Origin of the sequence: Pleurocapsa sp. CCALA 161, assembly GCF_003003995.1 — a bacterium.
In the GTDB taxonomy this organism is placed as follows: domain Bacteria; phylum Cyanobacteriota; class Cyanobacteriia; order Cyanobacteriales; family Xenococcaceae; genus Waterburya.
This window is the reverse complement of sequence record NZ_PVWF01000035.1, coordinates 1-44,183: the sequence shown is the minus strand read 5'-3', so window position 1 is coordinate 44,183 and position 44,183 is coordinate 1. Positions and strand designations below refer to the sequence as shown.

The window sequence follows — 44,183 nt, the reverse complement described above, 5'->3', positions numbered from 1 at the left end:
AGCGTCAAAAGTCACGACTTAGTACCGAGGAGTTGGAAACCCCAACTTCAAGCGTTAGCTAAGTTGGGGTAGTTCATTTCTATGTCTTCTCTTGCTTTTGTCTGCCCAATTACCAGCAGAATTAAAGGATTTAGCTTTGAAGTTTTGTTGCCAGAAGAGATGCAAACAAAAGGAGTAGTTTTAGTTCATCATTTCAGAAGTATTGATTGGCAAGCCAAAGAAATTAAGTTCATTGAAGAAGCACCGCCTTTGGTAATCGAAGAAATTTGCGCCAAGTTAGAGCCTCTAATTTTATTTGATTAAAACATCTTTTAAAAGCTTATAGCGACTTCAAAGTTGAGATCTAAGATTTAGATCCTTGACAAGAGATATAATATTCTTAACAATTGTTGCCCAGTGTATTTCATGCCCGCAGAACTCCAGACTGAAATTGAACAGGCTGTATCCAGCCGTCGTAATTTTGCGATTATTTCCCACCCTGACGCGGGAAAGACAACCCTGACGGAAAAGCTCTTGCTTTACGGGGGCGCAATTCATGAAGCGGGCGCGGTTAAAGCCCGACGAGAACAGCGTAAAGTCACTTCTGACTGGATGGAAATGGAACAACAGCGGGGTATTTCCATTACCTCTACAGTGTTGCAGTTTATCTATAATCAGTTTCAGATAAATCTTTTAGATACTCCTGGACACCAAGATTTTAGTGAAGATACTTACCGAACTCTAGCTGCTGCGGACAATTCCGTGATGCTGATCGATGCTGCTAAAGGTTTAGAGCCACAAACTCGTAAGCTGTTTGAAGTTTGTCAGTTGCGATTGCTGCCTATTTTTACTTTTGTCAACAAGCTAGATCGTCCTGGTCGAGATGCTTTTGAGCTAATCGACGAAATCGAGCAGGAACTCGGTTTACAGACTTATGCTGTAAATTGGCCGATCGGTATGGGCGATCGCTTTAAGGGTGTGTTTGACCGTCGGGAAAGAAAGATTCACCTGTTTGAACGTCGTTCTCATGGTAGTAAGGTAGCCCAGGATACGATAATTGAATTAGGCGATCCCAGGATTGAGGAGTTACTCGAACAAGAGCTTTATTATCAGCTTAAAGAAGAATTAGAAATCCTCGATGAAATTGGCGTAGATTTTGATTTAGAACAGGTTCATGCAGGGAAAATGACGCCGATTTTCTTTGGTAGTGCCATGACTAACTTTGGCGTAGAGCTATTCCTTAAAGCCTTTTTAGAATATGCTCAACAGCCCGAATCCCACAACTCATCGATTGGCGTAATTGAGCCTACCTACGAAGAATTTACGGGGTTTGTCTTTAAGCTTCAGGCAAACATGGATCCCAAACATCGCGATCGCGTGGCGTTTGTGCGCGTCTGTACTGGTAAATTTGAAAAAGACATGACGGTACAGCACGCTCGTACAGGTAAAACAGTCCGTCTATCTCGTCCCCAAAAGTTGTTTGCTCAAGGTAGAGAATCTTTAGACGAGGCTTTTCCTGGAGATATTATTGGGTTAAATAATCCTGGGGTATTTGCGATCGGCGATACCATTTATAATGGTAAGAAGATTGAATACGAAGGTATACCCTGTTTTTCTCCCGAAATTTTTGCTTACTTGAAAAATCCTAATCCATCTAAATTTAAGCAGTTTCAAAAAGGCATTAAGGAATTGCGCGAAGAAGGTGCAGTGCAAGTAATGTATTCTACTGATGAATTCAAACGCGACCCCATTTTAGCTGCGGTGGGACAACTACAAATAGAAGTAGTTCAGTTTCGGATGCAGAATGAATATAACGTCGAAACTACTACTGAACCCTTACCCTATAGTGTAGCTCGCTGGGTATATGGTGGTTGGGATGCTTTAGCCAAAGCAGGTCGGATCTTTAATGCGATCGCTGTTAAGGATAACTGGGGTAGACCAGTGCTGCTATTTAAAAATGAGTGGAATTTGCGCCAAATTGAACAAGATTTACCTGAATTAGAGTTAAAGTCCATCGCTCCTGTAGGTGCAGGAATACAACCAGACTAATGATTACTGATTACTAATTACTGATTACTGATTATTTGCGAAGCGCGAAAAAGCGTTGGCGGGGTTCCCCCGCTTGAGCTTATTGAGCAAGAAGCTTATCCTTTAGGACTGATTACTGATTACTGATTAGGTGGGTATAAAGAATATTGAAAACACACAAGTATAATTTGTTCGTTTGCCCACCCTACTGTCTCATTGCTCATTGTGACGCGAGCTTGCGAGCTAATGGTAAACCACTTGTCTCGCATAGTTGGAGATACCGCTTCGCATATCCTTTAGGACTCATTGTTCATTGTTCATTGTTCATTGCTCATTGCTCATTGAACAAAGTTGACTGATTTGTTTCGCTTGCTTTAAGGTGTTAAAAGTTTTACAACAATCTTGAGCAACAGGTATTACTTAGTATGTTTGACTGTATTATTGTAGGTGCTGGCCCTGCTGGTAGTAGTGCTGCTTATCATTTGGCAAAGCAAGGTCACTCGGTTTTGGTATTAGAAAAAGCCAATTTTCCCCGTGAAAAATCTTGTGGTGGAGGCGTTTCTCCCGCGATCGCTCAATGGTTTGATTTTGACTTTTCGCCTGTAGTGGAAAATCATGTTTCCCAAGTTAAATACACTTTTAAAATGGGCGATCCTGCGGAAGTGGAGTTACAGGGAGTGACTCCAATGTGGATGGTGCAGCGGGGTCAATTTGATAACTTCTTGATGGAACAGGCAACAGGAAAAGGTGCGGAGTTTAAAAGCGATGTAGAAGTTACAGGGGTAAGCTTACAGGGTGAAACTTGGCAGGTAGAAACTACTAATGGAACATTTGCAGGCAAGTATTTAATTGCTGCCGATGGAGCTAATAGTAGCGTAGCCAAGCTTTTAGGCATGGATGTCACACCAACTGTAGCAGCAGCTAGTTTACAAATACCTGGAGATGTCAGCGATCGCCGTAAAATGACGGCATTTTTTGATTTTGGGTCGTTGAAAAATGGTTTTATGTGGTGTTTTCCCAAAGCGGACGGTTATTCTTTTAGTGCTGCTTATGTGCGGGATCCCAAAGGTAAGCCTGATGAATTAAAAAAACAGTTAACTAAATACGCAGAATTATTTAATCTAGATGCCAGTCAAGGAGAATACAAAGAGCATTCTTTGAATCTGTGGCACAAAGATCGCGCTTTACACAGCGATCGCGCTTTATTAGTCGGCGAAGCAGCAGGAATGGTCGATCCTCTAATTGGGGAAGGAATTCGTCCCGCGATGTTTACTGGAGTTCGCGCAGCAGATGCGATTATGGGTGCATTGCAAGGTGATGCTAATGCTTTATCAAGCTATACCGAGTCCATAAATCAAGAATGGGGGTCAAATTTGGCTAAAGCAGACTTCCTAGCTGGATTGTTCTTTAAAGCTCCCAAAATAGCCTACAAAATGGGAGTAAAACGTCCTGCTGCGGGTCAGTTGATGGGTAAAATCCTTTGTGGTGAACTGAGTTATTCACAAGTGGCGGAAAAAGCGACGCAGAAGTTGAAGTTTATCCCTGGTATTGGGTAATGAGCATTGGTGACAAGTTAAGAGACTACGCTGTTTGTCAAATGGTTATTAGCTCTAAGCTAATAGCTTTAAGCTTTAAGCTTTTAAACTATTTCTAAAGAACAAACTTAGAAACAAGGCGATCGCGCTTTAGGTTAAGTTTATCTCTATATTTAGTGCTAAATAATAGATTAAGACACTACATATAGCGCTTGACTTTTTGCTCTTTTGCTTAACTTGTTACCAATGGGTCTTGACAAATGCCTCTTTTGCTTAACTTGTCACCAATGGGTAATGAGTTAGGAGTTCGGAGTTTTTAATTGCCTTAGAGTCCCAGATACTCTTTGAGTGAATCACGCATAACATCGACGGGGACTGGTTGCTGAAGCCAGATTTGGAGAGCAGCTATTCCCTGTTGCACCAGCATTTCTAGTCCGTCGATCGCAATTGCGCCTTGAGCTTGAGCTAGTTGCAGAAACTGGGTTGGATTAGGAGTATAAATTAAATCATAGGCGATCGCATTTGGTTTAAGTTTCTGGATTAAAGATTCCTCGACAGGAGAAGTATCAACATGAGGTGACATACCTACAGGGGTTGTATTAACCAGCAAGTCAGCAGCAGGAATTAGGCTGCTTAAGTTATCCCAGTGATGGATTTTAAGTAGGGAAGTAATCTTGGTGGAGTGTGACCAACTCTGATAAAACCTTGCTAGTTTATTAGGATCACGTCCTACAATATGAATTTCTTGGCATCCTAAGTTGGTCAAACCAGCAATTACGGCTCTAGCTGCACCGCCGTTACCGAGAATTACGGGAGTTGTTTTACTCCAGTCACGAGACATGGCTTTTAAGGGTGCGACAAAACCTTCCGCATCGGTGTTTGTGCCTTTCCAGCCTGATGCAGTACGCCAGACTGTATTGACCGCGCCAATATTGTCTGCATCGTCAGAGATTTCTGTCAGCAACGGGATGATTGCTTGTTTGTGGGGAATGGTAATGCTAAATCCGACTAAATTGAAGGCGTTAAAACCTGCAAGTATTGTTGCTAAATCTCCTTGCTTGACGGGGAAAGGAACATAGATATAGTCTAGTCTTAAGCTAGCGATCGCTGCATTATGCATTATGGGAGACAGGGAATGTTCTACAGGATCGCCAATGATACCCAGTAGTTTAGTTTTGCCTGTAATTTGCTGCATGATGCTGACCTTTGATTTAATGGTAGAGAGCTTATATAGTCATTCCAATTAATTGACCTATGCTAACGGTGTGAGAACGGATAATCCTCGTAAGGGCGAACGGCGACGCGCCAGCTAATCCTTTATGGCGTTCGCCCCTACACGACCATATGTTTTTTATTTAGAATGACTATATCTATTAAACCTTAATTAAACAAATGCTTTTAACTCTAAACTCTTAAAGCCTACTGTTGCTTGTTTAATTCTTGATACATTTTATACATTTCAGGCAATCGTTTATACATGACAAATAGCTTGCGATAGAGCCGACTAGGAATATGGGGCATCCCTGAAACCATCTCTCCTGGTGCCACGTTGCCAGTAATTCCAGTTTGTCCTGTGGCAATGACGCGATCGCCTACTGTTACCTGGTTTGCCACCCCGACTTGTCCCCCTAGCATGACTCCGTTACCAATGATTGCTCCTCCCGCTAATCCTACTTGAGAAGCCATGGCACAATTCTGTCCGATTTGACAGCCATGACCAATTTGTACCAGATTATCAAGTTTCGTATTGCGTCCAATGCGAGTTTCTCCCACCGCAGGGCGATCTACTGCACTATTACAGCCAATTTCTACACCATCTTCTAATACGGTAGAGCCTGACTGTTCCATTTTGTACCAGCCTGTTGCAGTTGGCACAAAGCCAAAACCTTCTGAGCCGATCGCTGCACCGCTATGTATTACACAGTTAGCACCGATTTGAGTCCGTTCATGGATGGTACAGTTGGCATGAAGAATAGTGTCGTTACTAATAGTGACATCAGGATAAATTACGACATTAGGATGAATCGTCACGCGATCGCCAATGGTTACTCCTCTTTCAATCACTACATTTGCGCCGATATAAACATCTTTCCCGAGAATACTAGCTGCGTCTATTACTGCACTAGGATGAATACCTGGAGTTGGTTTAAAAGGCTGATAAAAAAGGGCGATCGCTTGAGCAAATAATAATCTGGGGTTGGCAGTGGCAATCCAGGCAATATTTCTCTCTAAAGCTTGGGTTTGTAAAGTCTCTTCTAAAGGCAGAATTAGAGCATTCGCTTGAGTTGTCGCCACCATAGCAGCAAACTTGCCCCCTTCTACATAGCTTAATGAGCTACTGTCTGCCCGATCAATTGCAGCTACCTTGGTTAATTCGGGGTTAAAATTCTGATGTTGAGCGAAACTGTTATGATTAGCTGCTATACCAAGTTTGGTAACAAGTTCTTGAAACTTCATGGCAGAGGATGATTAGATGAACAAAAGCAAGGATTATTCTAAGCCATATTTTTCCTATTTTTCTTGATTAATCTTATAGCCGATGGGATTTTATTCTAATTTCGTTATTCCCTACTGCATTGACTTGGCGATGTCTGGCTCTAATCTAGGGCAATATCGGCAGGAGTTATTAAAGGATGTGTCGGGGGAGATCCTAGAGATTGGTTTTGGTACTGGCTTGAATTTACCTCACTATCCCGAACAGGTAACTAAGATTACCACGGTAGAGCCTAATCTTGGTATGCAAAAACTTGCGCGATCGCGAATTAAACAGTCTCAGATTACGGTAGACTACAAGATCTTAAATGGTGAAGATTTGCCGATGAGAGATGCTACTTTTGATTCGGTTGTCTGTACTTGGACGTTGTGTAGTATTCCTTTAGTGGAACAGGCGATCGCTGAAGTAGTTCGGGTTTTAAAACCAGGAGGTAGATTCTTGTTTGTTGAGCATGGATTGAGCCAAGAGCCAAGGGTTCAAGTATGGCAAAATCGTTTGACTCCAATCCAAAAAGTTATTGCAGACGGCTGCCATCTCAATCGTAGAATTAAGGAGCTAGTTGAGCAACAGTTTCTTACTGTAACTATTAAACAGTTTTATGCGCCAAATTTACCCAAAGTAATTGGCTATATGTATCAAGGAGTAGCTGTAAAATAAATTATTATTCAAACCGTAATTTTTTTGAGTTTTGATCTAATCTCTTTTTGGAGATATTTTTTAGTTTTCTGCTTGAAAGTAATATTATTTATTATCTATGTTAAAACAAAATAAACTACCTACAGGGGTATTGCTACAAAATGCTGGACTAATTTCTACCCAACAGCTACAAGATGCCTTAGAACTTCAGGCACAATATACGGAAATGAAGTTGGGAGAAATTTTAGCTTTACAACAGGGACTCAAAGCTAAAACTATTGATTTTTTTGTAGATAAATGGCAAGAAATTATCGATCAGGGACAGATTTTTCCGTTGGGTTATTATCTACAGAAGGCGAATTTATTGAATCAACAGCAAATCAAGGTCATACTTCAGGAACAAAAAAATAATCACCAAAAGTTTGGCGTTATTGCCGTACAAAAAGGCTGGATTAAACAAGAGACAATTAATTTTTTTCTTGATAACTTGTCCTGTAAGCCACCTCAACCAATGTCATTAAATGCTTTGGAAAAATATAACCAAGCAAAGCTACATTTGGAAAAAAAGTATGCCGATTATTCTTTGATTTTGAGTCGTATTTTAGCTTGGACTGGTGGTATTCCCTATCTCACTAAAAGTATTGGACAAGTATTTGCCAAATCTGATTTTAATATTCCTGGAGGGCAAGAAATTAATACAGTAGATCGGTTTGTGAAGGTAACGCTGATCGGAAAATGGCAAACTAGCAAAGCGGCATCATCAATTAGGGCAATTAGCCATAGTTTACTTAATAATTTTCGCTGTGACTCTAAATTATTACTTAAAGAATATCAAGATATTTTAATTTCAGGCAACAAAAAATATCAAGGCAATAAGGAACAAAAAGAATTACTTTTGTTAGGTCTGATTGTTCAAGAAAATGATTGGCTCAAAGTTAGCAATATAATTTATCAACATATTTTTAATCAAGAATTTATTGCCAATGAATTAGAGAAAAAGTCTCTCAAAACTAGCAACACAATTGATATTAATAATTCTCACCCTGTCAAATCCGCTAGCTCAATTATTGAATATAATCCCCAAGTTTCGATTGAAGAAACAGTTCCCGCTTTTACTCAGACTGATGCCAAAGCCCAACCTAATTCTGTCCCTAAGCAGACTATAAGCACTACAGCATCATTAACTAGAATAAACTCCCTTGTACCTTTAGCTGCGATCGCTTTACTAATTCCTTTATTTTTAATTATCAATAACTATTTGGCATCTTCCAAAGCAGAAAAAATAGCTGCTAATTCTACTCGAAAAATCAATGAACTCCAACAGTTTTGTAATGGATTAAATGCAGACTCTCAGTCTTCGTTAAACTTAATAGCGAAGTTGGAAACAAATCAACAACAACTTCTCAGTGACTTCCCTGCTAGCTGCGACACAGCACTGAACCAACTAAGAGTAACAGTTGCACCACAGTTAGGTAAGGAAGATAAAATTTTAGAGGCTATTCGTCATCTCTGCAAAGTACCTGGTCATTCAGAAATGAATATTGATGCAGAAGTCTGGCTCAGGCGCTGGTATGAGTCTGCTAGCTGGGGTAAAGAAACTAAATTTTATCTTGAGGAAATTGAGAAACATCAGAATAGAAATTGTCCCGCTGCTCATTTCACAGAGCATAAAGAGTGAAGCACTTACCAGAATTTAATCAGGTGATAGCAGCAAGTTAATTCTCTCAGTAAATAATGTTAATTATTGCCATAACGACAGATACGGCTATCAATCAATTTTGGAGTTTAGTCTCTGGAGTTTTCTTATTAGATGCCGAAACTTTTAAATCGATTAATAATTTACCTCTAAGTTTAATTACCAGTATTGTAGTTGTCTTGTTAGCTGGTTTATCACAAACTTTTGGTCAAAGCGTGATGCTGTTTATCAATCGAGTGCGTCCTTGGCGATTTTTGCTCTCAGTGGCGATCGCTGCCGTCTTATTCGTGTTTAACTACAATTTTTGGGTTTTCAGTACCTGGCTAGTAGCAAAGTGGTTATTTGGCTTAAATTTTCCCCTGATCGCAGTTATCAAAACATTAGGCTTTAGCTATGCACCATTGTTACTCGGTTTTTTGATCGTAATTCCTTATTTTGGGATGCCCATTTTAATCGTACTGTCGATTTGGACTCTACTGGCGATCGCTACCGGCTTAAGCACAATTTCTAATTTAACTATTTGGCAAGCTTTTGAATGCTGTCTGGGGGGATGGTTGGCGCTGCAATTATCTCAGCGAGTCGTGGGAAAAGCGATCGCCCGCTTTACTAGCAGTATAGTTGACTGGGTAGCGGGAGTCGATTTAATTACCGAACCAGACTATCTCGAACAGATGCTTTATAGTGGTTTGCCGATCCCTCCTTTGACAACAGATATTCCCGACTTATTAGGAGATTCTCAGCAAAATACTCAATGAGTAAGTAACGTCAGTTATTAATTAGCAAAAATGTTAAAACGAATATTGTTCGTCTTACTAGCGTTAAGTGTAGTTACCTTCTTATCTCCAGCCAATGTTGGGTGGATACAGTGGTACGCTGTGGTCGAAAATCAATTATTCAATTTACTGATTGACAGTGGACGGATTATTGGAATTTCTCTAGTATTGGCGGGTTTACTAGCACCGTTTGAAGCGCTTGGCTGGTGGGCGGGATGGTATGGTGGCAAACAAGATCCCAGCACTTTATCTTTAAAACATACTCAAGCCAGTCTGGGTAAAGCAACTGCTGCACCTCATTACATAGTTTATCTAGATGGGATTGGTAAAAGTTCGTTTAAATATTCCTTTCGAGGCGCAAGGTTTTTACAAAGGTTAACAGAATCTCTGCCTAGCGATCGCATTTTGATTGATAACATCATTCCCTACTCTGTAATTAATCTGCCTTTAACCCTTAATCGACCTTTGGCCAAGTTTTGGCTTTGGATTGAACGTACGACTAATTTGGGATTCTTAGTCTTACTCCGCAATATGTTTCAGGTAGCTGTATCGGTTGATAGTCGTTATGGCCCTATCTACAATCGTGGTACGGCAGAAATAATTATTGACCGCCTATTGACCAAGGGGTATCAACCTGGCAGCGGTGCTTTAATCACTCTGATTGGTTATAGCGGTGGGGGACAAATATCTTTAGGGGCAGTGCCATATATCAAAAGAGTTTTGGCTGCACCAATTGAAGTAATTTCTTTAGCTGGAGTGATTAGTGGCAATAATGAGGTGGTTCAGGTAGAACATCTTTATCATTTGGTTGGCGAAAAAGATCGTGTCACTCGTTTTACTCCTTGTTTATTCCCTCGCCGATGGTCAATTATCACCTGGTCAAATTGGAATCTGGCTAAAAGTCGCGGTGAAATTAGCTTTATTTCCTTGGGCAAAGTAGGACATGACTCCAAAAATGGCCCTTTAGATGAAAATGCGCTCTTCCCTGATGGTAGCAACCATTTAGCCAGAACTATAGAAATCATTCTCCGCATTCTTACTCGCGTCGACGGTTACGAACCCTATCCTGCTGCTGTTGCCGATTACTCAGCAAAATCTGAACGAATAGTTAGTGACTATGAAAATTACGTTAAAGCTAAATTTAATCGACCAGACTTTTATCCGTTGGCACAAACATATTGCGATCACTATCTTCCTGTAGCCGAATGGATGGGACGTTTAATCTTGCCAGACGTTACCGAACGTTCTCAGGTGGGTGGGGTTTATTTTGAAGTGCATCATGCACCAGAATTAGACTTAATTGGTAAAAAAGTATACTTACGCTGGAGCGATCGCCCTGATATCCAGGCTTATGTCAATCAAGTCAAAATTAGGATTGATTTTTCTCAACAAGCTTATAAAAGTATTCACCAGGGAATAGTTTTGCCCACGCGCTTAAATCATTGGCGACAGGTACAGGCGCTGGAATCTTTGGCTGGTGCTAGACCAAATGATGATGTCATGGTTGCCTTGACTTCGGTAGAGGTAATTAGAGAACCCCAGATTATTTTATCGATCAGCCGTGAACCGATTTTAATTACAGGCAAGTATTACGCCTTAGTCAGCTTTAAGGAAGTATTTCCCACTGACTACGCCTTAGTGCGTCATTACAATCACCATTCTGGGCAATTTGATGGTCAAGAAGACATAGTTTATCTGCCTCAAGTAGTGCCAGATCGCAATGGAGTATTACCTGCTACTGCTAATAAAATTACTGAGTCTCCTTTAAATCAAACAGGCTGGTATATTTATGGTGCAAAAAATGAGCAGGGTATGTTTACAGTACAGGCGATCGCACCCCGTGCTTTATTCCAGCTACAGCCAGCTAAGGTTATTTCTGGGTTACAAAAAACTACCGATTATATTCACGACCAATATTGGCAGGGAGTAACCGAAAAAAAAGGTCAGATTGATTCGATTCTCTTGAACCCTGGTAACTTATCAGACACCGAATTAATTAACTCTTATCAAGAAGGCGATCGCCTGCTCGTTCTGCATACTTATGGCGGTATTGGTGGTAATAAACGAGAATTTGCGCCTTTAAACATCTTTTTCGGGCATTTCTCCTTTGGTTTAGCTAGAGTAGTCCGTGAACCCCTTACCCAAGAATTACGCTTCAAAATTGGCTATGGTCAGGTATATACCCAAAACACTACGGGGATTATTGCCGCGAGTTTAGACTGGACAAACTTTGTTGGCGATCGCCAATTTGGTTGGCTGGGGAGTCGCCCAATTACCGATATCATCGTCAAGCTGGATGTCTTTGAAGAATACAACTTTGATGGTTTGCGTCGCTTTCCCCTCAATGCTTTAGCCTATCAATTAGATCGCATGATGGCGCGTTATCGAACTGGAGACGGTACGGGGGCTACATTTGTCGGCCCTGCTAACTCCTGTGTCCAAGATTCCTGTCAGGCTCTTTATCAAGCGATTAATATGACTCTGACCGAAATTGAACAGAACCCTCAAATCAAAGCCTGGATTACCACTAACCCCCAGCATCCTCAAACTCAAAGACTACAACGCTTAGTAACTCTAAACAAAGCCATTGAAGACCAACTAATAACTTGGCAAACTCGGGCAGATTGGGTCGATCCTTATCAATCCCTAATTGGCACTCGCTTGGCTGATAGTCCTGTAACTACTGTAGTCAATGCTTTAACTAGCTGGCGATCGCTTTTACCTCGTTTAGCCAACGATAGCCTAGGGTCAATCTTCCTCAATCATGGTGCTAGTTTGTGGCTATTGCAAACCTATCAAGTAGGTGGGTGGGATAAAGATATAGAACCAATAGCACCAACAAAATTATGGATTTAAAGTCAGTATGCAGTTAAAGAAAAACGTATGCTACCGATTTCCGTAAAAGGCAGTCAGGTATATATAAATCGCCACTACGAAAAAGTAGCTTTAACTAATTAACCCTGGTTGTTGAATATTAATTGCTGGTTCATTTAGCTCAAACTCTTATTGCTTAAATATGCTGTTAAGCGCATAATATGATTATGAGTTGGACTGTTGTATTTCATAAAGAATTCGAGTCTGAATTCGATAATCTACTAGAAGACGTACAAAATAAACTATTAAGTCATGCAGGATTATTAGAAGAATTTGGTGTAACCCTAGCCAGACCATACGTTGATACACTTAACGGCTCTAAGCACAGAAATATGAAAGAACTTCGATTCAATGCTGGTGATGGTGTGTGGCGAGTAGCATTTGCTTTCGATCCAAAACGACAAGCTATTCTACTGGTAGCTGGAGATAAATCAGGAGTTAGTCAAAAACGCTTTTACAATCAACTTATTAAATTGGCTGATCGAAGATTTGATAATTACTTAGCAAACATTGAGAAATAGAATTTATCAACATGAATACTACCCTGCGAGACAAAATAAAATCATTACCGACAAACCGTCAAGAAAAAATTGCTTATCTTACCAAAGAACTGGTCGAGGAAGAAATGACATTGCGTGATTTGAGAAAGCGTAGAAATTTAACTCAAGCAGAAATAGCACCATTACTAGGTATTAAACAAGAAAATGTTTCTCGATTGGAAAGACGCAATAATATACATCTATCAACCTTAAAAGACTATATCCACGCAGTCGGGGGGAAACTTCACCTGATTGTAGAATTTCCCGATCAAGAGCCTATAAGGTTACTGGACTGTGAAGACGAATGTGAATCGCCTTCAGGTACTTCGTCAAATTCTTAGGCAAGTTATTTAAATTGCTAGTTCAAGAAATGCAAGTAACAGGTGGAGCGATCGCCGATAATCAACACGAGCTATTAATATAGGGTGATAAGTATGACCGCTTCTTATACTGGAGGATGCCAATGTGGGCAAATTCGATATGAGATCCAAGCTGAACCATTGACGCTGTATGCTTGTCATTGCCAAGAATGTCAAAAGCAATCTGGGAGTGCATTTGGGATGTCTATGCCCGTTCCCCGCGATGCAGTTGTTATTCTGCGAGGAAAACCGAAACAATGGAAGCGAGTCTCTGACAGCGGACGTGAAGTGACTTGCTTATTTTGTGAGGAGTGTGGGTCGAGACTATTTCATAACCCTGCCCGAAATGCCCAAATTACCAACGTTAAACCTGGAACATTAGATGATACAAGTTGGCTTAAGCCCGCTGGCAACCTGTGGACTAAAAGTTCTCAAAAATGGGTCGTTCTGAGTGAGCAGATGTTAAACTACGAGGCGCAACCTAGCGACTTTGCCGAACTGTTTGAGCGATTTCAGATTGAGTAGAAATGTATTAAAAGCAGTGGTTAAATAAAATAAAGGCTATCTGACATTGGCTAATCTTAAGTTAGCTTAAGGTTGTCATTAAGATGGTACTTTGAAATGAGAGTTTTGATTACAGGCTTTGAGCCAAATGATGATGACTTGAATGCATCAGAGTTAGTCGTAGTTTCGTTGCGCGATGATCCCACTCAAGAGCTTCGCCAGTACATTGATGACATTGACTTCAAGATCATTAATCATTAGTAGGCAAATATCGATAAGGTTATCTGTGGCGGGTGATGGGCAACGTTAACAAAATTGCTTATGAGAGCAAGAGTATTCCGCGCGATCGCCCTATGCGAACTGAGATCGCACCCTACTAACAATTAATTCATGAATTTTGATTTAATAGTTCGCTGACGGTAACAATACGATAGCCTCTTTGTCTCAGGTCTTCTAAGATAAATTTTAGAGCGATCGCCGTGTTCTTTGCCACCTTAAGCGAATTAGCATGAAAAACTAAAATTGCTCCAGGAAAGACCATTTGTTTGGTATACATCGCGGTTAACCAAGGATGATTAGTCAAATCAAACGTATCAAAGGGGATCATTGAAGCGAGAACTAATTTGAGATCGTAATTCTCCTCAGCAGTTAAGTTAGCGATCGCTAATTGTCTAGAAATTTTAGAAGCTCTTGCATGACTACCCTGTCAGTATCTTAGTCCAAGTTAAAACTTTAAGTGATCACTGTTGTGACTTACTCAATGGCAGGAAATAGCTTGGCTAAATCTTGCGGTTGATTAAAATATCTACCACTTTTAAGGGGACGATAGGTTTCATTAAAAAGAGCGATCGCTTAAGATTGGAAAATATTGGTGTTGCGTATGTTAAGTACGCGATCGATCATCAGGCTTACTATCGAGTCATGTCTAGTGATTATCCTCGAAACTCTAACCAATACCCTCAGCTAGCACAAGCATCAAATAATGCTTTTAATGTTTTACTGGATGTCATTAAAGCAGGACAAGCAGCAAAAGTATTTAATGCTCAACAATTGGCTCATGTATGTTGGTCACTAGTACATGGTGTAGCAATGTTAGCAATTGATAACCAGTTCATGAGCAACGATCGCACTTCGGTCGTGGAATTAGCTCAAATAGCTACTAAGACAGTATCGAAAGGGATAAGCGCATAAATAATGGATAGGGCGAGAAAGCGATCGCTGTTAATATGAAACACAAAAAAGAATGGCATCAGCTAATTTAGTTTGATGCCATTTAAAATTAATTAATTATTTCCTGATTAATTACTTAAATTACTTAAGGTGCTAAAGCATTACCTCTTAATAAACTTGCCAGAGTTTTCGCTGTTACTTTCATTTGAGTTAGAGGATTAGCAGGAACTACGGTTTTATAGAGATAGCTATCAAAAGTCATTTTCTGTACGTCGATATCGTCGCACATTTCTACAAAGGCTTCGCGGGTAGCATCACTACGGTAGAAAACCCGTTGCAGGATATCCAATACCAGATAAGTTGCACCGTATTCTTTGTTCCAAAGCTTCATGAAGTCTTTGAGGTCTTTCTCTGTGGGAATTCTTTGTCCATTTTGCGATCGCTCTACGATCATCTCCGCACACATCCGACCGGATTTGGCGGCAAAATAGATACCTTCTCCAGAAGATTTGGTAACAGTGCCTAAAGCATCGCCAACTAGGGCGACTCTGCCACGAATAGGACGAGGACGGGGATGTTCAGGAATGGGGTGTGCTTCAACTTTAATGATTTCACCACCTTCTAGTCTTTTAGCAGCACGTTTGCGGATACCAGCCTGTAGCTTTTTAATATCAGCTTGATTTACTTTCATGGTTCCCGTACCCACGGCTACATGGTCGAATTTAGGGAATACCCAAGCATAAAAATCGGTGGAAACATCGTTACCAACATACATTTCTGCTAAATCTTCGTAGTATGCCATCTTGTCTTCAGGCAAACGAATTCGCTCTTGAAAAGCGATCGCATAGTTGTAATCTCCAGCGTCAATCGCCTTGGCAATTCTGGAGTTAGCACCATCAGCACCAATGACTAGATCCACTTTAAGGGTTTTCATTTCTCCTTTGACAGCACCACCAGAATGGTCGGCATAGTGAAGAGTGTAAGGATCTTTGTCACTATCAGGAATATCTAACTGATAGACAGTACCGTTAATCAGATTGGCTCCCAATTCTGCTGCGCGATCGCGTAAAAAGCCATCTAAGACTTCACGGCGACACATGCCGATGTATTCCCCATCTTTAAGCGTTGAGCCGATATTGACTTCTCGATTGGATGGCGAAATCATTTTCATTTTTTTGACTTGCCGATCGATAATCTTTTGGGGCAAATCAAACTCATCCACCATACAAAGAGGAATGGCACCGCCACAAGGTTTGGCGTTGTCTAGCTTACGTTCAAATAAATAAGTCTCAATACCTGCTTTGGCTAAAACTTCTGCGGCTGATGACCCTGCTGGTCCTGAACCGACAACGGCTACCCTTAATCCCAAAGTTTTTCTCCTAAATATCTATAAATCAATCTTTTTTAAAGCTAAAAACAAAAGCAAATTGTGGTTTAAATTTCACTAATGGCTTTAGCAAATTTTGCGATCGCATACTGAATTTTTAGTAATGTTCGATCATCTCTAAAGTGGATACTATCACGATGCTTTAGCTTATTTTCTCGCGATCGCCTGATTCGACTAAAGTTGAAATACTGCTTAACAACTGAGGTAACAAAACTTTATTCATCACATTAGTTTTATAAGCCTATGAACAAGAAACCTAGAAATTATGATTGGGATGGTTTTACCATCAATCTTTATCTCGACGATGAACAAGACTTGATAGCATATCTAGTAGAACTTCCAAACGTATCCGCTCATGGAAATACAGCAGATGAATCACTGGAAGAGCTTTACCTAGCCTGGGAAATGGTCAAGGAGGACTACCAAGAAGACGGCGAAAAAATACCAATTGCAACATCTCGTAAAGATCACAGTGGCTGTTTTAACGTTTGTATTGATAAACGAGTTCACAGAGCTTTAGCTATTGAAGCTGCACAGGCTAGAATTTCCCTTAATGCTCTTGTAAGTACTAAATTAGCAAGAAAGTAATTCTATCCAGATGACTTATTTCTATGGCAACATTAAGATATATTTGCAAAATTTACTAGAGATGAAAACTCTTATAGAAATCGAAGAAGCGATCAAAGAATTATCAACAGTTGAAGCTCGCAAACTTGCAGGTTGGTTAAATGGATATCTTGATGATACTTGGGATCGACAAATTCAAACTGATTTAGCAACAGGAAAACTAGATAAGTTTATTGCTAAAGTTGAATCTGACATCCAAGCTGATCAGGTGAAAGATTTAGATGAAATCATTGACAACACCTGATTTTTGGAATTTATACGCCAAGCTTCCATTAAAAATCAGAAAACAAGCTCGTAAAACTTATCAACTTTGGCAAGAAAACCATTCCCATCCATCTTTACATTTTAAAAAAGTAGGAAAAAATCTTTGGTCTGCTCGTATTACTCAAAATTACCGTGCTTTGGCTCTTAAAAAAGGTGATGATTATTACTGGGTGTGGATTGGTACTCATGATGAATATGAACTGCTTTTGAGTTAAGTCAGCCTAATATTTGTATTTGTAGAATGAAAATATATCAGTTGAAACGAGATCAATATTTGGTTTTAAGCGATCATATTTTGGAGATAGCCCGATTAATGATCGGTTTGGTAGCGTTGGAGGCTCTGCGGAGAATTTGAGGAGAGGCAATGACAAATCTTCGTCATCCCAGTTTAAGAATAAGAGATATTAGAAAGATAATAAGCTACAAGCATTTTGAGTGGGAACAAAGACTTGAAGACAAAACGGAATGGGTTTTTGCATCATTAGAGAACGAAGTGTATAAAAAAAGCTTTTAGTATGGCTAGCAAGCAAAAATATCCCACCGTTGTGTGAATTATTGTTGATTGACCCAGGTTATTCTAAAATTCAAAAACTGAGATGGGAAGAGATTTTATCGAATCCAGAACGTTATTTTGGAAATAATGCTTTTCATCTCTACGACATTGACTTGAAATGGGTGCTAGAGTACTCAACAACTCAGGTTGTGCGGTTTGGCAGAATCCCTGATAAGGCAAATATTATGTAGCAAGGTCTTACTACTTAAAATTGCTGCTCAAATCTATGACAGTTGAACAACCCCGTTATCCCGAAGAATTCGCTTGGCGTGGTGATGAGATTGCAAGAGTGTCGCGATCAATATCGAAACAAGAGCCTTCAAGCTTCGAGTTTTGCCCCTTTATTCATCCATATTTTGAAAGAAATCAATGGTGTCTTTTAAAGCAATGATAAAAGCATCAATCTCTTCCCTCGTGTTATAGAAATATAGACTGGCCCTAGCGCTACCAGAAGCGTTTAAAATTCGGTGTAAAGGTTGAGTGCAATGATGCCCTGAACGAATGGCAATCCCTTCCTGATCTAAGAGAGTTGCTAGGTCACTAGCATGAATACCTGGGATATTAAAGGCTGCTAAGGCTGCTCGACCTTTCCCCTCTGGAGTCGGTTGTTTGCCGTAGATTCTTAAGTTAGAAATAGTGGCTAATTGCTTAAATAAGTAGGAGGTCAATTCTTCTTCGTAGGCGTGGATCTTGTCCATGCCGATACTATTAAGATAATCTACTGCTGCCCCTAAAGCGATCGCTTCACCGATAGCAGGAGTTCCCGCTTCAAACTTATGGGGTAAGTCACCATAGGTGGAATGGTCGAGAAATACCTCATCAATCATTTCCCCACCACCCATAAAGGGAGGCATGGCTAATAAAATCTCTTTTTTACCATAGAGGAAGCCAATTCCTGTCGTAGCACACATTTTATGTCCTGAAGCGACTAACCAGTCACAGTCCATTGCTTGAACATCAACGGGCAGATGAGGCACACTTTGACAGGCATCAATTAAGACTTTAGCGCCGTGTTTGTGAGCTTCTGCGGTAATTTCTGTTACAGGGTTAATTACCCCCAAGGTATTAGAAACATGAACGAGCGAGACAAGCTTAGTTTTGTCAGATAGCAGGGATTTATACTGGGCAAAATCAAACTCTTCAGTGGGAGTTAGTCCTACATACTTAATTACTGCCCCAGTCTTTTGAGCGATCAGCTGCCAAGGAACAATATTACTGTGATGTTCCATGACGGAAAGAATAATTTCATCGCCAGGTTCTAAATTAGCTAATCCCCAACTGTATGCCACTAGGTTAATTGCTTCGCTGGCATTGCGAGTATAGATAATTTCATCACGAGAAGCAGCGTTAATAAACTGAGCAACTTTATCTCTTGCCCCTTCATAAGCATCCGTTGCCCTACCGCTAAGGGTGTGCGCACCACGATGAACGTTGGCATTGTCTCTTCGGTAATAATGTTGCAAGGCATCTAGTACCGCCTGGGGTTTCTGGGAAGAGGCGGCACTATCAAAGTAGATTAAAGGTCTATCATTAACTTTTTGATGGAGAATAGGGAAGTCTTCTCTAACGCTGTCGCCTAAAGTCTTTTCTTGGGTAAAAGTCATGTTGATTGCTGGTTAATGCTTTATTTTCTGCTCGATAGTTTGGGTAATTCTATTTCTCAAGGATTCTAAGGGAAGGCGATCAATAATCTCCTTGGCAAAAGCATCGATCAATAGTTGGTTAGCGTCATCTTCACTCAAACCACGACTACGGAGATAAAATATTTCTTCGGCTTCTAACTGACTTACCGTTGCCCCATGAGCGCACTTAACATTATCGGCGGTAATCTGTAATTCTGGTTTAGTATCAACTCTAGCTTTAGGCGAGAGCATCAAATTGCGGTTTAGCTGGGTGGCATCCGTTAGCTGTGCTTCCTTGGGGACAAAGACTTTCCCGTTAAAAATGGTATGGGCGCGATCGCTTATAATACATTTATGCAGTTGATTGGTAGTGCCGTGAGGTTTAGATAGGGCAATAATACTATGAGTATCGGATATCTGTTCTCCTGTAGCCACTGTTAACCCATTAAGGTTAGTCTCGGTTTGTTCTCCCTGCTGCCACATTTCAGGATTGTGACGAAATAGTTTTGCCCCGAGATTTATCTCATTGATCGTGTAGTGACTATCGCGCTCTTGAGATACAGCAGTTTTGCCAATATGATAACTAAGATCTGATTCTTGCTGTAGGCGAGTATGATTTACTCTGGAGTTGCTTTGGACAAAGATTTCTGTTACTGCGTTGGTAAAGTATTCCCCTGTGCCAAAATATTCTTCAAGCACAGAAATACTAGACCCTATTTCTGCCACAATTAAGGTGCGAGGTTGGGCAAAGCTTGCCTCTGTTTCGCCATCAGCAATAAATATTAGATGAATGGGCGTTTCAACTACAACATTTTTATCTAGCCAAACTACTGCTACATCATCACCCCCTGCGGTATTTAACGCCGTAAAAGCATCCGCGCCTGGTTGCTTGGCGAAGTATTTAGCGGCATCGTAGTGATCTGGCAAGTTGTTTAAACTGCCGACATATATTCCTTGAGGTAATCCAGCCAGGTTAGATAATTCGTCGTTGTAAATTCCATTGATAAATACCAAACGGCTGTTTTCCGTTTCTGAAATGGGCGTTTCGCGAAACGCCCCTACAATATTGCGTGGGGTGACGAATTTACCTGCTGTCAAAGCCGATAAATCGATAAAACGCCAATCTTCATCTTTTTTTGTCGGCACTGATAAACGAGACAACCAGCTTTTAGACTGCTGGCGAAGATCTTTAAGCCATTGAGGTGCAGCTTGATTTACCTGACACTGCTGCAATAAACCAGTAAAGAAAATATCTTCTACTACAGTGTCTTTATCAATTTGCGAAATAGTAGAAAAAGGAATTTGTACCGCCATTAAATTCCGACCTCCACTGTAGATTTATCGTCGAGAAAATCGTAACCGCGAGACTCTAGTTCTAAAGCTAACTCTTTACCGCCACTCGTAATAATCTTGCCTTCTTGCATTACGTGGACAAAATCTGGCTCAATATAGTCTAGTAGACGTTGATAGTGAGTAATTACCAAAAGAGATTTTTCAGGAGTTCTCAGCTGATTTACGCCATCGGAAACAATTCTTAGGGCATCAATATCCAGACCTGAATCGATTTCATCGAGAATAGTTAAAGTAGGATCTAATAATGCCATCTGGAGAATTTCATTACGCTTCTTTTCTCCTCCAGAAAAACCCTCATTAAGACTGCGTTCTAAAAAGCTAGACTTCATTTTGACAACTTCTAACTTTTCTTCAATCAAGTCTTCAAAATCAAAGGTGTCAATTTCTTCTAATCCTTGATACTTACGTTTAGCGTTATATGCCACCCGCATAAAATCGAGATTACTCACCCCTGGAATTGCCAAAGGATATTGAAAGGCTAAAAATATGCCACTGTTAGCTCGTTCATTAGGTTCTAAATCAACGACATCCTTGCCCTGGTAAATAATTTCCCCACCAGTAACTTCATAGTCTGGATGTCCTGCAATGATTTTAGAGAGGGTGCTTTTTCCTGAACCGTTACGCCCCATAATTACATGGACTTCTCCAGCTTTAATCTCTAGGTTGACTCCTTTAAGAATTGGAGTCCCATCAATGTTGGCGGTTAAATTACGTACTGATAAAATCGTTTCACTCATTGTTTGCTAAATAAACAATTGATAACTGTAGGCTTTAATATTCTCAGACAGAAAATATATACTGTAGAGAACTATAAAATGGAAATTTAGGAGACAGATTAAAACAACAAAAATGTTGTTTAAGTATATTGTAGACTACATCGACCATCAAGCTACTGTCAAAATTGTGGCGAACTTGATTTTTTTGTCCGATCAGCGATCGCTTTAAATCTAGATCTACTTCTATATTTTTAAGATTTGGCTCTTGGCGAATAACCCATTAGGCTTCAAAGTTAAAGCCAGAATTACTATAACAAAGCCAATAATTTCGCGATAGCTGCCACCAAGATAGCCTGCTGCTAAAGATTCGACTATGCCATAAAGTATTCCCGCGATCGCAATTCCCCAGGGACTGTTTAGTCCACCAATAATGGCTGTAGCAAAAGCTTTTAATCCTAGTAGAGTAGCCATCCCTGCGGAAACGTTATAAATAGGTGCAATCAGAATTCCGGCAACTCCTGCTAAAACCGTAGAGAGAGCAAAAGCAAAGGCGATCGCTCCTTCAACATTGATCCCCATGATTTTAGCCGTGTCGGGGTTTTCGCTAGCAGCAATAAATGCCTTGCCCCAAAGGGTACGAGTAAAAGTTAAACGAAGAGTCAAGGCGATCGCGAGGCTGACAAAGGGAGTCAATAGTTCTAGAGGAAAAACGCCAAAACCCAAAATATTAATTGGTGTCTGGACTAAAGCAGAAGGATAAGCCCGTACTTCTTTACCAAAGGTGAGCATAACTAAATTTTCGACAATAATCCCCAGGGCGATCGTAGTCAGCAACCAAGAGTTTGAACCATCAACGGCAAATGGACGCACGGCTATTCTTTCGACGATTAGCCCAAAGACAGCGCATATTATTAAAGACAAGGGAATGGCAATGACAATATGCCAGCCCAGGGTAATATTAAACAAGTAGCAAATAACTGCCCCCAACATTACAGAAGCACCCTGAGAAAAATTCATGGTGTTGGAAATAGAATAGGTAATTTGAAAACCTAAGGCGATTAAGCTGTACACACTGCCGATGGCGATTCCTGAAATAATAAATTGCTGGAGCATTATTTATACGTCCGATGTGAATTAGTTTTAGTTCAAATTAGCTAGTTTTCACCAAAGCTTTAAACTTTAAGTCTTGTCAAATCAAGAGAAAAAAGATCTTCAAATTGTTTTTAGGCTGTACTCGAAGTAACAATGAAAAAATTATTGACGTACACCTGGCTCTGGTTAGGATTAATCATCTTAGTATTACTGGCTATATGCTTAACTCAGAATACTTACTATTTACATGTACTAGGAACGATCGCCGTAACTGTTTTAGTCGGTGTTGGTTTGAATATCCTGACTGGATTGTCGGGACAAGTTTCTATTGGTCATGCTGGTTTTTTTGCTATTGGTGCTTATAGCAGTTCTTTATTGATGACCAAACTGCACTGGAATTTTTGGTTGGCTACGATTCTTGCTGTCATTATATCTGCGGTCACAGGTTTAATTTTGGCTGCTCCTGCTTTGCGGGTCACAGGTCCCTATTTGGCTATGATAACGGTAGCTTTTGGCATTATTATTGAGCGAATCTTAGTTGAATGGGTAGACTTAACGGGAGGTTTTGGCGGAATTTTTAATATTCCTCAGCCTACACTGTTCAATTTACCACCAGCTAGACAAAATGTAGTTTTGCTAGCCTGGATCGCAGCTATCTTAGCTTTAATATTTTTTGCTGCAATCAAAAATCATGATTGGGGTAGGGCGTGGCAAGCGGTACGGGATGATGAAATTGCTGCCACTGCGATTGGTTTAAATGCACTAAAAATACGCTTAATGGCTTTTGCTGTTTCCGCTGCTTTTACAGGTTTGGGAGGAGTATTTTTTGCTTCAATTGTGGGATTTATCAGCCCTGGTAGTTTTACTTTTCATCGCTCCATCCTGTTTCTTTTAGTCGCTATTTTAGGCGGTTTAGGTACGGTAGCTGGATCGCTAGTGGGAGCGATCGCCTTGGTGATTTTACCTGAATTACTGGGTAATTTTGCCGACTATCAACTATTAGTTTTTGGTATTTTACTGTTACTTACTCTATGGTTGACACCAGAAGGAATAGTCAGCTTTTTCGTTAAACGTTGGAGTCACTCTAATGTGGTTTATCCTCCAGCAATGTCCCTGGATTATGTGCCAGCCTTAGTAGTCAAAAATCAAAATAATCTGCCTCTTAAAGTGGCACAAATGACCATTAGTTTTGGCGGTGTCCAAGCTGTCGATCATGTCGATTTTGTGGCTCAATCGGGAACTATCACCTCGATTATTGGCCCTAATGGTGCTGGGAAAACTACCTTACTCAATCTTTTGGTCGGTTTCTATCGTGCCGAATCTGGTGGCGTTTGTTTAGGCAACCTCGACTTAACTGGTAAACATACCTTAGAAATTGCTCATGCTGGCTTGAGTCGTACCTTTCAAACTACTCGCCTGTTTAATTCGCTTTCGGTATTAGATAATTTAAAAGTTGCCTATAGAGGCGATCGCTTAGGCAATATTTTCACCGCTTTACTTGCTAGGGAGAAAAAAAAATCTCTAGAAGCCAAATTGATTGAACTGCTGGCTTTTGTGGGCTATCAAGATGATATTCATGCCGGTGCTGATAGTTTATCTTTTGGCGATCGCCGTTTAATCGAAATTGCTCGTGCTTTAGCCACAAGTCCCCAGGTAATACTCTTGGATGAGCCAGCAGCAGGATTAGGACAGCAGCAGAGAGCTTCCCTAGCAAAGCTGTTACGTTGTTTGGCAAATTCTGGAATTAAAGTAATAGTCATCGAACATGACATCAATTTGGTCATGGAAATTAGCGATCGCATTGTCGTTCTCGATCGCGGTCGAATAATCTGTAATGACACTCCTGTTAAAGTCAGAAACAATCCACGGGTTTTAGAAGCTTATTTAGGAGTTGCCAATAATCATGTCAGTTCGACCTTAAGCAACTCGACAACCCCAATCCTCGCAATCGATCGCCTCACCGTAGGATATGGAAAACTTCAGGTTTTACAAGCAGTATCTTTAGAAGTTCGTCAGGGAGAATTAGTTGCCGTCGTCGGTGCTAATGGCGCAGGAAAAACCACCTTGCTCAAAAGTATTGCTCAATTATTAACTCCGCGATCGGGACGGGTATTGTTTCGTGGCGAGAATTTGACTAAGCTATTCCCGCAACACCTGGCTAAAAAAGGCGTAGTCTTGATTCCTGAAGGCAGACAAGTATTTACCCAACTATCCGTGATGGATAACTTGCGCTTAGGCGCATTTCAGCGACAAGATGCTGCCGTCGTCACAGATATAGAGCAAATGCTGGATCGTTTTCCAGCTTTAAAACCCCTGCGTAATCAACAGGCTGGGTTGCTTTCGGGAGGAGAACAGCAAATGCTCGCGATCGCCCGTGGATTGATGGCTAAACCACAAGTTTTGCTACTAGACGAGCCTTCCCTGGGATTAGCACCACAGCTAGTTGTATCTCTTTATGCAACTCTAGCATCATTGTGTGAAGAAGGAATTTCGATCCTGTTGGTCGATCAAATGGCTCAATTAGCCTTTACCGTTGCTCATCGTCTCTACATCCTAGAAACAGGAAAAATCATCAAAACAGGGACACCTGGCGAGTTGAGGCAAGATTCAGCAATGATCGATGCTTATCTAGGAAATTTACCTTAGACCTGTCTTGAAAATAGACAATTAAGCAAAGTTCAAAAACTCAGTTCATGGGAGTCAGTTCAAGTTGATAACCCAATTGACGAGCTTGAGAATTCGGTCAAAATATGTTTTTACTGTCGACCAATGTAGAAAATCATTAAGCTCCCTTTTGATCAACAGGGTATCAGGGCGAAAATTCTTACAGGATTTAGGATTAGATCCAATCTTCATCATCATTAACTCGATCCAAATTGGGTGCATCTAAACTTTCAACAACGGAAGACTGGAGTGGAATAGGTTGAACTGCTTCTTGTTCTTGATTGAGTTCATCCTCATCTTCATCCTCGTCTTCAAATTCTTCTTCAAACTCAGGAGATGGCGATCGCCAATCATCTTTGACAGTTTGGGAAGTAGTTGCGGGTAAAATTTCTGCTGGTTTAATACCATCTATCTCAACTACTACTAGATCATCAATATAGGCTAGAAAAATATTGCCCTGGACATCACAAACTGTTGCCGAACATGAGACTTCTGACTTTTCCTGATTAAACAACTCAGTAATAAAGCGAGATGGATTAGCTGTCTTTGCCTCACCATTGATACCTAGCAAAATATATTTGTTACCTGTGCGACGATGCTTAACAATTGTGGTCATTGTTTTTTGACATTGGAGATTTAATCTATTCTAAAAGATAAGTTGCAAAACCCAGGTTAACCAAGTTTTGTTCTGCCTGTTTAGCTTTAGCCAAATTATTAAATGCTCCTACCTGTAGCCACGACTCTCCTTGCAAGATAGTTTCAAAGGCTTCGGGGTAGAGCGATCGCACTTCATCTGCTTCTCCATCATCCAAAACTTCTACCAATACTTTATATTTAACTGGAGCAGAAGAACCAAATGTGCTAGATGAACTACTAACGGTTGGGGGATAGGGTATCGGTATAACGTCAGAAGTCTCGCTAGAACCAGAGGGGGAACTGAAAACTAATTCTTTATCACCTGTACTGCTGGCTAGTACAGGGGGAGGCGCAGGCAAATTAGCTGGTGTTGGCTCTATTTCATTGGGGTTTACAGGGGGTAGAGTAGGTTGAGCTAGATCGTGGCGAGGAGGTAAAGGTGGTAGAGGGGGTAAATCCTTTAAAGCACTATTTTTACTAGCAACAAACGTTCCTCGTTCAAAACTGATATCACCTTGGGTATCGCCCTGAACTTCTGTTCCGACTGCCACAATTTCATTGCTAGTGGCATTTTGAATATCTAGCTTGTGATTACTGCGAAAGATATTCTGGCCAGGTTCGTTATCGGTGCCGAGATCGACGTGAGATTGAGCGATCGCCGTTAAGCCTGCTTCGCTAGAATTGATCACTTCATTATGGCGCAAAGTTGCTTGGGAAGTGCCTTCCAAGATAATACCGATGCGATTGCCATCAAAGATATTGTCAGTAATCTTAGCAGTAGCATGTTGCACCAAACTGATGCCAAATCCTGTCTGTTCAAAGGTGTTTTTAATTACTTGAGGTTGCGAAGTGCCGTAAATTAATAGACCGTTGCCTAAATTGTTGTAAAAATAATTATTTTCGATTAACGGAGAACTTTTACCATTAACCGAAACTCCTGTATTCCCGTTACGGGTCAAGGTATTGTTGACTATACGGGGACTAGCAGATTCAACCCAGATACCGTGTCCTCTAGAGTGGTTGTTGGTGACGGTGATACCAATGATACTACCTGCATCTTTGAGAGCGGCGATCGCTATGTTTTGTCCCGCACCTGTAGGACTAATGAAGTAACCATCTCCTTGAATAATTGTTTTATAGCCTTGATTTTGGGGATTTCCTTGGATAATAATCTGTTTATCAAGGATTAAAGGGAACTTTTCTCCTGTTTTTTCGCTATAAGTTCCATTGGCTAACTGAATTGTACTACCAGCAGGAGCTATTTTTAGGGCTTGAGTAATAGTTTGTAGAGGAGATGATTTTTTACCTAGGCGATCGTCATCACCGTCTTGAGGATCGACATAGATAATCTTGTTATTTTTATTTAAAGAAGGATGAGCAATTTCCTGTGCCATAGTGGGGCTAGTTTGCAGCACCATCTTACAGGGCAAAGCAATAATCGATACCATCAGGAACAAATGAGTCAACTGGTTTAATCGCGATAACTGGCATAAACTAAAGCTCAGTTTTGGGTTGGTGTGACAATCGCTACTTTCCATAATTTCGCTTACGAGGTTAAATGGGATTGCTAAATAAAAATTTAAGAACAGTATCGATCAAAACTTTGAGTTCTAGAACTGAAAAGTTAATCCTAATTTACGGTGGATAATATCTAGGTTTAGATAAATATAAATAACGTATAATTGCGTAAGTTTTGATCGATTGTATTTAATTAAAATTAATAGTGCCAGCGTGAAATTATTCGTTTACCATACTCCTGAGAGAACTCCGACAGATAGACTACCTGATTGCGCGGTAGTTATTGACGTTTTAAGAGCAACCACCACCATTGCTACAGCTCTTGATGCTGGCGCTGAAGCTGTCCAAACATTTAGTAACATAGAAGAATTGATGCGTCAATCCGAATCTTGGTCAACGGATAAACGTCTGAGGGCAGGAGAAAGAGGTGGTATGACGGTAAAAGGCTTTGAATTAGGGAATTCTCCCTTAGCCTGTAAACCATCAGTGGTTAAAAGTAAACGATTATTTTTGACTACCACTAATGGAACTCGCGCTCTTGAGCGAGTCGAACATTCGCCCCAAGTAATTACCGCAGCACAGATCAATCGCCGTTCGGCAGTTAATTATTTATTAGAAACTCAACCAGAAACCGTGTGGATTGTTGGTTCAGGTTGGGAGGGAGACTATTCTGTAGAAGATACGGCTTGTGCAGGAGCGATCGCCCAGTCGATTTTACAGCAAAGTGATGCGTCTTTAATTGACCTGTTTGGGAATGATGAAGTAATTGGCGCGATCGCTCTCTATGAACAGTGGAAAGACAATCTTTTAAATGTTTTTCGTCAGTGTAGTCATGGACAGCGACTCTTAAAACTTAATGGGGATGAAGATCTTTTCTATTGTTCTCAAACGGATATTGTGGATGTTTTACCGATTCAGAAGCAGCCTGGAGTTTTAGTTAAGTATTAGGTTTGTGATCTTGGTTACTAGTTTGCTTTTAAGCTGGTTTACTAAACACTAAGAAATGCTGTTCTGGTAAAAACTCTCTAGTCTCCTGCCATTCTAATCCTACTACCTGAAGCTCTTTCTTGACCTGTTTTTGAGTCATCTTATGGAGAGGCTTGATCATAATCATTGGGTTTTCCTGACGATATTCCAACAAAACTACTCTGCCTCCTGGCTTGAGCGCTTGAACTATCCCCTCCATCATTTCTCTAGGATAGGCAAATTCGTGATAGGCATCTACCATTAAGGCTAAATCAATACTTGCTAAAGACAAGTTGGGGCTATTTTCCTGACCTAAAACCGTCTCGACGTTAGTAATCTGCTTATCTTCCTTAAGCAAGTTAACTGCATCCAACATTTCTGGCTGAATATCTACCGCATACACCTTGCCTTGTGGTACTTGCTGTGCAATACGAAAGCTAAAATAACCCGATCCTGCTCCAATATCAGCCACCACATCATCGGGTTTGAGGTTTAAATTCTCTACTGTTAAATCAGGTTTTTCTTCCTTTACTCTACTTTCTCTCTCCAGCCACATCATTGCCTGATGTCCCATTACCTGGGCGATTTCTCGACGCATATAATATTTGCCGATGCCGTCAGGATGATGAAGCTTTTTTTCACGGTAATAGGATGGATAACTATCTTGAGCCTGGGCAATAGGAGTATAGGTAAAGTTGATTAAAACAAAAGCGATCGCAACTATGCTTAAAGTTAACCGAATAATTTTCATATTTAATTAAAACTAATTCTTAGAGCTGAGGGTTTTTAGAACAAGATTGCTTATGATTAAGTAATAGTCATAAAACTTTAATAATATACATGATTGCTAACCCCTATGAATTCAAAGGCATCAAAAAACTAATTCAAGATAAACTTCTCTTTGGTAATGAGCCAAGTGCAGAATTGTTAGGTATTTTGACCGTTTATTTCGTTCAGGGAATACTGGGATTAGCGCGGTTAGCGGTTAGCTTTTTTTTGAAAGATGATTTAGGGCTAAGTCCAGCTGAAGTAGCTGCTCTTACAGGCATTACCGCCCTTCCTTGGATCATCAAACCGCTATTTGGCTTTATCTCGGACGGTTTGCCCATTTTTGGCTATCGTCGCCGACCATATTTAATCTTATCAGGATTACTCGGCTCTGCATCTTGGCTCGCTTTAGCAACCCTGGTTAATGATGCTTTTACTGCAACTCTGGTAATTCTTTGCACCTCTCTTGCTGTAGCAATTAGCGATGTGATTGTCGATTCTCTAATTGTTGAACGAGCTAGGGAAGAATCTTTGTCCCAGTCTGGCTCATTGCAATCTTTATCTTGGGGTGCCTCAGCATTAGGCGGACTATTAACAGCTTATTTTAGCGGATTGCTCCTACAACACCTCAGCAGCAATCAGGTTTTTGAAATTACCGCATTTTTCCCCCTGATTGTTTCGGCAGTAGCTTGGTTAATTACAGAAGAAAAAATTAATCGAGACGATCCTGAAACCAAAACCCAGATATCTCCTGTAAAAGGTCAAATTCAGCAACTATGGACAGCAATTAAACAGAAACAAGTCTGGCTGCCGATCGCTTTTTTGTTTGTTTGGCAGGCGACTCCCACCGCTGATTCAGCCTTCTTTTTCTTTAGTACCAACGAGTTGGGATTTGAACCTGAATTTCTGGGGAGAGTACGTCTAGTCACTAGCTTTGCTTCCTTAGTGGGAATCTTCTTATTTCAGCGCTATCTCAAAACTGTACCGTTTCGCAAGATTCTCGGCTGGAGTACTGTAATTGCTGCACTTTTAGGGATGACAACTTTACTGCTAGTTACCCACACTAATCGCGCTTTAGGAATTGACGATCGCTGGTTTAGTCTGGGAGATAGTCTAGTCTTAACTGTGGTGGGGCAGATTACCTGGATGCCCGTATTGGTATTATCTGCTCGCCTCTGTCCCAAAGGAGTTGAAGCCACCCTATTTGCTTTATTGATGTCGATTTGGAATTTATCTGGGCTACTGTCTCACGAATTAGGAGCATTACTTACTTCTTGGTTAGGAGTCACAGAAAGCAATTTTGACAAGCTGTGGCTGTTGGTGATCATCACTAATCTTTCCACCTTGCTTCCGCTTCCTTTCTTAGGCTGGCTACCTTCAGGAGATCCCCAAGTAGAACAATCTAGCAATGATTTTGCTCCAGGAGAAGCACCCATCCATAATTCAGGTGGCTTAATCGAGTCGGCAATTACTCCTGGTTTAGTGCCAGAATTTGCGCTCAATCATCCTGCTAGTAAGATTCAAGATGAGCATTCATCATAATCGTTATATTGGAGATGATACTGAATTCAATTATATCTAGGATATAATTGATTTTTTATAATTGAGAGTAACCTATGAACAAGATACTTACTGCTCTTGGCTGTTCGGGATCTGTTGCTATATCTTTATTAGCAGCCAATTCCGTTGGTGCTACAGAATATATTTTTACTGCTCCAGAAATGGATAATGAAGTAGCAGAAATTCCTGCCAGCAAAACCGATTATCCTTTTGCAGACTGTAGTTGTGACGGATATGATGCAGACACCGCAGCTAAAATAGATCGCGAAGGAGACAAGGCGATTCAACTTTATGGCTGTGACTGTGCTGGCTGTCGTAACTTAGTACGCAATCTTAATTCCAATCAACCCAAATCATAATGGGGAATATTGAAAATTTTCTGAGTTGGGCAATCGCCCAACTTGGCCAACTCAAGGGCACTCAGTGAATCAACAGCCTACCATCTCAAACATCAAAATTGCTGGAGATTAGACTTTTCCACATAACTCGTTAAAGAAAGCGTCTAATCAAAACTTTTTTGTGGCTGCCACTCGGCGATATCACAACCTCTGTCGATCTGATGTCACCCCTAAGTCTTAATCCAAACTTTATAAAGGTAATTGATAGAAATCACTTTTATAAATTTTTGATAAATATTATGGCTTTTAATACAACATCGACGATCGCAGAAGATTGGAACGGAGGATATAAGTTAGAGCTTGCTATTAGCAACGATCTGGGTGCTGCGGATTGGGTATTGAATTTCAATTTACCCTATACAATTTCGGCTGCTTATGGAGTAAATCTGACCCAGAATTCAGACGGCAGCTACACTATCAAAGGGCAAGATGGTTGGACAAGTCTTACCCCAGGACAAACAATTAAGCCGATTTTCATCATTGAAGATCAAGGACAATCCGCTCAGCTTCTCAATTTTGTCGATCAGCAGCAGAGCAACCCGATCGCTACTGTTGATGATTTTGAGAATATTGACAATAGTTATCTTCCCAGCGGTAATAATACTATTGATGTCGATCGCGATTTTGGTGGAGATTTAGCTACAGCGATCGCCTATGCTAACAACGGCGATGTAGTTCAATTGGGGAATAACAGATATTACACTTCAGGTATTACCATTGATAAAAATATCATCCTGGATGGTCAAGAAGATTCAGTAATTGACGGCAACGGCACATACAATTCAATCATCACTTTATATTCAGGTGCTTCAGGGGCGACTATTCAGGATATAGAAATAACTAACGGTAATAATGGTATTTACGGTTATAAAGCTGCAAATTTAACGCTGCAAAATCTTGAGGTTCACAACATCGGCAAGAATGGAATGATTGCAGATGGCAACCAAACTGGTATTGCCATGGATCATGCTGATGGACTGAAATTAAGCAATACTAGTGTGTATGACGTAGAGCGCAAAGGAATTGGGGTTGGCGATACGAATGGCGCGCAAATCACCAATGTTAATGTGCAGTCTGTCAATTTAGCAGCAAATCACGCTCAAAGCCATGATGCTGCTGGGATTAAATTTTTTAATACTAATAACGTCATCTTAAAAGATAGCTATTTTGAAAAAATTAACGCTTTTTATATTTGGAATGACACCACTAATAAGACTACGATCGACAATAACAATGTAGTCAATGTGGGTTCGGACTTCTTAGCACCTAGCTTTAATACAAATGTTAATGTCGCGGGGATTTATAACGAGAAAAGTTCTAATTCAATTGTCCGCTATAACCAGGGAACTGCGGTCGGCGATTTTTCAGCATTTAACGCCACCGAATTTTCCACCCAAACCATGACCTTTGAAGATAATAATAGCTTCTCCAAAATGGAGTTTGGCACTCAAGATTATTGGGTAAATCAAGAAGCGGAAATGGCGATCGCGACCACCGAAAATCCTGATGAAGCTAACTTTAGCTTATTTGCCGCCGAATATTATGCTCAAGCTGTAATTCAGTAAATTTAACTGCAAGCTCTAAGCTGTGTCATCAGGATCAGTTTAAAGTCTATAGCTTGGTGGTCAAATTTGGGCAGGGGCGAACGGCTGTTCGCCCCTACAGGTAGTCTTAACATTGTCTATTGTTGCTATATTTTCTCGATCTTAGCTTTTCATGGTAGATTGACGAAAAATATTAAATACATTTCAACCGTGGAAAAGTTAGTTGTCGCTACAGGAAATCCTGGGAAACTAAAAGAAATACAAGAATATTTAGTAGATTTACCCTGGGAGTTGGTCTTAAAACCTGCCGATCTTGATGTAGATGAAACTGGAACTACTTTTATCGCTAATGCCCGTCTTAAGGCTTCAGAAGTAGCAAAAGCTCTAGGGGAATGGTCGATCGCTGATGATTCTGGACTAGCGGTAGATGCCTTGGATGGAGCGCCAGGACTTTATTCAGCGCGTTATGGTAAGACAGATTTAGATCGCATCAATCGCTTACTCAGGGAGTTGGGAAATAACCACAATAGACAGGCGAAGTTTATCTGTGCGATCGCTCTTGCCAATCCTCAAGGCGAGATTGTCTTAACAACAGAAGGAATCTGTCCTGGTGAAATATTGAATTCTCCCCGTGGTAGCGATGGCTTTGGTTACGATCCGATTTTTTATGTGCCGTCACAACAACAGACTTTTGCTGAAATGTCCGCAGAAACAAAAAGCAGAATTAGTCATCGAGGTGTAGCTTTTGCTCAGCTAATGACAGAGTTAAAACAGTTATCAGCACAACTGTCTACTGAATAAACAGCCAGCCATAACCAAGACAAGCGATCGCCCACAAGCTTCCATAAATATAACCTAGTTTTTTTTTATCAGCATTAGACTCAGACTTTTTCAGCGCTAGATGAATCGTTAGGGCAATAGGAGTTAACCAAAATAAGAGTGATAAAGCGATCGTCAGATTATTTTCCATTTATGAAAATATTACTCAAATAAATCTAATTTGTAGATTGAGCTTGATTAAAGATTGATTTCCTTCTTTATATACATTTCCAAATCTATGTCTTGTCGAAGACGGGGTATCAAGTTTTGTATTGTAGAATAAATAGTCTTTCAAAATGTCATCTTTGATAACATGATAAAGAACTAAATCACCTTGTTTTCTAATCAAAATACTGCCATTTGCTGTATAGTTGCCATCCCATTTTCTACAAGAAAACATTCCTAATAGTACAGCTTTTAAATAATCCTTTACCCGACAAGCTTCATTTTCATCTGTTACCAAGTCTGAGATTTTAGATCCTTCTCCGCTATATGATTATGTTTTAGTTTGAAGACAACTACATATTCTGCAAGAGGATTTCCTTCTTTATTGCCAAAAGATAAATATTCATCTATAAGTAAGCGCAAAAATGCGTAAAACTCGCTACATTCACCTTTATTTAAGCGACCTTTCAATTGTTTCTCCTTGTCTGTTTCCTTAATCCCATTATTTTCTAAATACTCTTTTACTTGTGTAGCAACATGATAAACAACATTAACACAGACACTATTACCTAATTGTTTCATTGCTTCAGTAGGCGAAACTGGAAAATGAAAGTTATCAGGAAATCCCATCATTTTTACACCTTGTTCTGGCTTGATGCGAAGGACTTCACCATTAACTAAATAACCATCCCAATTTCTTCTATCATCTATAGGCGATCTTCTTCCACCAACTCGTAAAGTAAAGCCAATATCTCGACTACAATTACCTTGCCAAATATCGCTCATCGTCATTTTGAGAGGAATTGCTTGAGGAAAATTAAAAGCCCAAAAAGTATTTACCAACTCTTTGTTAAATCCGACAATAAAAATTCTGGGGCGATGTTGTGGTAACCCATATTCAGAAGCTTTTAAAATTTTATAATTGACAGTATAGCCAGCATTTTCTAAATGCTGGCAAATAATTTTAAAAGTGCGTCCCTCGTCGTGGTTTAAAAGATGTCTGACATTTTCAATAATATAAGCTTTAGGTTTTTTTACCTCTAATACATCTATAATGCAAAAAAACAAATTTCCCCTTTCTGAGCGATCGCCATCATCAAAACCTTTTTTATAACCCGCCTGTGAAAAAGGTTGACAGGGAAAACCAGCACACAAAATGTCATGATCGGGGATATCAGTAGCAGCAATACTTCTAATATCTTGATTAAAATTTGATGCTTCTATTTTATGGTTTGCAAGGTATGTTGCTCTAGCATGATGATTAATTTCAGAAGCAAATACACATTCGAAATTGAGTTTTTTCAATGCCTCGTGGAAACCGCCAATACCAGCAAATAAATCAATAAAACGAAGCGATCGCTTTAAGAACTTTAGGGATGATTTCATTGATTTTGACAACAATCCATATTTTTAGTTGCCAAGCATCTGTAGTTTATACAAGCTGGCATATAATCCTTCTGTTTCCAGTAATTCATCATGACTACCAGACTCGACTAATTCCCCTCGCTTCAAAACCAAAATTTTATCAACATTGCGGATTGTAGATAGACGGTGGGCGATAATGATTGCCGTACGATTAATCAGAATTTGGTCTAAAGCGGATTGAATTAAAGCTTCTGTCGAAACATCAAGACTAGAAGTTGCTTCATCTAAAATCAGTACGTGGGGATTACGGATCGCCACTCGCGCAAAGGCTAAAAGCTGTTTTTGTCCTCCTGAAAGGTTTGTCCCTCTTTCTCGTAACACCGTGTCATAACCATCTGGTAAGTCTTCGATAAAGCGATCGATGTTAACTAATTTGGCAGCCTGTTTAACTTCTTCTAGGGAATAATTATCGCCCAAAGTAATGTTGCGTTTAACATCTCCTGCAAACAAAAAGCTTTCTTGTAAAATAACGCCAATATAGCGCCGTAAATCCGCTTGGGGAATATCTTTAATATCAATACCGTCTACCAGAATTCTACCCTGACTGGGTTCATATAGCCGACAGAGCAAACGAATAATTGAGCTTTTGCCTGCACCTGTAGGCCCAACTAACGCCACCTTTTCTCCTGGTTTAATCGTAAAATCGAGGTTTTTAATCACGTATTCATCTGGTTTATAGCCAAACCAGACGTTTTCAAACCGAATTTCTCCAGTTAAAGAATCATGTGAATTAACTACATTAGCATCTGTAGCTAACATGGTGCGATGTCCTTCGGCAATAGAAATCACCTTGTCTCTAATTTCAACAGGTTCGTTTAAAAGTTCCGTAATCCTTTCAATAGCAGTAAAGCCTGACTGAAACATGGTGAACTTATCCGCAAACTGACGTAGTGGATTAAATAACCTTTGAGCATAAAGAATAAACGCCGAGAGCGCACCATAGGTTATGCTATCTTGCAGCACCAATACTCCTCCTAACCAGAGTACTGCTGCGATCGCAACTAAGGCAATCCATTCCAAAGTAGCGGATACAGCGGAATCGTGGAAAATAGTTTTATCGACTTCTAAACGATAGCGTTCGTTAACCGAACGATACATTTCGCTGTTATATCTTTCTCGTCGAAATAGCTGCACGATATTTATTCCCGCTATATTCTCTTGTAGCATTGAGTTAAGCTGAGAAAGTTCTTCTCTGGCGCTATAGTTAGCCTTACGATACTGTTGCTGAAAATAAATAATTAACGCGGTGACGGGAATCAGCATAAACATCAGGATTGATGCCAGCTTCCAATTGGTCACATAAATCATTACCACAATCGCCACAATGGAAACAAAATCGCTCACTACCCCCACCGCGCCACTAGCAAAAACATTACCCAAGGCTTCTACATCACTGGCAATGCGAGTAATTAATTTACCAACGGGTGTGCGATCAAAAAAGCTAGAAGCAAGGGAGGTAACGTGGGTAAATAAATCCTGACGAACTTCCGCCGTAATTTCTTGTCCAATCTTTTGGACTAAATAACCTTGAACTGAGGCAAACATCAGCCTGATTAGAATAGTCAGCAGTAATAACCCCGATAATAGATTAATTCCTTGACTGACGGATACACCAGTCAAAAAACTCCAGGTTGGTTCGTTTTTAAGCAAGGAGATGGCTTGCCCAACAATCAAGGGTTGAATTGAACCTGCTACCGCTAACGGCACTAATAAGATTAAACAAATAATCAAAGTTCCCTTACTTTTGCTGGCATAGGGAATCAGCTTGAGGAATAATCGCCAGTCATTGTCTTGATTTCTAACTTTACTGGGCTTGGTCGAGGCGATGGTCATGAATTTCAATAATTTAATAATAAAAAGCTTAAAGTTTAGAACTAAAAGCTCTTCGGGTTCAGTAGTATTAGTATTAATAGAGGTCTAATACATCTAATCGACAACATTTAACTGTTATTTACTGTTATTTAAATTATGACAAGATTATCTAGAATTGCTAACTTCTGAGCCTGGATACCAAGTCGTTAAGATGATCTCGATTCAAACGGTAGCTAAGGGGATGAGCAATTAGTCTGGCACTACTTTCATACAGCACATCAATTTCGACCAAGCCATTCTCCTTAAGGGTTTTACCCGTAGAAACCAAATCCACGATCGCTTCAGACATGCCTGTAATTGGCCCTAACTCCACCGAACCAGACAAGGGTACAATTTCTATGGGCAAGTCAATACCGTCAAAATATTCTTTAGCACAATTAACAAATTTGGAGGCAACTCTACCGTGGGGAGGCAATTCTACCGAACGACGATAGGAACTACTCGCGGGTACAGCTACCGATAAACGACAGTAGCCAAATTCCAGATCGACTAAATTAGCCACTTCTGGCTGTTTTTCTCTTAACACGTCATAACCGACAATGCCAAGCTGTGCTTGACCATATTCAACGTAGACAGGAACATCCTGCGCCCTAACCAATAAAGCCCTAGCGGTATTAGTTGGATCGGTAATCTGTAGCTGACGGTTGGTTTTATCTAAAAAAGCACTAAAATCTAAGCCTAAATTATTAAATAGCTCAATACTGTCTTTTAATAAAGCACCTTTTGGTAATGCGATCGTAATCATAGAAATTATTATTCAGAATATAAACTTTATCTAGGCACTTATAGATATGCTGCAAGGATTAAACCACCTTACTTTATCAGTTTCTTGTTTAGAAACATCGTTTAACTTTTATACTCAAACTTTAAGCTGTCAACCTCTGGCTAAATGGAAAAGAGGCGCATATCTACTTGCAGGTGATTCATGGCTGTGTTTGAGCCTAAATCGCGATCGCGATTATTCCAGATCTTCGGACTACACGCATATTGCTTTTACAGTTTCGCCAGAATCTTTGCGTCAATGCCGACAAAACATTAATCAGCTTAATCTACAACTATGGCAAGAAAATACGAGCGAAGGAGAGTCACTGTACATCCTAGATCCTGATAATTATCAATTAGAACTTCATGTGGGTAACTGGCAAACTCGTTTAGCAGCAATTAAAAAAAATCCTTACGAAGATATGATCTTTTTTGACTAGGGCTTCGCCTTTCAAGTATGAAGTATGAGGTGTAAAGTATAAAATATTACTTCTGCTTTTTTCTTTCTGCCTTCATACTTCGTTGACTAATCATGTCTGGCGATTAACCAGAGAAGTACCCGAATAAAGTGCTAATGCAGTCCAAATCAAGCCAAAAACGAGCGCATTATTTCTAGTGAAGGGTTCATGGTATAACCAAATACCGATTATTAATTGTAGACTGGGGGCAATATATTGAAAAAAGCCCATCGTCGAAAGTCGTAGTTGTCGTACCGCACTGTTAAAGCAGAATAGAGGAAAAGACGTTACAACCCCGCAACCAATTAAAAGCAGTGTAATTACTCCATTTTGTCCAAAGTGATTGTCATTGTGCCACCCAAGATAGGCGATCGCTACAGGTGCTAATAAACAAGTTTCTACGGTTAATCCTAGTAAAGGTTTAACAATAATTACTTTTCTTAAAAGTCCATAAGTTCCAAAGGAAAAAGCTAAACCCAAAGCAATCCAGGGGACTTGTCCCACGGCAAAAATCGAATAGCCAACACCAGCAGTTGCTAAACCAAACGCAGTCCACTGTAACCATTGAAGTCGCTCCCGCAAAATAATCACTCCCAACAGCACAGTAACTAGAGGATTAATAAAATAGCCTAAACTAGTTTCAATAATGCGATCGCTGTTGACTCCATAGATATACAGTCCCCAATTAAAAGCCAAAACGCTGGCTGAAGCTAATAGAGGTGCTAATTGCCTTGGGTTTGAAAACAGCTTAACCAACTCTTGCCAATGGTTGTAGCTCAACAGAATTCCTAGTAGTAATAGGCTAGACCAGATCACACGATGACTGAGAATTTCTAGGGCAGGAACTGAGCCTAAGAGTTTCCAATACACTGGAAACAATCCCCAAATGCCGTAAGCTAAAACTGCATATAATATTCCCTGACGATGAGAATTCATAAATAATCGTGGGACATAATTAATACTTTTCCTTAATCTAGCTACCAATCTTGATTGATTGCACTAGTTTTAAATATATTCAATGTCAGGATACAAACACAATAATCCTAAATAATTAGCCAAAATTTTGCAAATATAGCTGTAGGATAAAAAAATGTTGGTTAGCAGTAGTTGGTGTTTTTGATCGCGCCCACTTAGGTTAGATTAAGTTAATTTTGGGCTAACAAATAAATTTAATTTTCTTAATTACAATTGCAGAAGAGGTTAACGCAATGGATTGTAGTCATATTCAGTTCTGTGCTGATAAATCAAAAGTAGATTTTATCCAGTTACAACGCCTATTTGTAAAAACTGCTTTTTGGGCGCAGGAACGAAATATGGACGATCTCCAAATTGCGATCGCTAATAGTAATCCTGTAGTTACTGTTTGGGATGGCGATCGCCTAATCGGTTTTGCCAGAGCAACCTCTGATGGCGTATATCGCGCTGGAATCTGGGATGTAGTTGTTGACCCCGACTTTCAAGGAGTAGGCTTAGGTAGAAAGCTCGTACAAACCGTTTTATCTCATCCTTTAGTTAGTAGAGTAGAGAGAGTTTACCTGACTACAACCCATCAGCAAAGTTTCTACGAACGTATTGGTTTTGAACAGAATGAAACCACAACCATGGTGTTATACAACAACCCAGAATCCTCCGAAGATTTAGCCCGACGAATCCAAGAACTACCAGTAACAGCCGATAACTGATTACTAATCAACTGTTTCAAAGGCTTATAGCTTAGAGCTTATAGCTTAGAGCTTATAGCTTAGAGCCAATTGACCCCAAACTAAAACCACAAAATCTCCAACGACTTTAAGCCATCACCATCCCCCCATCTACGTTAAACACTTGACCTGTGATATAGGCTGCTGAGGGGTCTGAAGCTAAAAAACGAATTGTCCCCGCCACTTCTTCTGGTTTGCCGTAGCGACCCAGAGGAATAAACTTAATAATGTCGTCTGATTTGAGATCATTGGTCATGTCAGTCTCAATAAATCCTGGAGCAACTGCATTTACGGTAATACCACGATTAGCTAACTCTTTGGCAACGGTTTTAGTAAAGCCAATTACTCCCGCTTTCGCTGCACTGTAGTTAGCCTGTCCTGGGTTGCCCATTTGTCCTGCTACTGAGGCAATATTGATAATTCTGCCACTACGCTGTTTGAGCATAGTTTTACTGACGGCTTTAGTACAGAGAAACACCCCCGTCAAATTAAGATCGATTACCGCTTGCCACTGTTCAGGCTTCATCCGCAACAATAAAGTATCTTGGGTAATGCCTGCATTATTGACCAAAACGTCAATGCGTCCAAATTGATCCAGCGTGGTTTTAATTAAATTATCTACTTCTGTACTCTGGGAAACATCAGCTTGTACAGCGATCGCTTCTCCACCAGCATCAGTAATTTCTTTGACTGTAGCTTCCGCCGCATCACTAGAACGAGCATAGTTAATTACTACCTTTGCCCCTTGACTAACTAACGCTAACGCTGCTGCTTTGCCGATTCCCCGCGAAGCACCTGTTATCACTGCAACCTTATCCTTTAAGTGCTGTAAATTTTCTGGCAGTAACTCCATACCTTGCCCCTCTAAACTAAGTTAAAAAACTAAATTACGAAACTAAATAAAAAAACGAAAATTACTTAGCTTTTCGATTAACTTAGCTATCATATAGGCTAACTAGTCTCTTGAACTAATTTTCTCTTGGTAATCAGTAAGTAAATAAGCAATATATTAGGCGATCGCTATGGCAGTCAAAAAGCAATTCTCCAGTTTTGAAGATCTCTTAGAAAGTTCGAATGTTCCTGTCTTAGTAGACTTTTATGCTACTTGGTGTGGTCCTTGCCAAATGATGACCCCCATCTTAGAACAAGTTGGCGCAACCTTACGCGATCGCCTTCAAGTCGTCAAAATTGACACGGACAAATATCCTAATCTAGCCTCTAAGTATCAAATTGAAGCTTTGCCAACTTTGGTTTTATTTAAAGACGGACAGCCAGCCGAAAAAATTGAAGGAGTTCATCAAGCATCTCAGCTAATTCAGCATTTGAGCAGTCTAGTCTAGTTAAGTCAGGTTATTTATGAGTTGGGCAGGGAACAGCAGTCTAATTAACACTAACTGGCAATCACTTCCTGCCAACTCTATAAAATTAAAATCTATAAAACTTTATGAGTATGAGAATGCTGTTTGACATTATCCTCTGTGCTTACTGTGCGAGAAGTATTTAAAACTCTTTTTCTTTCCAAAGAATAATTAAAATCTTTTTTTACTACACCCAAAGGAATATGTTCTTGAGCTTGGGGACGACTTTTGTAGGTGCGGGTTGCTGCTGCTACTCTTTCGGCAAAGCGATCGCAAATATTAATTTCGGCATCTGCTTGTAGTTCACTAGGTATTTTAACAGTCTCGTCTTGAAAAATTTCACCTAAAGTTTTTGCACAGGCTGATTGATAAGAAGTAGGAATGCCCTTAAGCAAAGCTTCTAATGCAGCCGAAGGAATGGGTTCTAAGACTGTTAATTGCTCGATTTCTCCCTCTTCTCGGACAAAACAAGTTGCTATCCCCAAAACGCAGTAATCATCGGCTGCTAAATCGGCTGCTTGGGAAAATAAAGCTGTATTACTCATATATTTAAAAATATCAATTTAAATTCTTTAATTGTTTAAATTTTTTGCAGACTATTTTTTTTGAACTATTTTAAATAGCCAGTACTTTAAAAAATGTACTGTAAAATCGTACTCAACTGGACAATAGCAAGGGTAATTGTGATGAAACCAAACATTTTCTCTAGTTTTTGATACAAAAATTCAAAATAATTCACTTAATCCTCAAAATTAATTTACGTAATTATGTGGAAGACGTTTATCTGTTTTTTGGTCATGATGCTCTTGATGGAGTAATTGACAGCTTGACCTAAGAATTGACGAAATTATGAGACAGTTCAAATAATTACAGATGATTATTTTCTGTGTATTTGGACAAGATAGTAAAGTAGCCTAAGCAAAGATTTATTGAACGTTATGAAGAGCGATCTCAATCAACAACCTCAATTAAAAACAGCCAGTTCGGCTCTAGAACAGCAGCTCAAAAACTGTGTTAAGGCTAAAGCAAATAAAGGTGACTATGTTGTGGCGATTTCCCTTCTCGATCAGCTAATTGCCTTGCGTCCCGATCATGCAGTCAACTACAATAATCGGGGTCTGATGTACTTTCTCAATAACCAAATTATTGAAGCGTTTTGCGATTTGTCTCTGGCATTAGAAATTAATCCTCATCTAGATAGTGCCTATAATAACCGAGCTAATTGCTATGCTGCCCAAGGAGATTTAGGAGAAGCGATCGCCGATTATGATCTGGCTCTAGATCTCAATCCTGCTAACCTTCGCGCATGGATTAATCAGGGTATTGCTTTTCGCGAACTGGAAATGTACGAACTAGGGCTAGAAAACTTCGATATTGCGCTGCTGGTTGGGGATGCGCTACAGGAGCGAATTTATGCCGAAAGAGGAAGAACTCAGCATTTGAGAGGAGACTGGAATTGTGCCATATCAGATTATCAAACTGCCCTCAATATTTTGATTAACAAACCCCGTGAGATTAATTATTTTTGCAAAGTACAAAGCTGGCTTAATCAATTACTTAATCCCTTGATGATTACTGATTGCTGATTACTGATTGCTGCTCATTGCTCATGGTTTTCCAGCCAATAGATACGACTTTGATTGGGTGCGGTCAAAGTACTATATTGCTCCATTAAACTTTGAGTCTGTTGTGGATCGAAGTTATGGTTTAACTGCTCTTTGAGCTTAGTTACTCTAGCGTCAGTTTCGTGAACCTGAATCCGTAATTCCTTCAATTTTGCCTGTTGAGTTAGATGGTAGGGCAAAAGTCGGCAAAAAGAAGCGATCGCCCCAATAGCGATCGCCCAACTCAGAATTAGCTTAAGACTAATTTCTGCTCTTACCCCTCGATAGAGATCACGGCGTTTATGAGTTTTGTGACGGACTGCTTTAGATACTGGTTTGCCAGGATTCATATCTGATTCCACCCAAATAATTAAGGACTCCAGATTAACAACTGTGAATCATAATTGCCAATCTAAAGTCCTTAACTAGTCTTGCAACAATCAACAATATTTACTTATATAGCTCGGTAGATAAGCGAATTGCCATGATTCCAGGAATCAAAGCAACTGCAAGAGCAATAAATACCTGAGTGTCTGATAGAGCCATAGTGATTCTACTCCTTTTTTTTGATTAAACATTAAGATCTCCATCCCTAATTTGCGTCAAAATTGCCCCCAAGAGAAACATCTTGTAACAAGATGCAACATAATTAGAGAGAAAGCTAAATCAAAAACTGACTGAAATTAGGGGAAAATGACAAAATCTGCCTAAGAGAATTTCTTGCTGATGAGTATATCGCCTGAAAATTTTTCGGTTTTAGTTTTACAAATATATTTATTGAATGTTAGAAAACATAGTTGATTATTTCACCGACGCAGGGGTTGAAGTTTATCTAATACTGCTAGTTTTAGTTTTGTTAGAAGCTGTCTTGTCTGCTGATAATGCGATCGCCTTAGCAGCGATCGCCAAAAGCGTCGAAGACCCGAAATCCCAGCGTCAGGCTCTTAATATTGGATTAGTTGGGGCTTATATTCTCAGAATTGCTCTAATCTTTGCTGCTACCTGGGTCATTAAATATTGGCAGTTTGAGTTATTGGGAGCAATGTATTTACTATGGTTAGTCTTTAATTACTTTTACTCCTCACAAGATCGAGACGATGACCATAGAGCTTTAGGTTTTAAGTCTGTTTGGCAAATTATTCCGACCATTGCTATTACCGACCTGGCGTTCTCTCTCGATAGCGTCACCTCGGCGATCGCCATTACTGAAGATACTTGGCTAATTGTTGCTGGCGGAACAATTGGAATTGTGATTTTACGCTTTTTAGCTGGTCTATTTATTCGTTGGCTACAAGAATATACTTATTTAGAAGATGCAGGCTTTATTACAGTTGGCTTTGTTGGTTTACGTCTATTGCTCAAAGTTTGGCTACCAGATTATTTAATTCCTGAATGGGTGACAATTGCTGTCGTGGCTATCTTTTTTACTTGGGGATTTTCTAAAAAAGAGTTAGTGGAATCTGATGACAGTGAGTAATGAACAATAAACAATAAACAGTAGTTAAACAGTTGCAGGTAAGTATTGTTCGATTAGTTGACGGTACTTACTTTTTGGCTGTACGCCCTTAACTTCCTGGAGTAATTCTTGGTCGCGGAAAAATTGTACCGTAGGTGTACCTGAAACCTTACCCATTTGAGCAATTTCGGGGTCTGCCACAATGTCTATTTCTACAAAGTGAATTTTTCCTGTATATTCTTCCACTACCCTGCTCAAGATTGGTGAGAGAATTCCACAAGGACCACAGGTAGGAGAGACGTATTTAAC

General features: G+C 40.0%; 47 protein-coding genes. 25 read left to right on the top strand and 22 right to left on the bottom strand.

The window, feature by feature from the left end; translation table 11 throughout:
- Positions 1–81 precede the first annotated feature (81 nt).
- The 3 genes from C7B62_RS10655 (at position 82) to C7B62_RS10645 (ending at position 3,563) form a co-directional block, all read left to right on the top strand.
- Positions 82–303: a type II toxin-antitoxin system PemK/MazF family toxin gene (locus tag C7B62_RS10655; protein ID WP_233219908.1), complete on the top strand. Its 222-nt coding sequence runs from the start codon at positions 82–84 to the stop codon at positions 301–303.
- A 102-nt stretch (positions 304–405) separates the two neighbouring features.
- Positions 406–2,028 (top strand): peptide chain release factor 3, encoded by a 1,623-nt coding sequence (locus C7B62_RS10650; RefSeq protein ID WP_106235681.1) that lies wholly within the window; start codon positions 406–408, stop codon positions 2,026–2,028.
- Between the two features lie 404 nt (positions 2,029–2,432).
- Positions 2,433–3,563, top strand: a complete 1,131-nt coding sequence (locus C7B62_RS10645; RefSeq protein ID WP_106235678.1) for a geranylgeranyl reductase family protein — start codon at positions 2,433–2,435, stop codon at positions 3,561–3,563.
- A gap of 304 nt (positions 3,564–3,867) precedes the next feature.
- Here the strand turns inward: C7B62_RS10645 and C7B62_RS10640 are convergent, their stop codons facing one another.
- Both C7B62_RS10640 and lpxD read right to left on the bottom strand, forming a co-directional pair.
- Positions 3,868–4,737, bottom strand: a complete 870-nt coding sequence (locus C7B62_RS10640) for a shikimate dehydrogenase (protein ID WP_106235676.1) — start codon at positions 4,735–4,737, stop codon at positions 3,868–3,870.
- Positions 4,738–4,961: 224 nt separating this feature from the next.
- Positions 4,962–5,999, bottom strand: coding sequence for a UDP-3-O-(3-hydroxymyristoyl)glucosamine N-acyltransferase (gene lpxD / locus C7B62_RS10635; RefSeq protein WP_106235673.1), 1,038 nt, complete (start codon positions 5,997–5,999; stop codon positions 4,962–4,964).
- 82 nt (positions 6,000–6,081) lie between these two features.
- Here lpxD and C7B62_RS10630 point away from each other — a divergent pair, with 82 nt between their 5' ends.
- From C7B62_RS10630 to C7B62_RS10600, 7 genes are all read left to right on the top strand, one after another.
- On the top strand, positions 6,082–6,693 hold the full coding sequence (locus C7B62_RS10630; protein WP_106235671.1) for a class I SAM-dependent methyltransferase: 612 nt from the start codon (positions 6,082–6,084) through the stop codon (positions 6,691–6,693).
- Positions 6,694–6,790: 97 nt separating this feature from the next.
- Positions 6,791–8,350 carry a hypothetical protein gene (locus C7B62_RS10625; protein ID WP_106235669.1) on the top strand — a complete coding sequence of 520 codons (1,560 nt, stop codon included), beginning with the start codon at positions 6,791–6,793 and terminating at the stop codon, positions 8,348–8,350.
- 56 nt (positions 8,351–8,406) lie between these two features.
- Positions 8,407–9,123 (top strand): hypothetical protein, encoded by a 717-nt coding sequence (locus tag C7B62_RS10620; RefSeq protein WP_106235666.1) that lies wholly within the window; start codon positions 8,407–8,409, stop codon positions 9,121–9,123.
- Between the two features lie 30 nt (positions 9,124–9,153).
- Entirely contained in the window at positions 9,154–11,997 is a 2,844-nt protein-coding gene (locus C7B62_RS10615; protein ID WP_106235663.1) for a hypothetical protein, read from the top strand.
- Between the two features lie 185 nt (positions 11,998–12,182).
- On the top strand, positions 12,183–12,536 hold the full coding sequence (locus tag C7B62_RS10610; RefSeq protein ID WP_106235692.1) for a type II toxin-antitoxin system RelE/ParE family toxin: 354 nt from the start codon (positions 12,183–12,185) through the stop codon (positions 12,534–12,536).
- 11 nt (positions 12,537–12,547) lie between these two features.
- On the top strand, positions 12,548–12,895 hold the full coding sequence (locus C7B62_RS10605; protein ID WP_106235661.1) for an XRE family transcriptional regulator: 348 nt from the start codon (positions 12,548–12,550) through the stop codon (positions 12,893–12,895).
- Between the two features lie 93 nt (positions 12,896–12,988).
- Positions 12,989–13,438: a GFA family protein gene (locus C7B62_RS10600; RefSeq protein ID WP_106235659.1), complete on the top strand. Its 450-nt coding sequence runs from the start codon at positions 12,989–12,991 to the stop codon at positions 13,436–13,438.
- 367 nt (positions 13,439–13,805) lie between these two features.
- Here the strand turns inward: C7B62_RS10600 and C7B62_RS25675 are convergent, their stop codons facing one another.
- Positions 13,806–13,973, bottom strand: coding sequence for a hypothetical protein (locus C7B62_RS25675; protein WP_158260663.1), 168 nt, complete (start codon positions 13,971–13,973; stop codon positions 13,806–13,808).
- A 236-nt stretch (positions 13,974–14,209) separates the two neighbouring features.
- Between C7B62_RS25675 and C7B62_RS10590 the strand changes: the two genes are divergently transcribed.
- Positions 14,210–14,608, top strand: a complete 399-nt coding sequence (locus tag C7B62_RS10590; RefSeq protein WP_158260662.1) for a TetR-like C-terminal domain-containing protein — start codon at positions 14,210–14,212, stop codon at positions 14,606–14,608.
- Positions 14,609–14,732: 124 nt separating this feature from the next.
- Here the strand turns inward: C7B62_RS10590 and chlP are convergent, their stop codons facing one another.
- Positions 14,733–15,956 (bottom strand): geranylgeranyl reductase, encoded by a 1,224-nt coding sequence (gene chlP, locus C7B62_RS10585; RefSeq protein WP_106235652.1) that lies wholly within the window; start codon positions 15,954–15,956, stop codon positions 14,733–14,735.
- A gap of 261 nt (positions 15,957–16,217) precedes the next feature.
- On the opposite strand from chlP, the gene C7B62_RS10580 reads away from it, so the two are divergent.
- From C7B62_RS10580 to C7B62_RS10570, 3 genes are read left to right on the top strand one after another with little or no spacing between them, the layout of a single operon-like run.
- Positions 16,218–16,562, top strand: coding sequence for a toxin-antitoxin system HicB family antitoxin (locus C7B62_RS10580; protein WP_106235649.1), 345 nt, complete (start codon positions 16,218–16,220; stop codon positions 16,560–16,562).
- Positions 16,563–16,605: 43 nt separating this feature from the next.
- The gene (locus C7B62_RS10575; protein ID WP_233219907.1) at positions 16,606–16,845 is read left to right on the top strand and encodes a hypothetical protein; all 240 of its coding nucleotides are present in this window, start codon (positions 16,606–16,608) and stop codon (positions 16,843–16,845) included.
- Entirely contained in the window at positions 16,823–17,080 is a 258-nt protein-coding gene (locus tag C7B62_RS10570; protein WP_106235646.1) for a hypothetical protein, read from the top strand. Before C7B62_RS10575 ends, C7B62_RS10570 begins: the two co-directional genes overlap by 23 nt.
- Before the next feature lie 679 nt (positions 17,081–17,759).
- Here C7B62_RS10570 and C7B62_RS10560 read toward each other — a convergent pair.
- The 4 genes from C7B62_RS10560 to C7B62_RS10545 form a co-directional block, all read right to left on the bottom strand.
- Positions 17,760–19,022, bottom strand: a complete 1,263-nt coding sequence (locus C7B62_RS10560; RefSeq protein WP_106235642.1) for a SufS family cysteine desulfurase — start codon at positions 19,020–19,022, stop codon at positions 17,760–17,762.
- 12 nt (positions 19,023–19,034) lie between these two features.
- Positions 19,035–20,354 carry a Fe-S cluster assembly protein SufD gene (gene sufD / locus C7B62_RS10555; protein ID WP_106235639.1) on the bottom strand — a complete coding sequence of 440 codons (1,320 nt, stop codon included), beginning with the start codon at positions 20,352–20,354 and terminating at the stop codon, positions 19,035–19,037.
- Positions 20,354–21,130 (bottom strand): Fe-S cluster assembly ATPase SufC, encoded by a 777-nt coding sequence (gene sufC / locus C7B62_RS10550; protein WP_106235636.1) that lies wholly within the window; start codon positions 21,128–21,130, stop codon positions 20,354–20,356. Before sufC ends, sufD begins: the two co-directional genes overlap by 1 nt.
- Positions 21,131–21,352: 222 nt before the next feature.
- Positions 21,353–22,222: a branched-chain amino acid ABC transporter permease gene (locus tag C7B62_RS10545; RefSeq protein ID WP_199194138.1), complete on the bottom strand. Its 870-nt coding sequence runs from the start codon at positions 22,220–22,222 to the stop codon at positions 21,353–21,355.
- A gap of 132 nt (positions 22,223–22,354) precedes the next feature.
- On the opposite strand from C7B62_RS10545, the gene C7B62_RS10540 reads away from it, so the two are divergent.
- Complete coding sequence (locus C7B62_RS10540) at positions 22,355–24,847, top strand: branched-chain amino acid ABC transporter ATP-binding protein/permease (RefSeq protein WP_233219906.1); 2,493 nt, start codon at positions 22,355–22,357, stop codon at positions 24,845–24,847.
- Between the two features lie 193 nt (positions 24,848–25,040).
- Here the strand turns inward: C7B62_RS10540 and C7B62_RS10535 are convergent, their stop codons facing one another.
- Positions 25,041–25,481: a hypothetical protein gene (locus tag C7B62_RS10535; protein ID WP_106235631.1), complete on the bottom strand. Its 441-nt coding sequence runs from the start codon at positions 25,479–25,481 to the stop codon at positions 25,041–25,043.
- Between the two features lie 25 nt (positions 25,482–25,506).
- Entirely contained in the window at positions 25,507–27,039 is a 1,533-nt protein-coding gene (locus tag C7B62_RS10530) for a DUF1565 domain-containing protein (protein WP_106235629.1), read from the bottom strand.
- Between the two features lie 193 nt (positions 27,040–27,232).
- Between C7B62_RS10530 and C7B62_RS10525 the strand changes: the two genes are divergently transcribed.
- On the top strand, positions 27,233–27,967 hold the full coding sequence (locus C7B62_RS10525; protein ID WP_106235685.1) for a 2-phosphosulfolactate phosphatase family protein: 735 nt from the start codon (positions 27,233–27,235) through the stop codon (positions 27,965–27,967).
- A 28-nt stretch (positions 27,968–27,995) separates the two neighbouring features.
- On the opposite strand, the gene C7B62_RS10520 is transcribed toward C7B62_RS10525, so the two are convergent.
- On the bottom strand, positions 27,996–28,736 hold the full coding sequence (locus C7B62_RS10520; protein ID WP_106235626.1) for a class I SAM-dependent methyltransferase: 741 nt from the start codon (positions 28,734–28,736) through the stop codon (positions 27,996–27,998).
- A gap of 89 nt (positions 28,737–28,825) precedes the next feature.
- Between C7B62_RS10520 and C7B62_RS10515 the strand changes: the two genes are divergently transcribed.
- From C7B62_RS10515 to rdgB, 4 genes are all read left to right on the top strand, one after another.
- Positions 28,826–30,295 carry a folate/biopterin family MFS transporter gene (locus C7B62_RS10515; RefSeq protein ID WP_106235623.1) on the top strand — a complete coding sequence of 490 codons (1,470 nt, stop codon included), beginning with the start codon at positions 28,826–28,828 and terminating at the stop codon, positions 30,293–30,295.
- Positions 30,296–30,369: 74 nt separating this feature from the next.
- Positions 30,370–30,672, top strand: a complete 303-nt coding sequence (locus C7B62_RS10510) for a hypothetical protein (protein ID WP_106235621.1) — start codon at positions 30,370–30,372, stop codon at positions 30,670–30,672.
- Between the two features lie 278 nt (positions 30,673–30,950).
- Positions 30,951–32,276: a hypothetical protein gene (locus C7B62_RS10505; RefSeq protein ID WP_106235618.1), complete on the top strand. Its 1,326-nt coding sequence runs from the start codon at positions 30,951–30,953 to the stop codon at positions 32,274–32,276.
- A gap of 189 nt (positions 32,277–32,465) precedes the next feature.
- Entirely contained in the window at positions 32,466–33,056 is a 591-nt protein-coding gene (gene rdgB / locus C7B62_RS10500; RefSeq protein ID WP_106235616.1) for an RdgB/HAM1 family non-canonical purine NTP pyrophosphatase, read from the top strand.
- Here the strand turns inward: rdgB and C7B62_RS10495 are convergent.
- The 5 genes from C7B62_RS10495 to hisG form a co-directional block, all read right to left on the bottom strand.
- The gene (locus C7B62_RS10495) at positions 33,046–33,225 is read right to left on the bottom strand and encodes a hypothetical protein (protein ID WP_106235613.1); all 180 of its coding nucleotides are present in this window, start codon (positions 33,223–33,225) and stop codon (positions 33,046–33,048) included. The two genes, rdgB and C7B62_RS10495, sit on opposite strands and share 11 nt — an antisense overlap.
- A 15-nt stretch (positions 33,226–33,240) precedes the next feature.
- Entirely contained in the window at positions 33,241–33,537 is a 297-nt protein-coding gene (locus C7B62_RS26110) for an HpaII family restriction endonuclease (protein ID WP_199194137.1), read from the bottom strand.
- On the bottom strand, positions 33,531–34,625 hold the full coding sequence (locus C7B62_RS10490; RefSeq protein ID WP_199194136.1) for a DNA cytosine methyltransferase: 1,095 nt from the start codon (positions 34,623–34,625) through the stop codon (positions 33,531–33,533). Before C7B62_RS10490 ends, C7B62_RS26110 begins: the two co-directional genes overlap by 7 nt.
- 24 nt (positions 34,626–34,649) lie before the next feature.
- Positions 34,650–36,497 carry an ABC transporter ATP-binding protein gene (locus C7B62_RS10485; protein ID WP_106235611.1) on the bottom strand — a complete coding sequence of 616 codons (1,848 nt, stop codon included), beginning with the start codon at positions 36,495–36,497 and terminating at the stop codon, positions 34,650–34,652.
- A gap of 157 nt (positions 36,498–36,654) precedes the next feature.
- Positions 36,655–37,281: an ATP phosphoribosyltransferase gene (hisG, locus tag C7B62_RS10480; RefSeq protein ID WP_106235608.1), complete on the bottom strand. Its 627-nt coding sequence runs from the start codon at positions 37,279–37,281 to the stop codon at positions 36,655–36,657.
- A 46-nt stretch (positions 37,282–37,327) separates the two neighbouring features.
- Between hisG and C7B62_RS10475 the strand changes: the two genes are divergently transcribed.
- A complete protein-coding gene (locus C7B62_RS10475) occupies positions 37,328–37,738 on the top strand; it encodes a VOC family protein (RefSeq protein ID WP_106235606.1) in 411 nt (136 codons plus the stop codon).
- A 90-nt stretch (positions 37,739–37,828) separates the two neighbouring features.
- Here C7B62_RS10475 and rarD read toward each other — a convergent pair whose 3' ends face one another.
- Complete coding sequence (gene rarD / locus C7B62_RS10470; protein ID WP_106235604.1) at positions 37,829–38,692, bottom strand: EamA family transporter RarD; 864 nt, start codon at positions 38,690–38,692, stop codon at positions 37,829–37,831.
- Positions 38,693–38,964: 272 nt separating this feature from the next.
- Here rarD and C7B62_RS10465 point away from each other — a divergent pair, with 272 nt between their 5' ends.
- Entirely contained in the window at positions 38,965–39,438 is a 474-nt protein-coding gene (locus C7B62_RS10465) for a GNAT family N-acetyltransferase (RefSeq protein WP_106235602.1), read from the top strand.
- Positions 39,439–39,544: 106 nt separating this feature from the next.
- Here C7B62_RS10465 and fabG read toward each other — a convergent pair whose 3' ends face one another.
- Entirely contained in the window at positions 39,545–40,309 is a 765-nt protein-coding gene (gene fabG, locus C7B62_RS10460) for a 3-oxoacyl-[acyl-carrier-protein] reductase (protein WP_106235600.1), read from the bottom strand.
- A 169-nt stretch (positions 40,310–40,478) separates the two neighbouring features.
- On the opposite strand from fabG, the gene trxA reads away from it, so the two are divergent.
- Positions 40,479–40,796 carry a thioredoxin gene (gene trxA / locus C7B62_RS10455; RefSeq protein WP_106235598.1) on the top strand — a complete coding sequence of 106 codons (318 nt, stop codon included), beginning with the start codon at positions 40,479–40,481 and terminating at the stop codon, positions 40,794–40,796.
- 92 nt (positions 40,797–40,888) lie between these two features.
- Here the strand turns inward: trxA and C7B62_RS10450 are convergent, their stop codons facing one another.
- Positions 40,889–41,359, bottom strand: coding sequence for a hypothetical protein (locus C7B62_RS10450; protein ID WP_106235596.1), 471 nt, complete (start codon positions 41,357–41,359; stop codon positions 40,889–40,891).
- Positions 41,360–41,752: 393 nt separating this feature from the next.
- On the opposite strand from C7B62_RS10450, the gene C7B62_RS10445 reads away from it, so the two are divergent.
- Positions 41,753–42,400 (top strand): tetratricopeptide repeat protein, encoded by a 648-nt coding sequence (locus C7B62_RS10445; protein WP_106235594.1) that lies wholly within the window; start codon positions 41,753–41,755, stop codon positions 42,398–42,400.
- 14 nt (positions 42,401–42,414) lie between these two features.
- Here C7B62_RS10445 and C7B62_RS10440 read toward each other — a convergent pair whose 3' ends face one another.
- Both C7B62_RS10440 and psaM read right to left on the bottom strand, forming a co-directional pair.
- Positions 42,415–42,768 carry a hypothetical protein gene (locus tag C7B62_RS10440; protein WP_106235592.1) on the bottom strand — a complete coding sequence of 118 codons (354 nt, stop codon included), beginning with the start codon at positions 42,766–42,768 and terminating at the stop codon, positions 42,415–42,417.
- Positions 42,769–42,868: 100 nt separating this feature from the next.
- Positions 42,869–42,964 carry a photosystem I reaction center subunit XII gene (psaM, locus tag C7B62_RS10435; protein WP_106235590.1) on the bottom strand — a complete coding sequence of 32 codons (96 nt, stop codon included), beginning with the start codon at positions 42,962–42,964 and terminating at the stop codon, positions 42,869–42,871.
- A 235-nt stretch (positions 42,965–43,199) separates the two neighbouring features.
- On the opposite strand from psaM, the gene C7B62_RS10430 reads away from it, so the two are divergent.
- Entirely contained in the window at positions 43,200–43,895 is a 696-nt protein-coding gene (locus C7B62_RS10430; RefSeq protein WP_106235588.1) for a TerC family protein, read from the top strand.
- Positions 43,896–43,919: 24 nt separating this feature from the next.
- Here the strand turns inward: C7B62_RS10430 and C7B62_RS10425 are convergent.
- On the bottom strand, positions 43,920–44,183 hold a 264-nt coding region (locus C7B62_RS10425; RefSeq protein WP_233219905.1), incomplete at its 5' end, for a thioredoxin domain-containing protein.

What these genes read in the sequence shown, in the direction of transcription:
- C7B62_RS10655 (WP_233219908.1), top strand. Translation starts at nt 82, where the DNA reads ATGTCTTCTCTTGCTTTTGTCTGCCCAATTACCAGCAGAATTAAAGGA.
- C7B62_RS10650 (WP_106235681.1), top strand. Translation starts at nt 406, where the DNA reads ATGCCCGCAGAACTCCAGACTGAAATTGAACAGGCTGTATCCAGCCGT.
- C7B62_RS10645 (WP_106235678.1), top strand. Translation starts at nt 2,433, where the DNA reads ATGTTTGACTGTATTATTGTAGGTGCTGGCCCTGCTGGTAGTAGTGCT.
- C7B62_RS10640 (WP_106235676.1), bottom strand. Translation starts at nt 4,737, where the DNA reads ATGCAGCAAATTACAGGCAAAACTAAACTACTGGGTATCATTGGCGAT.
- lpxD (WP_106235673.1), bottom strand. Translation starts at nt 5,999, where the DNA reads ATGAAGTTTCAAGAACTTGTTACCAAACTTGGTATAGCAGCTAATCAT.
- C7B62_RS10630 (WP_106235671.1), top strand. Translation starts at nt 6,082, where the DNA reads ATGGGATTTTATTCTAATTTCGTTATTCCCTACTGCATTGACTTGGCG.
- C7B62_RS10625 (WP_106235669.1), top strand. Translation starts at nt 6,791, where the DNA reads ATGTTAAAACAAAATAAACTACCTACAGGGGTATTGCTACAAAATGCT.
- C7B62_RS10620 (WP_106235666.1), top strand. Translation starts at nt 8,407, where the DNA reads ATGTTAATTATTGCCATAACGACAGATACGGCTATCAATCAATTTTGG.
- C7B62_RS10615 (WP_106235663.1), top strand. Translation starts at nt 9,154, where the DNA reads ATGTTAAAACGAATATTGTTCGTCTTACTAGCGTTAAGTGTAGTTACC.
- C7B62_RS10610 (WP_106235692.1), top strand. Translation starts at nt 12,183, where the DNA reads ATGAGTTGGACTGTTGTATTTCATAAAGAATTCGAGTCTGAATTCGAT.
- C7B62_RS10605 (WP_106235661.1), top strand. Translation starts at nt 12,548, where the DNA reads ATGAATACTACCCTGCGAGACAAAATAAAATCATTACCGACAAACCGT.
- C7B62_RS10600 (WP_106235659.1), top strand. Translation starts at nt 12,989, where the DNA reads ATGACCGCTTCTTATACTGGAGGATGCCAATGTGGGCAAATTCGATAT.
- C7B62_RS25675 (WP_158260663.1), bottom strand. Translation starts at nt 13,973, where the DNA reads ATGTATACCAAACAAATGGTCTTTCCTGGAGCAATTTTAGTTTTTCAT.
- C7B62_RS10580 (WP_106235649.1), top strand. Translation starts at nt 16,218, where the DNA reads ATGAACAAGAAACCTAGAAATTATGATTGGGATGGTTTTACCATCAAT.
- C7B62_RS10570 (WP_106235646.1), top strand. Translation starts at nt 16,823, where the DNA reads ATGAAATCATTGACAACACCTGATTTTTGGAATTTATACGCCAAGCTT.
- C7B62_RS10560 (WP_106235642.1), bottom strand. Translation starts at nt 19,022, where the DNA reads ATGACTTTTACCCAAGAAAAGACTTTAGGCGACAGCGTTAGAGAAGAC.
- sufD (WP_106235639.1), bottom strand. Translation starts at nt 20,354, where the DNA reads ATGGCGGTACAAATTCCTTTTTCTACTATTTCGCAAATTGATAAAGAC.
- sufC (WP_106235636.1), bottom strand. Translation starts at nt 21,130, where the DNA reads ATGAGTGAAACGATTTTATCAGTACGTAATTTAACCGCCAACATTGAT.
- C7B62_RS10545 (WP_199194138.1), bottom strand. Translation starts at nt 22,222, where the DNA reads ATGCTCCAGCAATTTATTATTTCAGGAATCGCCATCGGCAGTGTGTAC.
- C7B62_RS10540 (WP_233219906.1), top strand. Translation starts at nt 22,355, where the DNA reads ATGAAAAAATTATTGACGTACACCTGGCTCTGGTTAGGATTAATCATC.
- C7B62_RS10535 (WP_106235631.1), bottom strand. Translation starts at nt 25,481, where the DNA reads ATGACCACAATTGTTAAGCATCGTCGCACAGGTAACAAATATATTTTG.
- C7B62_RS10530 (WP_106235629.1), bottom strand. Translation starts at nt 27,039, where the DNA reads ATGGAAAGTAGCGATTGTCACACCAACCCAAAACTGAGCTTTAGTTTA.
- C7B62_RS10520 (WP_106235626.1), bottom strand. Translation starts at nt 28,736, where the DNA reads ATGAAAATTATTCGGTTAACTTTAAGCATAGTTGCGATCGCTTTTGTT.
- C7B62_RS10515 (WP_106235623.1), top strand. Translation starts at nt 28,826, where the DNA reads ATGATTGCTAACCCCTATGAATTCAAAGGCATCAAAAAACTAATTCAA.
- C7B62_RS10510 (WP_106235621.1), top strand. Translation starts at nt 30,370, where the DNA reads ATGAACAAGATACTTACTGCTCTTGGCTGTTCGGGATCTGTTGCTATA.
- C7B62_RS10505 (WP_106235618.1), top strand. Translation starts at nt 30,951, where the DNA reads ATGGCTTTTAATACAACATCGACGATCGCAGAAGATTGGAACGGAGGA.
- C7B62_RS10495 (WP_106235613.1), bottom strand. Translation starts at nt 33,225, where the DNA reads ATGGAAAATAATCTGACGATCGCTTTATCACTCTTATTTTGGTTAACT.
- C7B62_RS10490 (WP_199194136.1), bottom strand. Translation starts at nt 34,625, where the DNA reads ATGAAATCATCCCTAAAGTTCTTAAAGCGATCGCTTCGTTTTATTGAT.
- C7B62_RS10485 (WP_106235611.1), bottom strand. Translation starts at nt 36,497, where the DNA reads ATGACCATCGCCTCGACCAAGCCCAGTAAAGTTAGAAATCAAGACAAT.
- hisG (WP_106235608.1), bottom strand. Translation starts at nt 37,281, where the DNA reads ATGATTACGATCGCATTACCAAAAGGTGCTTTATTAAAAGACAGTATT.
- C7B62_RS10475 (WP_106235606.1), top strand. Translation starts at nt 37,328, where the DNA reads ATGCTGCAAGGATTAAACCACCTTACTTTATCAGTTTCTTGTTTAGAA.
- rarD (WP_106235604.1), bottom strand. Translation starts at nt 38,692, where the DNA reads ATGAATTCTCATCGTCAGGGAATATTATATGCAGTTTTAGCTTACGGC.
- C7B62_RS10465 (WP_106235602.1), top strand. Translation starts at nt 38,965, where the DNA reads ATGGATTGTAGTCATATTCAGTTCTGTGCTGATAAATCAAAAGTAGAT.
- fabG (WP_106235600.1), bottom strand. Translation starts at nt 40,309, where the DNA reads ATGGAGTTACTGCCAGAAAATTTACAGCACTTAAAGGATAAGGTTGCA.
- trxA (WP_106235598.1), top strand. Translation starts at nt 40,479, where the DNA reads ATGGCAGTCAAAAAGCAATTCTCCAGTTTTGAAGATCTCTTAGAAAGT.
- C7B62_RS10450 (WP_106235596.1), bottom strand. Translation starts at nt 41,359, where the DNA reads ATGAGTAATACAGCTTTATTTTCCCAAGCAGCCGATTTAGCAGCCGAT.
- C7B62_RS10445 (WP_106235594.1), top strand. Translation starts at nt 41,753, where the DNA reads ATGAAGAGCGATCTCAATCAACAACCTCAATTAAAAACAGCCAGTTCG.
- C7B62_RS10440 (WP_106235592.1), bottom strand. Translation starts at nt 42,768, where the DNA reads ATGAATCCTGGCAAACCAGTATCTAAAGCAGTCCGTCACAAAACTCAT.
- psaM (WP_106235590.1), bottom strand. Translation starts at nt 42,964, where the DNA reads ATGGCTCTATCAGACACTCAGGTATTTATTGCTCTTGCAGTTGCTTTG.
- C7B62_RS10430 (WP_106235588.1), top strand. Translation starts at nt 43,200, where the DNA reads ATGTTAGAAAACATAGTTGATTATTTCACCGACGCAGGGGTTGAAGTT.